This window comes from Streptomyces beijiangensis (genome assembly GCF_017315755.1).
Taxonomy (GTDB): domain Bacteria; phylum Actinomycetota; class Actinomycetes; order Streptomycetales; family Streptomycetaceae; genus Streptomyces; species Streptomyces beijiangensis.
The window spans coordinates 1-44,038 of the sequence record NZ_JAFLRJ010000218.1 but is presented as its reverse complement, the minus strand read 5'-3'; the positions used below and the strand labels follow the sequence as shown (position 1 = coordinate 44,038).

General features: G+C 69.6%; 38 protein-coding genes and 1 pseudogene. 10 read left to right on the top strand and 29 right to left on the bottom strand.

Annotation, left to right across the window (positions count from 1 at the left end; genetic code table 11):
• Positions 1-35 precede the first annotated feature (35 nt).
• Positions 36-539 (top strand): DUF6082 family protein, encoded by a 504-nt coding sequence (locus tag J0695_RS22960; RefSeq protein WP_206964206.1) that lies wholly within the window; start codon positions 36-38, stop codon positions 537-539.
• A gap of 196 nt (positions 540-735) precedes the next feature.
• The gene (locus J0695_RS22955; protein WP_206964204.1) at positions 736-972 is read left to right on the top strand and encodes a hypothetical protein; all 237 of its coding nucleotides are present in this window, start codon (positions 736-738) and stop codon (positions 970-972) included.
• 80 nt (positions 973-1,052) lie between these two features.
• Here the strand turns inward: J0695_RS22955 and J0695_RS22950 are convergent, their stop codons facing one another.
• A complete protein-coding gene (locus tag J0695_RS22950) occupies positions 1,053-2,210 on the bottom strand; it encodes a citrate synthase/methylcitrate synthase (RefSeq protein WP_206964201.1) in 1,158 nt (385 codons plus the stop codon).
• Positions 2,211-2,281: 71 nt separating this feature from the next.
• Between J0695_RS22950 and J0695_RS22945 the strand changes: the two genes are divergently transcribed.
• Positions 2,282-3,544: a citrate synthase gene (locus J0695_RS22945; protein WP_206964199.1), complete on the top strand. Its 1,263-nt coding sequence runs from the start codon at positions 2,282-2,284 to the stop codon at positions 3,542-3,544.
• On the opposite strand, the gene J0695_RS22940 is transcribed toward J0695_RS22945, so the two are convergent.
• From J0695_RS22940 to J0695_RS22920, 5 genes are all read right to left on the bottom strand, one after another.
• Positions 3,545-5,143, bottom strand: a complete 1,599-nt coding sequence (locus J0695_RS22940) for a glycoside hydrolase family 13 protein (protein WP_206964197.1) — start codon at positions 5,141-5,143, stop codon at positions 3,545-3,547.
• Between the two features lie 26 nt (positions 5,144-5,169).
• Complete coding sequence (locus tag J0695_RS22935) at positions 5,170-6,045, bottom strand: carbohydrate ABC transporter permease (RefSeq protein ID WP_206964196.1); 876 nt, start codon at positions 6,043-6,045, stop codon at positions 5,170-5,172.
• Positions 6,046-6,060: 15 nt separating this feature from the next.
• Positions 6,061-7,020, bottom strand: coding sequence for a carbohydrate ABC transporter permease (locus tag J0695_RS22930; RefSeq protein WP_206964193.1), 960 nt, complete (start codon positions 7,018-7,020; stop codon positions 6,061-6,063).
• Between the two features lie 70 nt (positions 7,021-7,090).
• Positions 7,091-8,506, bottom strand: coding sequence for an extracellular solute-binding protein (locus J0695_RS22925; RefSeq protein ID WP_206964191.1), 1,416 nt, complete (start codon positions 8,504-8,506; stop codon positions 7,091-7,093).
• A 123-nt stretch (positions 8,507-8,629) separates the two neighbouring features.
• Positions 8,630-9,649, bottom strand: coding sequence for a LacI family DNA-binding transcriptional regulator (locus J0695_RS22920; protein WP_206964181.1), 1,020 nt, complete (start codon positions 9,647-9,649; stop codon positions 8,630-8,632).
• A gap of 89 nt (positions 9,650-9,738) precedes the next feature.
• Between J0695_RS22920 and J0695_RS22915 the strand changes: the two genes are divergently transcribed.
• Positions 9,739-11,373, top strand: a complete 1,635-nt coding sequence (locus J0695_RS22915) for an ATP-binding protein (RefSeq protein WP_206964179.1) — start codon at positions 9,739-9,741, stop codon at positions 11,371-11,373.
• On the top strand, positions 11,370-12,047 hold the full coding sequence (locus tag J0695_RS22910) for a DUF7342 family protein (protein ID WP_206964177.1): 678 nt from the start codon (positions 11,370-11,372) through the stop codon (positions 12,045-12,047). The genes J0695_RS22915 and J0695_RS22910 overlap by 4 nt, the downstream gene beginning before the upstream one ends.
• Positions 12,048-12,055: 8 nt before the next feature.
• Here J0695_RS22910 and J0695_RS22905 read toward each other — a convergent pair whose 3' ends face one another.
• From J0695_RS22905 to J0695_RS22895, 3 genes are all read right to left on the bottom strand, one after another.
• Entirely contained in the window at positions 12,056-13,108 is a 1,053-nt protein-coding gene (locus J0695_RS22905) for an ABC transporter substrate-binding protein (RefSeq protein ID WP_206964175.1), read from the bottom strand.
• A 68-nt stretch (positions 13,109-13,176) separates the two neighbouring features.
• Positions 13,177-14,058, bottom strand: a complete 882-nt coding sequence (locus tag J0695_RS22900; protein WP_206964173.1) for an ABC transporter permease — start codon at positions 14,056-14,058, stop codon at positions 13,177-13,179.
• The gene (locus tag J0695_RS22895) at positions 14,039-14,863 is read right to left on the bottom strand and encodes an ABC transporter ATP-binding protein (RefSeq protein ID WP_206964171.1); all 825 of its coding nucleotides are present in this window, start codon (positions 14,861-14,863) and stop codon (positions 14,039-14,041) included. Before J0695_RS22895 ends, J0695_RS22900 begins: the two co-directional genes overlap by 20 nt.
• Before the next feature lie 144 nt (positions 14,864-15,007).
• On the opposite strand from J0695_RS22895, the gene J0695_RS22890 reads away from it, so the two are divergent.
• Positions 15,008-15,730: a response regulator gene (locus J0695_RS22890; RefSeq protein WP_206964169.1), complete on the top strand. Its 723-nt coding sequence runs from the start codon at positions 15,008-15,010 to the stop codon at positions 15,728-15,730.
• Here the strand turns inward: J0695_RS22890 and J0695_RS22885 are convergent.
• The 6 genes from J0695_RS22885 to J0695_RS22860 form a co-directional block, all read right to left on the bottom strand.
• A complete protein-coding gene (locus J0695_RS22885) occupies positions 15,704-17,296 on the bottom strand; it encodes a monocarboxylic acid transporter (protein WP_206964167.1) in 1,593 nt (530 codons plus the stop codon). The genes J0695_RS22890 and J0695_RS22885 overlap by 27 nt on opposite strands.
• Entirely contained in the window at positions 17,293-17,769 is a 477-nt protein-coding gene (locus J0695_RS22880) for a DUF485 domain-containing protein (protein ID WP_206964165.1), read from the bottom strand. The genes J0695_RS22885 and J0695_RS22880 overlap by 4 nt, the downstream gene beginning before the upstream one ends.
• 106 nt (positions 17,770-17,875) lie before the next feature.
• Positions 17,876-18,547 (bottom strand): response regulator transcription factor, encoded by a 672-nt coding sequence (locus J0695_RS22875; protein WP_206964164.1) that lies wholly within the window; start codon positions 18,545-18,547, stop codon positions 17,876-17,878.
• The gene (locus J0695_RS22870) at positions 18,544-19,701 is read right to left on the bottom strand and encodes a sensor histidine kinase (protein ID WP_206964162.1); all 1,158 of its coding nucleotides are present in this window, start codon (positions 19,699-19,701) and stop codon (positions 18,544-18,546) included. The genes J0695_RS22875 and J0695_RS22870 overlap by 4 nt, the downstream gene beginning before the upstream one ends.
• The gene (locus J0695_RS22865; protein WP_206964159.1) at positions 19,698-20,213 is read right to left on the bottom strand and encodes a DUF1453 family protein; all 516 of its coding nucleotides are present in this window, start codon (positions 20,211-20,213) and stop codon (positions 19,698-19,700) included. The genes J0695_RS22870 and J0695_RS22865 overlap by 4 nt, the downstream gene beginning before the upstream one ends.
• A 123-nt stretch (positions 20,214-20,336) precedes the next feature.
• On the bottom strand, positions 20,337-22,427 hold the full coding sequence (locus J0695_RS22860) for a DNA gyrase/topoisomerase IV subunit B (RefSeq protein ID WP_307798723.1): 2,091 nt from the start codon (positions 22,425-22,427) through the stop codon (positions 20,337-20,339).
• Positions 22,428-22,861: 434 nt separating this feature from the next.
• Here J0695_RS22860 and J0695_RS22855 point away from each other — a divergent pair, with 434 nt between their 5' ends.
• Positions 22,862-23,092: a DUF7455 domain-containing protein gene (locus J0695_RS22855; RefSeq protein WP_206964151.1), complete on the top strand. Its 231-nt coding sequence runs from the start codon at positions 22,862-22,864 to the stop codon at positions 23,090-23,092.
• A gap of 112 nt (positions 23,093-23,204) precedes the next feature.
• Here the strand turns inward: J0695_RS22855 and J0695_RS22850 are convergent.
• From J0695_RS22850 to J0695_RS22820, 7 genes and pseudogenes are all read right to left on the bottom strand, one after another.
• Positions 23,205-23,991 (bottom strand): annotated as a pseudogene (locus J0695_RS22850) (serine protease).
• Positions 23,992-24,124: 133 nt separating this feature from the next.
• Positions 24,125-25,675 carry an RNA polymerase sigma factor gene (locus tag J0695_RS22845; RefSeq protein ID WP_206964149.1) on the bottom strand — a complete coding sequence of 517 codons (1,551 nt, stop codon included), beginning with the start codon at positions 25,673-25,675 and terminating at the stop codon, positions 24,125-24,127.
• 326 nt (positions 25,676-26,001) lie between these two features.
• A complete protein-coding gene (locus tag J0695_RS22840; protein WP_206964148.1) occupies positions 26,002-26,889 on the bottom strand; it encodes a FadR/GntR family transcriptional regulator in 888 nt (295 codons plus the stop codon).
• 160 nt (positions 26,890-27,049) lie between these two features.
• Positions 27,050-28,780: an ATP-binding cassette domain-containing protein gene (locus J0695_RS22835; protein WP_206964146.1), complete on the bottom strand. Its 1,731-nt coding sequence runs from the start codon at positions 28,778-28,780 to the stop codon at positions 27,050-27,052.
• Positions 28,781-28,851: 71 nt separating this feature from the next.
• On the bottom strand, positions 28,852-29,616 hold the full coding sequence (locus tag J0695_RS22830; RefSeq protein WP_206964137.1) for an NUDIX hydrolase: 765 nt from the start codon (positions 29,614-29,616) through the stop codon (positions 28,852-28,854).
• 83 nt (positions 29,617-29,699) lie between these two features.
• Positions 29,700-31,634, bottom strand: coding sequence for a glycogen debranching N-terminal domain-containing protein (locus tag J0695_RS22825; protein WP_372445817.1), 1,935 nt, complete (start codon positions 31,632-31,634; stop codon positions 29,700-29,702).
• Positions 31,635-31,828: 194 nt separating this feature from the next.
• Entirely contained in the window at positions 31,829-33,130 is a 1,302-nt protein-coding gene (locus J0695_RS22820; RefSeq protein WP_206964127.1) for a DUF4192 domain-containing protein, read from the bottom strand.
• A gap of 111 nt (positions 33,131-33,241) precedes the next feature.
• On the opposite strand from J0695_RS22820, the gene J0695_RS22815 reads away from it, so the two are divergent.
• Together J0695_RS22815 and J0695_RS22810 are read left to right on the top strand one after the other, a co-directional pair.
• Positions 33,242-35,410, top strand: coding sequence for a RecQ family ATP-dependent DNA helicase (locus tag J0695_RS22815; RefSeq protein WP_206964124.1), 2,169 nt, complete (start codon positions 33,242-33,244; stop codon positions 35,408-35,410).
• Positions 35,411-35,627: 217 nt separating this feature from the next.
• Positions 35,628-36,263, top strand: a complete 636-nt coding sequence (locus J0695_RS22810) for a hypothetical protein (RefSeq protein ID WP_206964122.1) — start codon at positions 35,628-35,630, stop codon at positions 36,261-36,263.
• Between the two features lie 132 nt (positions 36,264-36,395).
• Here the strand turns inward: J0695_RS22810 and J0695_RS22805 are convergent, their stop codons facing one another.
• From J0695_RS22805 to J0695_RS22795, 3 genes are all read right to left on the bottom strand, one after another.
• The gene (locus tag J0695_RS22805) at positions 36,396-36,953 is read right to left on the bottom strand and encodes a hypothetical protein (RefSeq protein WP_206964120.1); all 558 of its coding nucleotides are present in this window, start codon (positions 36,951-36,953) and stop codon (positions 36,396-36,398) included.
• 97 nt (positions 36,954-37,050) lie between these two features.
• A complete protein-coding gene (gene rnhB, locus J0695_RS22800; protein WP_206964118.1) occupies positions 37,051-37,761 on the bottom strand; it encodes a ribonuclease HII in 711 nt (236 codons plus the stop codon).
• A gap of 73 nt (positions 37,762-37,834) precedes the next feature.
• The gene (locus J0695_RS22795) at positions 37,835-38,461 is read right to left on the bottom strand and encodes a TetR/AcrR family transcriptional regulator (protein WP_206964116.1); all 627 of its coding nucleotides are present in this window, start codon (positions 38,459-38,461) and stop codon (positions 37,835-37,837) included.
• A gap of 119 nt (positions 38,462-38,580) precedes the next feature.
• On the opposite strand from J0695_RS22795, the gene J0695_RS22790 reads away from it, so the two are divergent.
• The gene (locus J0695_RS22790) at positions 38,581-40,134 is read left to right on the top strand and encodes an MFS transporter (RefSeq protein ID WP_206964114.1); all 1,554 of its coding nucleotides are present in this window, start codon (positions 38,581-38,583) and stop codon (positions 40,132-40,134) included.
• An 18-nt stretch (positions 40,135-40,152) separates the two neighbouring features.
• Here J0695_RS22790 and J0695_RS22785 read toward each other — a convergent pair whose 3' ends face one another.
• The 4 genes from J0695_RS22785 to J0695_RS22770 form a co-directional block, all read right to left on the bottom strand.
• Complete coding sequence (locus tag J0695_RS22785) at positions 40,153-41,745, bottom strand: DUF4153 domain-containing protein (protein ID WP_206964112.1); 1,593 nt, start codon at positions 41,743-41,745, stop codon at positions 40,153-40,155.
• A 127-nt stretch (positions 41,746-41,872) separates the two neighbouring features.
• Positions 41,873-42,763 (bottom strand): ADP-ribosylglycohydrolase family protein, encoded by an 891-nt coding sequence (locus tag J0695_RS22780; protein WP_206964208.1) that lies wholly within the window; start codon positions 42,761-42,763, stop codon positions 41,873-41,875.
• A gap of 15 nt (positions 42,764-42,778) precedes the next feature.
• Positions 42,779-43,438 (bottom strand): histidine phosphatase family protein, encoded by a 660-nt coding sequence (locus J0695_RS22775; RefSeq protein ID WP_206964110.1) that lies wholly within the window; start codon positions 43,436-43,438, stop codon positions 42,779-42,781.
• Positions 43,439-43,544: 106 nt separating this feature from the next.
• On the bottom strand, positions 43,545-44,038 hold a 494-nt coding region (locus tag J0695_RS22770), incomplete at its 5' end, for a DUF4937 domain-containing protein (protein WP_206964108.1).

Genomic DNA, 44,038 nt, shown 5'->3' with positions numbered 1-44,038 from the left:
CCGGGCGGTGGTGGTCGCCTGATTCGGGGGTTGACATGGCCACACAGAGCTCGGGGATGCGGGGGTTCGGATCTGCAGCCGCGGCTTGCCTGGCGCTCGCCGCTGCCGGGAGTTCGGCAGTACGCGGCGCGCGCCGGCGTCGGCACACCGAACTGATCCAGCAACAGCGTCTCCATTTCGACCTGCTGTGCAAGGCCATGGACGACCCGGGGCTGGCAGCTGTGCTGGACACCTACGACGAGGAGATTCCGTCAGAGGTCCAGCGGCAGTACCTCTTCGCCAATGCGCTGTACACCAATGCCCTCCTCGCCCACCGGGTCGGCATCGTGAGCCGCAAGGAGATGTTCGGATACCTTCGCGGGATCTTCCAGAACCAGATCTGCCGCGACTACTGGCTGGCCACGGAGCATCATCGCGCCACGCTCGACGCCACCTCGGACGAGGCCGAGATCGGACGGATGGTGGACAGCCTGCTCCGCGATCTGGACGAGTCGGAGGACGGCGGCTGGTGGATCGTGGGACAGCCGCCCGACGACTGAGGCCGCCCCGTGCGCCTGTTCGTCAACCTGACCACCTCACCCATTCCAGTGACCCAGGAACCGCCATCCGGCTCAACTCGCTCTGCGGCACGCTGAGTTGTGGCACCCCGGTGCCGATCTTGGGGCATTGGCGCGATACCGTTGCGCCCGATTGTCGCGACCGCGCCAGCCCCCGCATACTGAGGACCGGTATCCCTTGAAGATCGTGCGCCGCATCGGTGTCCCTCCCCGCGCTCGCGGCAGCCTCTCAGGGCAGAACTGCCCCGACCTGTTCGAGTTGAGCGACGGGAACTTCGCCGTGATCGGGACGGATGCCACCGCGGCACTCGACGGCGAACTGCCCGCCGACGCCTCGCGCGGGGACTACGAACGCATCGTGATCGTCTCCCGCGAGACCCTCATCCGTGCGAAGGCCGACATCCCCGACGCATGACCGTGCGGCTGTGGCCCGGCACCGCGACGGTGCCGGGCCACAGCGGTGTCAGGCCACAGCGGTGTCAGGCCACAGCGGTGTCAGGCCGCGGCCGGGACGGGGTGCGGCGGAACCGGCCCCACGTAACGCGCCGCCGGGCGGATGATTTTGGAGTCCGCCGACTGTTCCAGGATGTTCGCGCTCCAGCCGACCACGCGCGCCGCGCAGAACGTCGGTGTGAACATCTCGCGCGGCAGGCCGCACAGCTCCATGACCACGCCGGCGTAGAACTCGACATTGGTGTGCAGCTCGCGGCCCGGCTTGAGCTCCGCCAGGATCGCCTCCACCCGTGCCTCCACCTGCACCGCGAAGTCCACCAGCGGTCCGCCGAACTGCTGGGCGATGCCGCGCAGCATCCGCGAACGCGGGTCCTCCGTACGGTAGACGGGGTGGCCGAATCCCATGATGCGGTCGCCGGCGAGGACGCGTTCACGGATCCAGGGGTCGATGCGCTCCGGGGTCGCGATGGCGTCGAGCGTGTCCAGGGCCCGGCTGGGGGCGCCGCCGTGCAGGGGGCCCGAGAGGGCGCCCACCGCGCCGACCAGGCAGGCCGCCACATCGGCTCCGGTGGAGGCGATCACGCGGGACGTGAAGGTGGACGCGTTGAAGCCGTGGTCGATGGTGGAGATCAGGTACTGCTCGACTGCGCGCGCCCGCACCGGGTCCGGCTCCGAACCGGTCAGCATGTAGAGGTAGTTGGCCGCGTGGGGCAGGTCGGCGCGCGGCGCTACGGGGGCGAGACCCTGGCCGATGCGGTGCAGCGCCGTCAGGAGCGTGGGGACGACCGCGCAGGCCGCGAGGGCGTCGTCGGCGCGCTGACCGGGAGTGATGTCGTACACCGGACGGAAGCCGGCGGACGCCCCGAACAGGGAGAGCGCGGTGCGCAGACCGGCGAGGGGGCCCGATCCCGCACGGGCGATCGCCGGGAGCGCCTCACGGACCTCATCAGGCAGTGTCCGCAGCGCGGCGGTCCGTGCGGTGAACGCCTCGCGCTCGGCGAGGGAGGGGAGTTCGCCCTGGACCATCAGGTACCAGACGTCCTCGAAACTCCGGGTCCTGGCGAGTTCGACGGCGGAGTACTGGCGGTAGTGGTAGAAGCCCTCCGCGCCCCGTACATCGCCGAGTGCGGTCTCGGTGACGACTACGCCCGCGAGTCCACGCGGCGCCGGGGCCTGGGCCGGTGCTGTGGTGATCGACATCTGTTCCTCCCTGTTTCTTGATTCGACCATCCATGCTTGACTTAATACTTGTCAATATTGATTCAATCAATATGAGTACGGTGAGTATCGTGACGGATCATGGGTCGGAAGAACGAGTGGAAGATCGGCGGCTGACCACCAGGGAGGCAGCGGAGCGCCTCGGGGTGAAGCCTGAGACCGTGTACGCGTATGTGAGCCGCGGCCAGCTCTCCAGCCGTCGCGGGCCCGGCAGCCGGGGCAGCACGTTCGACGCCAAGGAGGTCGACGCCCTGGTGCGGCGCGGGCGGCGGGAGTCCTCGACAGGAGGCAGCGAGCTGTCGGTACGGACCCGGATCACGTTCATCGACAAGGACCACTACTACTTCCGCGGAGTGGACGCGGTAGAACTGGCGCGCACGTACTCCTACGAGGAAGTCGCCGAGTGGCTGTGGACCGGAGTGCTGCGGCCCGGCATCCGGTTCACCGCTCCCCCGGAAGCAGCCGAGGCGGCCCGCCGGGCCGTCGACGCACTGCCCCCGCACAGCGGCCCGACGGACCGGCTCCGGGTGGCGGCCGTCGCCGCCTCGGCCGCCGATCCGCTGCGGTTCGACCTGTCGGAGAGAGCCGTGCTCGCCACCGCGCGCACCCTCATCCCGACCCTGGTGACCGCGCTCCCCCTGCTCGGCACCGCGCACCACGGCGATGGACCGCTGGCCGCCAGAATCTGGCCCCGGCTGACCGTACAGCCTCCTGACGAGACGTCACTGCAGGTCCTGGACCTGGCACTTGCGCTGCTCATCGACCACGATCTCGCCGCGTCCACCCTCGCGGTACGGGTTGCGGCCTCGGCCCGAGCCCATCCGTACGCCGCGGTGTCGGCAGGTTTCGGCGTGCTCGAAGGCCCGCTGCACGGTGCGGCCAGCGGCCTCGCCCACCGGATGCTCGCCGAGGTCCTGCAGCGCGGCAGCGCGGCCCCCGTGGTCGCCGACCATCTGCGCACCGGCCGCCGCGTCCCCGGTCTCGGACACCGGATCTATCCGGGCGAAGATCCGCGCGCCCAGGCCCTGTTCGCCGCACTCGAAGAGATGGAACAGGCGGCCCCGGCGCTGGCCGCGGCGCGCGACGTGGTCGCCACGACAGCCCGCCACACCGAGCTGTACGCCAATGTCGATCTGGCCCTGGCCGTACTGACCGTGAGCTCGGGCATGCCCGCCGAGGCAGGCGAGACGATGTTCGCCGTGGCCCGCACGGCGGGCTGGATCGCGCACACACTGGAGGAGTACGGAGAGCGGCCGCTGCGGATGCGGCCCAGTGGTCAGTACACCGGACCGCGTCCGCCCCAGCCGCTCCCCTGATCAGGTCCGCAGCCAGACCGCGGTGTCCTGCGGAAGGTGTCCCGCCCCGTCCAGCGGGCCGCTGCTGAGCAGGACGGTGCGGTGGCCGGGGAGTTCGGCGGACTCCCCCGCGAGATTGACGACGCAGACCAGGCCGCCAGGCCGGCTGAACGCGAGGACACCGGGAGCCGCCGGCAGCCAGCGCATCGGCCCGTCCCCGAACCCCGCACCGCCGCGGCGCAGTTGCAGCGCCGTCCGGTACAGGTTCAGCATCGACGTCGGGTCCGCCGCCTGCAGTTCGGCGGCGTACCCGGCCCAGCCCTCCGGCTGCGGAAGCCAGGGCTCCGCAGCCGGCGGCCGGGCGGTCCAGGGCAACGGCACCCGGCACCCGTCACGCCCCGGATCGCTCCCCCCGGACCGGAAGTGCATCGGGTCCTCGATGCGGTCCAGTGGGATCTCCGCCTCCGGAAGGCCGAGTTCCTCGCCCTGGTAGAGATAGACCGAGCCGGGCAGCGCAAGGGAGAGCAGGGCCGCAGCACGCGCCCGGCGGGTGCCGAGCGCCAGGTCGGTGGGGGTCCCGTAGGTCTTGACCGCGAAGTCGAAGCCGCTCTCCTCGCGCCCGTACCGCGTCACCGTCCGGGTGACGTCGTGGTTGGCGAGCACCCAGGTGGCAGGCGCACCGACCGGAGCGTGTTCCTCCAGCGTCTCCTCGATGGTCCTGCGCAGCAGTCCCGCGTCCCAGGGGCAGGTCAGAAAGTTGAGGTTGAAGGCGGTGTGCAGTTCGTCGGGGCGCAGATAGCGGGCGAAGCGCTCGGAATCCGGCAGCCAGACCTCGCCGACGAAGACGCCGCCGTACTCGTCGGCGACCCTGCGCCAGGACCGGTAGATGTCGTGGAGTTCGTCCTGGTCGATGTACGGATGGGGGTCGCGCCCCTCGACGAAGTCGGGCAGCCCGTCCGCCTTGGCGAGCAGCGCCGCGGAGTCGATCCGTACACCTGCCACCCCTCGCTCGAACCAGAAGCGCAGCACGTCCTCGTGCTCGCGGCGGACCTCCGGATGCGACCAGTTGAGGTCGGGCTGTTCGGGGGCGAAGAGGTGGAGGTACCACTCGCCGTCCGCCACCCGCGTCCAGGTCTCGCCGGCGAACTGCGACGGCCAGTCGTTGGGCGGGAGTTCGCCGTTCTCCCCGCGGCCCGGACGGAAGTGGAAGAGCTCGCGCTCGGGGCTGCCGGGCCCTGCCTCCAGCGCCTCCTTGAACCAGACGTGCTGGTCGGAGACGTGGTTGGGCACGATGTCGACGATGGTACGGATGCCCAGCTCACCGGCTTCGGCGATCAGCTTCTCGGCCTCGCCGAGGGTACCGAAGGCGGGGTCGATGGTGCGGTAGTCGGCGACGTCGTACCCCCCGTCGGCGAGCGGTGAGAGGTACCAGGGGGTGAACCAGAGGGCGTCGACGCCGAGTTCGGCGAGGTACGGAAGTTTGGAGCGGACGCCCGCGAGATCACCGGTGCCGTCGCCGTCCGCGTCCGCGAAGCTGCGTACGTACACCTGATAGATGGCCGCCGAGCGCCACCAGTCGTCGGGAACGGATCCGGGGCCGGCAGGGAGAGGGGCTGCCACGTGAGGTCCTTTCGGGGAGGGGACGGTCAGCCCTTGAGGCTGCCTGCGGTCAGGCCGCTCATGATGTTGCGCTGGAAGATCAGGAAGATGATCAGAGTCGGGGCCGACGCCATCGCGAGCGCGGCGATCAGCCAGTTCTCCGGCACCCCCTGGGCCAGCGAGTAGATACCGACGTTGAGGTTCTGCTTGGCCGGGTCGGGGAGGGTGAGCAGCGGCCAGAGGAAGTCCTTCCAGACACCGACCACCGCGAAGATCGAGACGACGCCGAGGATCGGGCGGGAGATGGGCAGCACGACGGAGCGCAGGGTGCGCAGCGGGGAGGCGCCGTCGATGGACGCCGCATCGAGGAGTTCGCGCGGGATCGAGTCGAAGAATCGCTTCAGCAGGAAGATGTTGAAGGCGTTGGTGACGGACGGGAGCCAGATCACCCAGGGCGAGTTGATCAGATTGCGGTGGACGATCGGCACGTCGAGGACGGTGAGGTACTGCGGTACGACCAGGACCGTCGCCGGGATCATCAGCGTGGCCAGCATCATCCCGAGGATGACCTTGCCGAAGATCGGCCTGAGCTTGGAGAGCGAGTAGGCCGCCGCGACGTCGAAGACCAGCTGGAAGGCGAGGGCCCCGAAGGCGTAGTAGAGCGTGTTGAACAGGAGCTTGGACAGGTCCATCACGTTCCACGCGTCGCTGTAGTTCTTGGGGTGCGCGGAGTGGGGGAAGGCCGTGGGCGGTGACTGCGCGTACTCCTGGGCGGTCTTCAGTCCGCCGGTGACCATCCAGTACAGGGGGCCGAGGAAGATCAGGGTGAAGAGGAGGAGCACCACGACGAGTGCGCTCCAGTAGAGGAACTTGCCGCTGGGACGGCCCAGTTGGGCGGGCGATATGAGCGTGCGCTCTGCCATCGTCGTACTCCTGCTCTAGTCGTCGCTGTCGCGGCTGAGCCGGACGTACGCGGCCGAGAATCCGGCCAGCAGTACGAGCAGGACCAGGCCGAGCGCCGCCGCGCCGCCGTAGTTGTTGAAGTTGAAGGCGTACTGGTAGATGAGGTAGACGATGGTCGTCGTAGAGCCCTCCGGGCCGGCGCCGCCGGTCAGCAGGAACGGTTCGGCGAAGACCTGCATCGTCGCGATGATCTGCATCAGCAGCATCAGCGAGAGGATGAGACGGGTCTGAGGGATCGTCACGTGCCAGATCTTCCGGAAAATCCCGGCGCCGTCGAGCTCGGCGGCTTCGTACAGCTCGCCCGGTATGCCCTGGAGGGCGGCGAGATAGATGAGGGTGGCGCCCCCCATGTTCATCCAGGTGGCGGCGAGGACCACCGAGAGCATGGCGGTGCTGGTGGACTGGAGCCACTGCTGTTCGGGGAGGTGGAGGGCGTGCAGGATGCCGTTGAAGAGGCCGTACCCCGGGTCGTAGAAGTATTTGAAGAGAAGCACCGAGGCGACCGGCGGGAGCATCACGGGGAGATAGACCAGCAGTCGCAGATAGCTCTGGCCGTGCCGGAATTCATTGAGGACGATCGCGATGACGAACGGCACCACGAAGCCGAGCAGCAGGGCGAGGCCGGTGAAGAGGAGGGTGTTGCGCCAGGCCTGCCAGAACGCCGGGTCGTTGGCGATGTAGCGGAGATTGCGCAGGCCGACCCAGGTGGTCTTGCCGGCCTCGGTCTTCTGGAAGGCCAGCAGGACCTCGCGGACCATCGGGTACCAGGAGAAGAACGAGAAGCAGAGCACGGCGCCGATCAGGAAGCCGTGCGCCGAGATGTTGCGCCGCAGTGCGCGGGAGAAGGCCTCGCGCGGCGCGTGCGCGGGAACGGGGCGGTCGGGCCCTTCGGGCTTCGACGGGGTGCTGCTGGTGGAGAGGGTGGGGGCCGACATCGTCGCTCCTTGGTGCCGGGGTGCCGGGTGGGGAGCCGGGACGCTGAGGGTCCCGGCTCCCGTACGCCAGTTACTGGTTGGCCAGAATCTGGTTGACCTGCGTCTCGGCGGTGGAGAGCAACTTGCCCGCGTCCGCGTTCTTGTTGGTGAGGACGCCCGACATCACGTTGTCCAGGACCTTGTAGATCTCCTGGGCCTTGGGCGGCTCGGCCTTGCCGATGACCGGGTTGTCCAGGAAGGTACGGAAGTTATCGACCGGCATGGTCGCGTTGTCCGTCCGGGACTTGAGGTCGGTGGCCTTGGTGTCACCGGTCCAGAGGTTCGGCTGCGGCAGCCCCACGGGGAGCGCGTCGCTCTTGGAGCGCGCCCAGTCGAACTGACCCTTGCCGGGCGTGAGGAACTTGAAGTTCACCCAGGCGAGACCGGCCTTGATCTGGTCCGGGGTGCTGCCCTTCTTGAACATGTAGTCGTTGCCGCCGAAGAGCGTGGCCTTGCCGCCGGGGATCGGTCCCATGCCGAAGTTCTCGTACTTGGCGCCGAGTTGCTGGACCATGTACGTGATGTCGTCGGGGGCGGCGAGGAACATGCCGAGCTTGTCGGTGCTGATCTGCTTCTGCAGATCGCCCCACTTCAGCAGCTGGGTCTTGCCCATGCTCGAGTCGTCCCAGCGCATGGCCTTCAGATTGCCGACGATCTGCTTGCCCATGTCGTTGTTGAACGCGGCCTTCTTGCCGTCGGCGCTGACGATGTCGCCGCCGAGGCCGTACATGGTGGCGGTGAAGTGCCAGCCGCCGGTGTTGCCGGCGCTGTACTCGCCGTAGCCGGATACGCCGTTGCCGAGCTTGGCGATGGCCTTGGACGCGGCCCGCACCTCGTCCCAGGTGGTCGGCGGCTTGTTGGGATCGAGGCCGGCCTGCTGGAAGAGCTTGCGGTTGATGAGCAGGCCCATGGTGTAGTTGCTGGTGGGCAGCCCGTAGAGCTTGCCGTCCTTCTTGAGGACGTTCAGCACGTTGGTGTCGATGGAGGCTAGGGCCGGGACGGTCTTCGCGGTGACGTACGGGGTGATGTCCGCGGCGCCGTCGCTGTCCAGGACCTGCTGCAGGTCGGTGAAGTAGGTGTAGAAGACGTCCGGCTGCGACTTGCCCTTGAGGGCGGCGGTGAAGCGGGTCGGCTCCTCGCACTGGCCGGTCGTCGACTTACCGTTGATCGTGACGTTCGGGTACTTCTGGTTGAACGTCTTGACGTCCTCCTTCCACTGCCGCAGCTCGGCGGCCTTCGCGGCAGGAGGCATGCAGTCCATGGTCAGCGTGACCTTGGCCTTCGGGTCGAGCGGTGCGGTCGGGTCGGAACTGCCGCCACCTGATCCCTTGCTCCCGCTGTCGCTGCTGCTGGTGCCGCAGGCTGCGAGGGCGGTCAGAGCAAGCGCGGAGACGAGGGCGGCCGCGGCAGTGCGGCGGTGTGCTGGGCGGAACCAGGTGCTTCTCATCGGTGGTCCCCTTGAGGGCATGAGCGCGGGAAGCCCACAGCTGCTCGCTGTGCGGCGGCGCCACTCAACCACCGACATCACATGACCGCAAGATGTCGCGCAGATTCCGCAAATAGTTGACAGTTAGTGGGCTGTGCCGCGCGGCGCTTGCGCGGTCGAGCCGCGCACCACCAGTTCGGGCTCGAAGAGCAGCTCGTCGGAGGGGACCGCACGGCCCCCGATCTGCACGGACAGCAGTTCCACCGCGGCCCGGCCCATGGCCTCGATGGGCTGGCGGACGGTGGTCAGCGGGGGCTCGGTGCAGTTCATGAAAGCCGAGTCGTCGTAACCGACGACCGACACGTCACGCGGTACGGACAGACCCCGGCGGCGCGCCGCCCTGACCGCGCCGAGGGCGAGCGGGTCGCTCGCACAGATGAACCCCGTGACGCCTTGATCGAGCAGCCGGGTGGCGGCGGCCTGACCGCCTTCGAGCGAGAACATCGCCCGCACGATCCGCTCGTCCGGCAGTTCGCCGCCCAGCTCCTCGGCGATCTTCCTGGCAGCCGCGAGCTTGCGCTGCGAGGGCATGTGGTCGGTGGGGCCGAGGACGAGCCCGATGCGCTCGTGACCCAGCGAGGCAAGATGGCGCCAGGCCTGGTCGACGGCGACGGCGTCGTCGCACGAGACTGCGGGGAAGCCGAGGTGCTCGATGGCCGCATTGATGAGCACGACAGGGATCTTGCGGTCGGCGAGCACCTTGTAGTGGTCGTGCGGGGCGTCCGCCTGCGCGTAGAGCCCGCCGGCGAAGACCACGCCGGAAACCTGCTGTTCGAGGAGGAGTTCGACGTAGTCTGCCTCCGAGACCCCGCCCTTGGTCTGGGTGCAGAGCACAGGGGTCAGCCCCTGCTGGGCGAGGGCACCGCCGACGACCTCGGCGAAGGCCGGGAAGATGGGGTTCTGCAGCTCGGGGAGGACCAGGCCGACCAGCCGGGCACGCTCGCCGCGCAGCTGGGTGGGGCGCTCGTAACCGAGCACGTCCAGGGCCGACAGCACGGCCTGTCGGGTGGCGTCGGAGACCCCGGGTTTATTGTTGAGCACCCGGCTTACGGTCGCCTCGCTGACTCCAACTTTCCGTGCCACCTGCGCAAGTCGTCGCGTCATGCACGCAAGATTAGCGCAAGCCGTGCAAGTTATTTGCGTGACCCGGGAAATTTCCGGATGCGGCACCCCGCCCTTTACCGTCTTTACACATGAGCACCCGGCAGCCCAGACGGATCCGTATAGGTCTGCCCCAGCGTGTCTTCTCCCAGGTGCTGCTGATGCAGCTGGCCATCGCGGCCGGCGTCGCCGTACTGGCCACCGGCCTCTTCCTGCGCCCGCTCAGCGACCAGCTCGACGACCAGGCGATGCTGCGGGCGCTCGCCATCGCCAAGACCACGGCCTCACCGGAACTGGCCGAGGAAGTGCTCACCTCGAAACCGACGGTCGGCGGTCCCGTACAGAAGGCGGCCGAGCGGATACGGCATGCCACCAAGGCCGAGTACATCGTGGTGATGGATACCCGGGGGGTGCGCTGGTCGCACACCACGCCGAGCGAGATCGGCCGCGTTGTCTCCACCAGCGCTGCGAAGCCCCTGGCCGGCGACGACGTCATGGAGATCGACAAGGGGACGCTCGGCCGCTCCGCCCGCGGCAAAGTGCCCCTGAGGACCGCGGACGGCACGATCGTCGGCGCGGTCTCGGTCGGCATCGAGTACAACAGCGTGCGCGCACAGCTCGTCTCGGCCATCCCCGGTCTGCTCGCCTACGCGGGCGGTGCCCTCGCCGTCGGCGCGCTCGCCGCGTACCTGATCTCCCGCCGTCTCCAGCGCCAGACCCACGACCTGGCCTTCTCCGACATCTCCGCGCTGCTCGCCGAGCGCGAGGCGATGCTGCACGGCATCCGCGAGGGCGTCGTCGCCCTCGACGCGGGAGGCAGGATCCGGCTGATGAACGACGAAGCGCAGCGGCTCCTGGGACTCGGCCCCGAGGCCACCGGGCTCCCTCTCGACGAGGCGCTCGGCGAGGGCCGTACCGCCGACGTGCTGGCGGGCCGCGTGACCGGCGACGACCTGCTGACCGTACGGGGCCAGCGCGTCCTGATCACCAACCGGATGCCCACCGACGACGGAGGCGCCGTGGCGACGCTGCGCGACCGCACCGAGCTGGAGCAGCTTGGCCGTGAGCTCGACTCGACCCGCGGGCTGATCGACGCCCTGCGTGCCCAGGACCACGAGCACGCCAACCGTCTGCACACCCTGCTCGGCCTCCTCGAACTGGAGATGCACGAGGAGGCCGCGGAGTTCGTCACCGAGGTGGTCGGTGTGCACCGGGCCACCGCCGAGCAGGTCACCGAGAAGATCCACGACCCGCTGCTCGCCGCCCTGCTGGTCGGCAAGGCCACCGTCGCCGCCGAGCGCGGGGTCTCGCTGCGCATCACGGCCGGTTCGCTGCTGCCCGACCGGCTGGTCGATCCGCGCGGTCTGGTGACGATCCTGGGCAACCTGGTGGACAACGCCCTGGACGCGGCGTCCGGCTCACCGTCCGCACAGGTCGAGGTCGCCCTGCACACGGAGGGCCGTACGGCCGTTGTCCGGGTCAGCGACAGCGGACCCGGAATCCCCGAGGAGGAGCGTGAGGTGATCTTCACCGAGGGGTGGACGACCAAGAAGCTCCCGGCACACGGAAAGCGCGGCCTCGGGCTCGCGATGGTGCGCCGCTTCGCCGAGCGGCAGGGCGGCAGCGCGCGGGCCGGGGAGAGTGCGGACGGCGGGGCCGTGTTCAGCGTCGTACTCCCCGAGGCTCTGACCGAACCCGACCTCGCCCCGGCAGGAGAGCCGCGATGATCGACGTACTGGTGGTGGACGACGACGTCCGGGTCGCGCAGATCAATGCGGCCTATGTGGCCAAGGTGGCGGGCTTCCGGGTGAGCGCGACGGCGCACTCCGCGGCCCAGGCGCTGGCCAGTGTCGCCGCGCACCCGGTGGATCTGGTGCTGCTCGACCACTACCTGCCGGACGAGAACGGTCTCGCGGTCGTACGGGAGCTGCGCAGCCGGGGACTGCACCTCGACGTGATCATGGTGACGGCGGCCCGCGACATCGCGACCGTACAGGCGGCGCAGCGTCACGGCGCGCTCCAGTACCTGGTCAAGCCCTTCAACTTCGCCGGTCTTCGCACCAAATTGGAGGCCTACGCAGCGCTTCGCCGCACCCTGGACGGGGGCGGCGAAGCGGAGCAGGCGGAGGTGGACCGTATCTTCGGGGCGCTCTCGGCTGCGAGCTCGTCCGAGCTCCCCAAGGGGCACTCGCCCACCACCGCCGAACTGGTGCGCCAAGTGCTGCTCGGCGCCGAACGGCCTCTCTCCGCACAGGAGATCGCCGAGAGGTCCGGGGTCAGCAGGCAGACCGCCCAGCGCTATCTGAAGCTGCTGGAGCGCACGGGCCGGGTGCGGCTCAGTCTCAAGTACGGGGAGACCGGCCGCCCCGAGCACCGCTACGCCTGGGTCGCGAGCCTCTAGCAGACAGGTCAGCCCGCGTTCTTGGCGAACTCGGTGGTGTAGGTCTTCGCCAGGTCGATCTTCGCGTTCTTGATGTTCGGGTTGAACGCCTTCAGGACGCGCTCGACGGTCTCGGGGCCGTTCGCCGGCATCACACCGTCCGTGGTGAACATCGGCAGCGTGCTCTTGATCGCCTCGGTGTAGAGCTTCTGGTTGCCCGCGGCGTAGTCCGCGGGCATCTTGGCGGCGATCTCCTCGGGAGAGTGCGTCGACATCCACTTGAGCGTCTTGACGAATGCGTTGACCATCTTCTGGACGGTCTCCTTGTGACCGTCAACCCAGGAACTCTGCATGTAGAGGCTGGAGGACGGGTACGGGCCGCCGAACGCCTCCTGCGAGCCCGCGGGGGTGCGCATGTCGACCAGGATGTGGCCGAGCTTCTTGTCCAGCACCTGCGCGACGGTCGGGTCGGTCGTCATGCCGGCCTGGATCGAACCCTTCTGCAGCGCGGCGATGAAGGTGGGGCCCGCGCCGACGGCGACCCGGGTGAAGTCGCTGGACTTCACACCGTTCTTGACGCCGAGGTACTGGCTCAGGAAGTCGGTGGAGGAGCCGATTCCGGTGATGCCGACGTGCTTGCCCTTGAAGTCCTTGGGGGAGGTGATGTCCTTGGCCTTGTTCGAGACGATCTCGACCTCGCCGGGAGCGTGCGAGAACTGCACCACCGATGTGACGGCCTTGCCCTTGGTCTGCAGGTCGAGCGTGTGGTCGTAGAAACCGACCGCACCCTGCACCTGACCCGAGACGAGCGCCGTCTCGGCCTGGACACCGGCGGGCTCCGTCAGCAGTTCGACGTTGATGCCCTCTTCCTTGAAAAAGCCCAGCTGCTGCGTGAGCATCGCGGGCATGTAGATGACCTTGTCCAGGCCGCCCACCATGATCTTGACCGACTCGCCCTTGACCTTGCCCGCGGGCTGGCCGGCGCTCGACGTCGTGGATGCGTCGTTGGCGCAGGCGGTCAGCGAGGAGAGGGCGAGCACGCCCGCGACGGCCAGTGCCGGGATCTTGACGGAATTGCGCATGATTCACACGTCCTTGTGAGTACCAGGGGAGAAAAGCGGTGCTGGGGAGGGTGTGGTGGCGGAGCGGGTCAGCGGTCGGCGCCGTGACCGGTCGGCTTCCACTTGAAGAGGCGGCGCTCCACGAGGGTCAGCAGTCCCTCGGCGACCAGGGCGACCACGGCGAGGATGGCCATCGCCGCATAGACACCCGCCGGGTTGAAGTTGCCCTGGGCCGCGGCGACGAGGAGGCCGACGCCCTTGGAGGCGCCGATGTACTCGCCGACGATGGCGCCGATCAGGGCGAATCCGAAGCTGATGTGCAGGCTGGTGAAGATCCAGGTGGTGGCGGAGGGGACGACGACCTGAAGCGTCACCTTGCGGTTGCTCGCACCGAGGATGCGGGCGTTGTCGACCAGATTGCGGTCGACCTCCCGGGCGCCCTGGAAGGCGTTGAAGAAGACAGGGAAGAAGACCAGCACGATCGCAGAGGCGATCTTCGATTCCGGGCCGAGGCCGAACCAGATGACGAAGATCGGCGCCAGGGCGATCCTGGGGATGGCGTTGAGGACCTTGACGTACGGGCCGAGGACGTCGGCGAGGAAAGCGATCCGGCCGAGGACGATCCCGAGGACCACACCGGCGATGACGCCGATGATCCAGCCCATGAAGGCCTCGTACAGCGTGATGGCGATCTGCTCGCCGAGGGAGCCCTGAGCGGTGCCGTGCAGGACCCAGGTGCTGATCTGGTCCCAGACCTTCGAGGGCATCGAGAAGTTGAACGGGTCGATGACCTTGGTGCGGGCGAGCACCTCCCACAGGCCGAGCAGTACGACCAGAAGCAGCAGCCGGCTGCCCAGGACCAGGCCCTTGCGGCGGCGTGCGGCCCTGGCACGGGAGTTCTTGCGCCCTTCGGCGCTCGTCGCGGCCGCGGGTGCGATGCCGGTTTTGGTCTCAGGCTGCGTGGTCGACATCGGCCGCACCCCTTTCGCGGGTGATACGGACCTCTTCGCCGAGCGAGGACCAGATCTCGCGGTAGATCTCGATGAACCGCGGCTCCAGCCGCACCTCCTCGACCTTCCGCGGGCGGGGCAGATCGATGGTGAAGATCTCCTTGACCGTGGCGGGTCCTGCCGTCATGACCACCACGCGGTCGGCGAGGGCGATGGACTCCTCCAGGTCGTGGGTGACGAAGACGACCGACGATCCCGTACCGGCCCACAGCTCCAGGAGCTCGTCCGACATCAGCGCGCGGGTCTGCACATCGAGGGCGGAGAACGGCTCGTCCATGAGCAGGATCTCCGGGTCGTTCACAAAGGTCTGGGCGAGTGCGACACGCTTGCGCTGGCCGCCGGAGAGCTGGTGAGGGTAGCGGTCCTCGAAGGCCGAGAGGCCTACGCGGGCCAGCCAGTCGCGGGCCCGCTCCTTCGCCTCGGCCTTGGGCACACCGCGGAAGCGGGGGCCGGCCATCACATTGGACAGGACTGTGCGCCAGGGGAAGGTGGCGTCCTGCTGGAAGACGAAGCCGACCTTGTCGCCGATGCCTGACACCGGCTCGCCGGAGACCAGCGCCTCGCCCCCGGTAGGCTCCTCAAGGCCGCTGATCAGGGTCAGCGTGGTCGATTTGCCGCAGCCCGTGGGACCGACGACGGCGATGAACTCGCCGCGGGCCACGGTCAGGTCCAGATCCCGGACGGCGGTGTGCAGCGCCCCGGAGGGCGTACGGAACGCCTTGCTGGCGCCCCGCAGCTCGATGGCGGGGCTCGTGTCTGTGCTCATGGAGCGGGACCGTAGGTGTGGCACGCACCACGGCGTCAGTCTTGTGGGCGCAAGACCGTCTTCTGCTCGCAAGACACTGTTGTGCTCGTTTTGCTCGCGCTACAACTACGTGGTTGAAACAAACGGTTAACACAGGGAGGTCGGATGATCGACGTGCTGGTGGTCGACGACGACTTCCGTGTTGCTGAGATCAACGCTGCGTACGTGGGAAAGGTTCCCGGCTTCCGCGTCGCCGCCCGCGCGCACAGCGCCGCCCAGGCGATGGCCACGCTGGAGCGCGAGCACATCGATCTGGTGTTGCTCGACCACTACTTGCCGGACGAGACCGGCCTCTCGCTGGTCCGGCGGATGCGGCAGCTGGGCCACCACACCGATGTGATCATGGTGACCGCGGCCAGTGACGTGGAGACCGTGCAGGCCGCCATGCGCCATGGTGCCCTGCACTATCTGATCAAGCCGTTCACCTTCGCCGGACTCCGCTCCAGGCTGGACAGTTACGCCGCGCTGCGCCGCACCGTGGACCGCGTCGGCGGCAGCGGCGAGGCCGCGGTCCAGGAGCAGGTGGACCGGATCTTCAGCGCCCTGCGCACGGCGGGGCCCACCGCGTCGACGGGGCTGCCCGCAGGTCATTCCGTACCGACGTCCGAGCTGATCCGCGAAGTGCTCACCGGGGCGCCGCAGCCGCTGTCGGCCCATGAGGTGGCCGCCAGGACGGGGCTGAGCCGGTCCACCGCCCAGCGGTATCTGCGCCAGCTGGAGCAGACCGGGCGGCTCCGGCTCAGCCTCAGGTACGGGGACACGGGCCGGCCGGAGCACCGCTATGTCTGGGCCGTGCCGGGGTCAGACGGCCCCGGCTCCGGTCAGTGACCGTACTTCCGTCTCCGCGTGCCTGGCCGCGTCCGCGGGCTCGGCCGAGGTGACCGTACCGAGCCAGCCCGCGAGGAAGCCCAGCGGGATGGAGACCAGACCGGGGTTCTGCAGCGGGAAGAACTGGAAGTCCATGCCGGGGAAGAGGGATTCGGGGCTGCCCGAGACGACGGGAGACAGCAGCACCAGGACGATCGCGGGGACCAGCCCTCCGTAGACCGACCAGACCGCCCCGCGGGTGGTGAAGTTCCGCCAGAACAGCGAGTAGAGCAGCACGGGCAGATTTGCGGATGCGGCGACCGCGAAGGCGAGGCCGACCAGGAAGGCCACGTTCATGTCCTTCGCGAGGAGCCCCAGGGCGATGGCGACCGCCCCGATGCCGGCCGCGGCGACCCGTGCCACGGCGACTTCGCTGTGCTGCTTGGCGTGACGGCGCTTGAGCGAGGCGTACAGATCGTGGGCCACGGAGGCGGACGAGGCGAGCGTGATGCCTGCGACGACCGCGAGGATCGTCGCGAAGGCAATCGCCGCCACCACGGCGAACAGAACCGTTCCGCCTGTGGATCCTGCGCCCCCGCCGAGATCCATGGCGAGCAGCGGAACCGCCGTGTTCCCCGCGGCATTCGACTTCCGTACGGCGTCGGAGCCGACCAGGGCGGCAGCGCCGAAGCCGAGCACGATCGTCATCAGGTAGAAGGCGCCGATGAGGCCGATGGACCAGACGACGGAGCGGCGGGCGGCGCGCGCGGTCGGCACGGTGTAGAAGCGGGACAGGATGTGCGGCAGTCCCGCCGTGCCGAGGACCAGCGCGAGGCCGAGGCTGATGAAGTCGAAGCGCGCGGTCCAGTCCCCGCCGTACTTGAGGCCGGGCGAAAGGAACTTCACGCCGTGACCGCTGCGGTCCGCCGCGGTGTTGAGCAGGAGGTTGAAGTTCCCGTGGAAGCGGACCAGCACGAGCACGGTGAGCGTGATCGCACCCGCCATCAGCAGGACGGCCTTGACGATCTGGATCCAGGTGGTGGCCCGCATCCCTCCCAGCGTCACATAGACGACCATGAGCGCGCCGACGCCGATCACCGCGAACACCTGTGACGCGCCGCTGTTCCCACCGAGGAGGAGCGAGACCAGGCTGCCCGCACCGACCATCTGCGCCACCAGATAGAGAACGGACACGGTGACGGAGGAAGTTCCCGCCGCGATGCGTACGGGGCGTTCACTCATCCGGGCCGCGACCACGTCGGCGAGGGTGAACCGGCCGCAGTTGCGCACCAGTTCGGCCACGAGGAGCAGCACGACCAGCCAGGCGACCAGGAAGCCGACGGAGTAGAGCATGCCGTCGTAGCCGAAGAGGGCGATCAGGCCGGAGATGCCGAGGAAGGAGGCGGCCGACATGTAGTCGCCCGCGATGGCGAAACCGTTCTCCATGGGGGAGAAGAGCCGTCCGCCCGCGTAGAACTCCTCGGCGGAGCCGTGCCGGTTGCGGCTCACCCAGGTGGTGATGGCGAGCGTCACCGCGATGAATGCGCTGAAGAGCAGCAGCGCCAGAGTCTGGTGGTCGCTGCTCACCTGGTGATCCCCCGCGTCAATTCCTGTGTGTCCCAGCGGAGATCGAGCGCGGCCCGGTCCCTGCGCAGTCGCGCATGACGTGCGTAGGCCCAGGTCAGCAGGAAGGTGGTGAGGAACTGACCGAGCCCCGCGACCATCGCGACATTCACCGCCCCGGCCACCGGGCGGGCCATGAAGCCCGGAGCCGTCGTGGCGGTGACGACATACGCCACGTACCAGGCGAGGAAGGCCAGGGCCGCGGGGACGACGAACCTCCGGTAGCGGCTGCGCACTTCCTGGAAGGCGGCGCTGGCCTGCACCTCGAGATAGATGTCGGCCGCGCTGCGGCCCGGCTCGGGCGATTTCTGCGCCGGTACGGCCGCGGGAACGCCGCTGCCGGCCTCGTTCAACTCCCCCCAGCCGGAAGCCAACGCGTCGTACCAGGGGTCGTCGAGCCGCACCTCAGCGGACTCGCGCCCTTCGTCCTTCTCCACCGAACGTCCTCTCCCTGTACGCGGACCGCTACGGCCGCGTGCCCAAGGATGGGTACATCGGGAAGATCCCGGGCCCTTCTGGGCCCCTCTTCACCCCATTAGGTGACTAGGTGAGGGATGTACCAGGTGGCCGCGCAAGGCCCTGTTGGTAGGCGTATCGCACGGCCTGGGCACGATCGCGCACTCCGGTCTTGGCGAAAAGGTTGTTGATGTGCGTCTTCACCGTCGCCGTGGAAATCTGCAGCGAACGGGAGATCTCCTGGTTGGATAGCCCTTCGGCGATCAGCACCAGGGTCTCGGCCTCGCGTGCGGTGAGCCCGTCGGGCAGCTCCGCCGCGGCCGCGGCGGGCGTCGGCGCACCTGTGACCCGCTCCACCAACAGCCTCTGCACACTGGGCGACAGCCCTGCCTGTCCTGACATCACGTCCTGGACGGCCCGTACGATCTCGTCGCCCCCGGCGTCCTTGGTCAGATAGCCCCGGGCCCCCGCTCTCAGCGCGGGAAAGATCGAATCGTCGTCCGCGTACGTCGTCAGCACCACGACCTGCGTGGACGGGTACAGGTCGCGGATCCGACGCGTCGCCTCCACCCCGTCGCAGCGCGGCATCCGCAGGTCCATCAGCACGACATCGGGGGCGAGTTCGGCGACGAGGGCCACCGCCTCCTCGCCGTCCTTCGCCGCGCCCACGACCTCGATGCCGGGCAGCAGCCCGAGCAGCATCACAATGCCTTCGCGCACCACGGACTGGTCGTCGGCCACCACCACTCGCGCCGTCATGCCGGCACCCTCAGTCGCACCATGAAGCCCTCCTCGTCCGGTCCGGCCTCAAGAGTCCCGCCGAGCAGCTCGGCGCGCTCCCGCATCCCCAACAGACCGTAACCGGAGCCACTGACAGTGAGCTCCCCGTCGGGCTTGCGACCACCCGAGTCCCGTATTTCCAGGGCGATTTCGCCCGGTTCGTACGCCAGCCGCACCCGCACCCGCGCCCCCGGCGCGTGCTTCCGTACGTTGGTCATCGCCTCCTGCGCCACCCTCCGCACCGCCTGTGATGCCTCGGCCGGCAGCGGCCGCCGCTCCCCCGTCACGGCGAGCTCCGCGGCACCCACCACCTCCTGCAGGAACTCCTCCACGGGCGTCATCTCCCCCCGCAGCGCGGAGAGCGCCTGCCGGGTCTCCGCGAGCCCCTCACGGGCCATCCCGCGGGCCGCGACCACCCGTTCCAGGACCTGGTCGCGGAAACCCCCGGACGGCTCCCGCTCGATCAGCAGCCGGGCCGCCTCCAGATGCACCAGCTGGGCGGAGAGACTGTGCGCGAGGACGTCGTGGATCTCCCGGGCGATCCGCCCCCGCTCGGCCAGCGCCGCCGTCTCAGCCTCGGCGGCACGCGCCGCCCGCTCCTGGGCCAGCAGCCGCTGGGCGCTGCCCCGCGCCTCCGCGTCCAGCCTCAGGACGTAACCACCGAGCCCGAGCCCCGCGGTGGTGACCGCGGTCCCCAGCCAGCCGTCCGTATTGACCAGGGCATAGGTCCCCAGGGCGAGTGCGGTGCAGGGCAGTGCGGCCATGAGCGGCAGCCGCTCCAGAGCAGTGACGGCGCAACCGCACCAGAGCACCACGGCCGGGGTGTGGAACCCGGACTGCTGTGCGGCCATCGCCGCGCCCATCAGCAGCACCATCAGACCGACCGAGGGCCACAGCCTGTTCTCCAGGCTGGTGCGGAAGAACGCCCAGGCGACAGCGGCGCACCCGGCCAGGCCCACCGCGGCCGCGGCCAGCCCCCAGGCCGGTGCGGTGGCCTGCGAGAAGGTGCTCCACAGCAGCAGTGTCAGCGTGAACAGCCGCACCGTACGGGCGAGCCAACGTCTGGCATGCGTCAGCCCCTCGCGGGAGAGCGCCTCCCGCGAGGGCCAGCTGGTCCAGGTACTGGTGGTCACACACGGTCCTTCCAGGCCGCCCTCACCGGGCCGGCGGCAGCGACACCGTACGGCGCCCGCATCCGCCCGGCCCGCCAGGTCAGCACTCCCGACCGTACGAGCAGGGAGGCGGCCAGCGCCATCAGCAGGGCCCCGCTGCCCAGCCGCACCCCGGCCAGAGCTCCGACGCCCATCATGCCCAGCCGCACCAGCATCCCCACCACCCACACGGCGGCAGTGGCCATGGTGCCCTTCGCCCAGACCGTGCCGTCGGTCTCGGCCCACACCTTGGTGGTCCAGGCCCAGCCCGCGCCCAGGGCCAGGCCGACCAGCAGCTCGGCGCCTATCAGCAGGACGGACCCGGTGCGGTGGTGCACATCGAGCAGTCCGTCCTGGCGCACCGCGCAGAACAGCAGCACGCCCGGCAGGACCCACCAGCGCCGGTCGTGGGCGATCTGCTGCGTCCTGAACTGCCGGACGAGCACCAGCACGACAACAGCGGCGATCACCACGACATCGGTGAGCGTGGACATCAGGGCCTCCGGGGGACGACGAAGTTCTATGCCTTCGAAGTTACGGAAATGCCCTGGTCAGCGGATCGGAGCAGGGGTGGACCGTGGGTGGAGCTTCACGCTCCACCCACGGGTGGAGAACCCTCAGGCGTCGATGCGCGAGCGGTCCAGGGTCGCCGCGGAGCTGGTGATGAACTCCTTGCGCGGCGCGACCTCGTTGCCCATCAGCAGATCGAAGACCTGCTCCGACGCCTCCAGGTCACCGATGTTGATCCGCCGCAGCGTCCTGAACCGCGGATCCATCGTGGTCTCCGCCAGCTGGTCGGCGTCCATCTCGCCCAGACCCTTGTACCGCTGGATGGCGTCCTTGTAGCGGATGTTCTTGCGCTGGTACTCCAGCATCGTCTGCCGCAGCTCGTTGTCCGAGTACGTGTAGACGTACTTGTCCTGCCCCTTCTTGGGCTGGACGAGCTCGATCCGGTGCAGCGGCGGCACGGCCGCGAAGACCCGCCCCGCCTCGACCATCGGCCGCATGTAGCGCTGGAAGAGCGTGAGCAGCAGGATCCGGATGTGCGCGCCGTCGACGTCCGCGTCGACAAGCAGCACGATCTTTCCGTAGCGCGCCGCGTCGATGTCGAAGGTCCGCCCGGACCCCGCTCCTATGACCTGGATGATCGCCCCGCACTCGGCGTTCTTGAGCATGTCCGACACGGAGGCCTTCTGTACGTTCAGGATCTTTCCCCGAATCGGCAGAAGAGCCTGGAACTCGGAGTTCCGGGCGAGCTTGGCCGTACCGAGCGCCGAGTCCCCCTCGACGATGAAGAGCTCGCTGCGCTCCACGTCGTCGCTGCGGCAGTCGGCGAGCTTGGCCGGCAGCGAGGAGGACTCCAGTGCGGTCTTCCGGCGCTGCGCGTCCTTGTGCTGGCGGGCGGCGATACGTGTACGGGCCGCGGCGACGGCCTTCTCCATGACCGCCCGCGCCTGCGCCTTGTCGTCGCGCTTGGTCGAGGTCAGGAAGGCCTTGAGCTCCTTGGCGACGACATTGGAGACGATCCGGTTGGCCGCCGAGGTGCCGAGGACCTCCTTGGTCTGGCCCTCGAACTGCGGCTCGGCGAGCCGTACGGTCACGACCGCGGTGAGCCCCTCCAGGGCGTCGTCCTTGACGACGTCGTCCTCGGCGACGCGCAGCAGCTTGGCCGAGCGCAGCACCTCATTGACGGTCTTGGTCAGAGAACGCTCGAAGCCGGACACATGGGTGCCGCCCTTGGGGGTGGCGATGATGTTGACGAAGGACTTGACCGTGGTGTCGTAGCCGGTGCCCCAGCGCAGGGCGATGTCCACGGCCAGCTCTCGGGTGACCTCGGTGGGGGTCATGTGACCGCGGTCGTCGAGGACAGGGACGGTCTCCTTGAAGGTGCCCATGCCGGTCAGCCGCTGAATGTCGCAGACCGCTTTGTCCTGCGCGAGGTACTCGCAGAACTCGCTGATGCCGCCGTCGAAGCGGAAGGTTTCCTCGGTCTTGCCCTCGCCCTCGATGCCCCGCTCGTCGCGTACGACGATGGTGAGCCCCGGCACCAGGAACGCCGTCTGGCGGGCGCGCTGGTACAGGTGCTCCAGGGAGAGCTTGGCGTCCTTGAGGAAGATCTGCCGGTCCGCCCAGTAGCGGACCCTCGTTCCGGTACGGCCCTTGGGCACCCTCTTGCCCTTGAGGAGTCCGCTGGCCGGGTCGAAGGGGCTGTCGGGGCCCGGTTCGGTGAACATGCCGGGCACGCCGCGCCGGAAGCTGATGGAGTGCGTCGTGTTCCTGTCGACCTCGACGTCGAGGCGGGCGGAGAGGGCGTTGACGACGGAGGCGCCCACGCCGTGCAGACCGCCGGAGGCCGCGTACGAGCCGCCGCCGAACTTTCCGCCGGCGTGCAGCTTGGTCATGACGACTTCGATGCCGGACAGCCCGGTCTTGGGCTCGATGTCGACCGGGATGCCCCGGCCGTTGTCCCGCACCTCGACGGAGCTGTCCTCGTGGAGGATGACCTCGATCAGGTCGCAGTGGCCACCGAGAGCCTCGTCGACGGAGTTGTCGATGATCTCCCAGAGGCAGTGCATCAGACCGCGGCTGTCGGTGGACCCGATGTACATGCCCGGCCGTTTACGGACCGCTTCGAGCCCTTCGAGGACGAGCAGGTGCCGCGCGGTGTAGTTGGAGCTGTCCCTTTGCACGGACGTATCGGCGGTCACGCAGTTCGCTCCTCGCTGAATTTACTTTGGGGCCCAGTGGGTACAGGCCGGGCGTCGCTCACCCGTCAGAGGGTACCGAGGCCTGGTAGAGCCGTTGTTACACCACCCTAGACAACGGCACAGGCCAATCCGTCATCGTACACACGTTCGATAGCTCGTTGGAGTGAAGCGCACATCACGTTCCCTTCGAGGCATGAACCATTTAGGCTCCGGGCACGTCCTCATCAACAACCGGCAACCCAGCCGGGAGGATCAACCCAAGACAATCAACGCGAAACCGTAAAGCCACCGCAATACGGCACCTTCGCCGCCAACCGGCAGCAGACAGCCACCTTGACAAAAAGTTTCAAGGAAAAGCCTCGAGCGGGAACGTTTTCGGCCTGGTTGGATGTTGACCCTGGTACGACAGCTCGTCGAGCTAGAGAAGAGGCGACGTGACTACTGTTCTGACCCCCGCGAGCCCCCTGACGGCCGCCGACCGATGCGACCGATGCGGCGCCCAGGCATATCTGCGCGTTGTCCTGGCCAGCGGCGGCGAACTGCTCTTCTGCGCCCACCACGGACGCAAGTTCGAGCCTGAGCTCAAGAAGATCGCCGCGGACATCCAGGATGAGACCGATCGGCTCACGACCGTACCGGCCACCTCAGCCGAAGAGGAACGCTGACACCTCGCACCCACGACGAGCCAGAGGCCGGTCCAGGACCGGTCGACGGGCGGCTCCCCCTGCATCGCAGGGGGAGCCGCCCGTTGTCGTATCCGGTCCCGAATGGCCGGAATCAGCCGTTCGACCCGGCCTCGGGGAAGAGCGCGGAGATCCGCGTGTAGACCCCGGGGTTCGACGCCTGCCCGCAGCCGACCCCCCAGGAGACCAGCCCGATGAGCCGCCCACGGGCCACGAGCGGGCCCCCGCTGTCGCCTTGGCAGGCATCGTGCCCGCCGCGCGGATCCCCGGCGCAGAGCATGCTGGCGGCCACGTACGTCCCGTCCTCGTTCCCCGGGTACGCCTTCTCGCACGCCGCATCGGGCAGCACCCGCACCCCGGTGGAGCGCAGCTCGCCCGGGTAGGCCCCATTGCCGGTCGTGTCGCCCCAGCCGTAGACGGTGGCGCCCGCGCCCGGCCGGTCCGCCATGTCGCCGGGCTTCGCCATCTGGAGCACGTACGACTCCGGGAGCGCGTGGGACAGGGTCAGCACGCCCAGGTCGTCGGCGTTGGTGCCAGGGTTGTAGTCCGGATCGGTCCAGGTGCCACTGACCCGGATCTCCTGACCGCCCGGGCCCCGCNNGCGGGGCCCCGAGCACCTCCCGGCTCAGACAGTGGGCTGCCGTGACCACCTTGTCCGGCTCCACGACCACTCCCCCGCAGAACTGACCCGCCCTGGCACCTCCGAACCGGTCACGGCTGGACACCGCCACGACCCAGGGGCTGTCGGAGACGTGCGCGGGCGACCCTCCGATGACCACACCGTCGGACACGGCGGGCACGGAGACCGCGGGAGGTGCCGCGGCAACCGCTCCGATCAGTACCAGCACCCCTGTCAGCGCTCGGGCGATAGGACGACGCATGACGGCTCCTGACTCTCCGGTGAACACGGTTCACCCAGAGTCGACCAGGACGCTGCCGCCCGCACCCGCTCATGCCGCAGGCCCGGGTCTCGTGAGAGAGCCCGGGCCTGCGGCGTACAACACTTCGTACGGCCTAGTCGAGGTAGTCGCGCAGAACCTGCGAGCGCGACGGGTGACGCAGCTTCGACATGGTCTTCGACTCGATCTGACGGATGCGCTCACGCGTCACGCCGTAGACCTTGCCGATCTCGTCGAGCGTCTTCGGCTGACCATCGGTGAGGCCGAAGCGCATGGAGACCACACCCGCCTCACGCTCGGACAGCGTGTCCAGGACCGAGTGCAGCTGCTCCTGCAGAAGCGTGAAGCTGACCGCGTCGGCCGGGACGACGGCCTCGGAGTCCTCGATGAGGTCACCGAACTCGCTGTCGCCGTCCTCACCCAGGGGGGTGTGGAGCGAGATGGGCTCGCGCCCGTACTTCTGGACCTCGATGACCTTCTCAGGGGTCATGTCGAGCTCCTTGGCCAGCTCCTCCGGGGTGGGCTCACGGCCCAGGTCCTGGAGCATCTGGCGCTGGACGCGCGCGAGCTTGTTGATGACCTCGACCATGTGCACCGGGATACGGATGGTGCGGGCCTGGTCGGCCATGGCGCGCGTGATCGCCTGACGGATCCACCAGGTGGCGTACGTGGAGAACTTGTAGCCCTTGGTGTAGTCGAACTTCTCGACCGCGCGGATCAGACCGAGGTTGCCCTCCTGGATCAGGTCCAGGAAGAGCATGCCGCGGCCGGTGTAGCGCTTGGCCAGCGAGACCACGAGACGGAGGTTGGCCTCCAGCAGGTGGTTCTTGGCCCGGCGCCCGTCCTCGGCGATGATCTCCAGCTCGCGCTTGAGCTTCGGCGCGAGCTTGTCGGAGTTCGCCAGCTTGTCCTCGGCGAAGAGACCCGCCTCGATGCGCTTGGCGAGCTCCACCTCCTGCTCGGCGTTGAGGAGCGGGACCTTGCCGATCTGCTTCAGGTAGTCCTTGACCGGGTCGGCGGTGGCGCCGGCGACGGCGACCTGCTGCGCAGGCGCGTCGTCCTCGTCGTCGTCGGAGAGAACGAAGCCCTTGGCCTCGCCACCCTCCTCCTCTTCACCGTCGCCGGCCTTGGCCGGGGTCTCCTCGGACGACTCGTCGTCGTCCATCTCGTCGGCGTCCTTCTTGGAGGCGCTCTTCTTCGCGGTGGTCTTCTTGGCCGTCGCCTTCTTGGCGACGGTCTTCTTGGCTGCCGCCTTCTTGGCGACCGCCTTCTTCGCGGGCTCGGTGTCGTCGGCGACGGCGTCTGCGTCCACGGTGGCACCCGCGGGTGCCGCAGTGGCCGCGACGGTCTTCGTCGTGACCGTCTTGGCAGCAACCGTCTTGGTGGCGGTGCGCTTGACCGGGCTCTTCGCTGCGACGCTCTTACGGGGGCGCTTGGGCGACTCCGCGGCACTGACCATCAGCGTCACACCCTCTTCCTCGAGGATCTGGTTGAGGCTGCGCAGAACGTTCTTCCACTGGGTTGGCGGAATCTGGTCAGCCTCGAAGGCCCGGCGCACGTCGTCGCCGGCGATCTGCCCATCAGCCTTTCCCCGCTCGATGAGCGCCATGACAGACTCGGACTCGGCGATCTCCGGCGGGAGAGTACGGGATGTGCTGGCCGACACGAACAACCTCTCGGAACGATGGAAACGGCTTCCGGTTCAGACCCTGATGGGGCCGAACCGACGACCGCCGGCTGGGGATGTACCGACGGCGCGGGCTGAACCTCGGAGCTGCACAGCGCCACGTACGGCTGCTGTATTCCCTCTTCGACTGTCGCCTCTTAAGTCATCGCGCTGTTTCGAGGAGTGTTACGCCCAATCTGCGTGGCCCGAGTCACACCTCAATTACGACGTTAACGACAAGCGCGGACGTTCACCCACAAGTGTGTCGCCGGACCCGAGGGATCCGGCGACACACGGTCCGTACGAACGCGCAGGTCCTTGCCCGGTCAGTGCTCCCGCGGGGCCGGAACCACGCGCTCCACCTCCGGGTGGACCATGAGCAGTTGACGCATGGCGGACTCGGCGCCCTGCGGGTCGGCCGCGACGATGGCCTCCACGATCCTGGCGTGGTGCGCGAGCGAGATCTCGGTGGGCCGGTCACAGCCGGTGACGGGACCGCCGGAAACATGGAGCGCCGCCGAGACGATTCCCGAGAGGTGCTCCAGCATGCGGTTGCTCGCCAGCTGGATGAGCAGCGAGTGGAACTCGGCATCGGCGCGGGAGAAAGTGATCGAATCGCCCTGGGCGAGAGCGTGGCCCATGATCTCCACCATGTCGGCAAGGCGCTGCTGTACGTCCTCACGGCCATGCCCCGCCGCAAGGCGGGCGGCGAGCGGCTCGATCGTCCAGCGCAGCTCGGCCAGCTCACGGCGCTGGTCGTCGCGCTGCGGTCCGAAGGCGCGCCATTCGATGATGTCGGGGTCCAGCAGGTTCCAGTCACTGACCGGGCGGACCCGGGTACCGACATTCGGGCGGGCGCTGACCAGGCCCTTGGCCTCGAGTACACGCAGCGATTCGCGTACGACCGTGCGGGAGACCTCGAAACGCTGGCCGATCTCTTCGGGAACGAGCGGACGGTCGGCGCCGAGGTCGCCGGAAACGATCATCTGACCGAGCTGCTGGACAAGTTGGCCGTGCAACCCACGGCCGCGGCTGCCCGCAGAGCGCCGGCCGACCCGGCCGAGTTCCGCATCGGCCCCGCCCCAGGAGGGGGGACCGACACGGTCGGCGCCGGGCGCCTCCGCGTAGGGATAGCGGTCGAGTTCGCCCGGACCCGCCAGTCCGGAGTCGGCGGAACGGGCGGCGGTCATCATGGAGTGCGCAAGGGTAGTCACGCATCCTTTGTCGGCGTGGCTCCTGCGCCCCTTGAGGTCTTTGGTGAAAAGCACACGAAAGGGTGATCGCCGCACCCCTCTCAATTGACGCCTTATCGGAAAGAAGCGGGCGTCTTCAAAGGAGTTGTGTGCAGGTCGGAGCGGATACGCAGGAAGACGGTCACCAACGGGCCCTGCCGCGAAGGCCGGTGAGCAGATATGCGCAGAGCAGGCCCGAGAGTGACAACGCCAGCGCCGCACCGACGGGCTGCGCCACGAGTCGCAGCAGACCCGCCAGCCATCGGTCGGTCTGGTATGGCCACGAGATCCAGGCGAAATCGCGCAGCCTGCCGGGGAGTCCCGCGACAGCGAGCGTTGACGGCCCGGCGAACATCTTCTGCACCAGCGGTACGACCAGGACCGGTACGGCCAGGACCGCGGCGAGCCCTGCCGACGTACTCCTGAAGACACCGGCGGCAAGCAGTCCTGCCCAGGCGCAGCCGACCACGAGGGCGCCCCAACTCACCGACAGGGCCTCCCAGTCCGGCGGTACGTGTGCCAAGTCGCCCCCGTACAGCAGACGGAGAACCTGGGCGTCGGTCACAACGACCAGTGCGGCCATGAGCAGCGCGGCCCCGGCGGAGACTGCGAGTTTGGCCGCGAGCAGTCCGAGCCGTCGGGGGACCGTGCCTCGGCCTGCCGCGAGAGCGGGGTAGCGGAACTCGTCGCCGAATGCGAGGGCGCCGAGCAGCCCCGCACCGAAGGCGGCGGGCGGCAGCGGGAGATAGCGGGGCCAGGCGGCCAGGAGGCGGGGAAGCGGGGTGCCGCCGGTGCGGGCGAGGAGTACGGAGATGACGGCCGAGGCGAGGAGGACCGCGGCCCCGACGAGGGGGGCCGTCCGTACGCCCAGGAGCCGGCGGAGTTCGTAGCGGACCGGGCGGAGCGGTCCGCGGGCCGGGCGGCGGACGAGCGGCGGAGCGACACTCTCGGCGCGGATCGCGGGCGTGGGGCCGGCGGGGACTTCGGGCGCCCGGGGAGCGGGCGTCGGGCCCGTCTCGTCGGCGAGTTGATGGATGAGGACGCTGTGCCGGAAGGCGGTGTCGCCGATTTCGGCACAGCTGCTGCCGTAGACGGACAGGAGACTGCCGCCCTCGGCGACGACTTCGACGGAGCGCCGGGTCTCGCGGGCCTCGCGGCCGATGAGAGCGGCGAGGCGGGTGGTGTGCGGGGTACGGACCGCGACGCGGGGGCGGAGCCGGGTGCGGGCGAACTCTGCCGCGTCCTGGTCGGCGACCAGCCGCCCGGCGTCGATGGTGAGGACCCGGTCTGCGGTGCGAGCCGCCTCTTTGGGGTCCCTGGTGGTGTAGAGGACGGTTCCGCCGTGGGCGGCATGACCGCGCAGCAGGCCGTGCAACCAGCTGTTCTCGCGTGGGGAGAGCCCCTCGGAGGGCGCGTCGAGGAGAAGGGTGTGGGGGTCCGCGAGCAGGGCGGCGGCGAGGCCGAGCCTGCGGTCCATGCCGAGGGAGAGAGTGCCGAGGCGCTGGCCCCCCAGACCCGCCAGGCCGACGACTTCGAGCAGGTCGTCGGCGCGGGAGGCAGGAACGCCGGCGGCGGCGCAGAGCATCCGGAGCTGACTTCGGGCGGTACGGGCGGGATGGCCGGGCACATCTCCGAGAAGTGTCCCGACCTCGCGCGCCGGGTGGGCGATGCGGTGCAGGGGGCGGCCACGGAAGCAGGTGACACCGCGGCCCGGTTCGAGTTCGAGCATCAGCCGCAGGGCGGTGGTCTTCCCGGATCCGGGGGTCCCGAGCAGCGCCGTGACCTGTCCGGACCCGGCCTCGAAGGTCAGATCGTCCACGGCGGGCCCGAGGTCCTGGCGAGGGGTGCTGGTCAGTCCGATGGCCTGGAGCATCGCATCTCTTCGGCGGCAGGGTTGGTACCGCAGCAAGATAACGCGATATTTAGGACTTTTTGCGGAGCGGCTCAGACTTCGGGACGGAGCATCGGAGGATTGAGCAGCGCCGCACCGCCGGCCCGGAACAGCTGGGCGGGGCGGCCGCCCTGCCGGGTGGTGGTCCCTCCCGAGGGGACGAGGAAGCCTGGCGTACCGGTCACCTTGCGATGGAAGTTACGGGGGTCCAGGGCCACGCCCCACACCGCTTCGTAGACCCGCCGCAGCTCACCCACCGTGAACTCCTGCGGGCAGAAGGCCGTGGCGAGCGAGGAGTACTCGATCTTGGAGCGGGCGCGCTCCACGCCGTCCGCGAGGATCCGCGCATGGTCGAAGGCGAGCGGGACCGGCTGCTCGCCATCGCGTCCCACGTCGCTCTCGTGATGAAGCAGGGTCTCCACCGGCGCCCAGCGCGCGCTGTTCGCATCGCCGCCGGCCCGGGGGGCAGGCAGATCGGGGGCGAGCGCGAGATGGGCCACGCTGACGACCCTCATCCGGGGATCGCGCCTGGGATCGCCGTAGGTACCCAACTGCTCGAGATGGGCTCCGTTGTCGGGAGCGGGCGCCGCGGGATCGTGCGCATGCAGCCCGGTCTCCTCGCCGAGCTCCCGGGCCGCGGCCAACCCGAGATCCTCGTCCTCACGGACAAAACCGCCGGGCAGTGCCCACCGACCCTGGAACGGCGACTCCCCCCGGCGCACGACCAGTGCGCAGAGCGCGTGACGTCGTACGGTCAGCACGACCAGATCGACGGTGACGGCGAAGGGCGGAAAGGCCGACGGGTCGTAGGGCGACATAGGACGATCATAGTCGTCTCCCTGACGATAAGCGCGCCCCTTGCCATCCACAGTGCTCTCCACTCGTACGTCGCCCACCCGACTCACACCCCCAGTTGCAGCCCGCCCGCCGCCTCTTCCACCATCCCCAGCCCCAGCCTGCTGACCCTGACGGCGAAGGGTTCCCCGGCCACACGCAGTCCCGAGAACTGGATGGCACCGAGCGGCGCACAACTCACCGGATGCAGCGCGACCGTACCCGCAGGAGCGTCGGGTCGGATACCGGCCAGCGTGGCAAGCAGGTGGATTCCGGCGGCCGAGGCCACCGCGGCCGGCCGACAGGCTGCCGGATGGGGCAACGGAACACCGGCCTCGGTGCGTTGTTCCCCCGCGTACATCTCCGGGAGCCGGTAGCCGAAGGCATCGGCGGCGTCGAGTACGCCGCGCAGCAGGGAGCTCGCCTCCTTCTCATATCCGGCGGCCGCCAGACCCGCGAATGCCACCGCACTCTCGTGCACCCGCACCGCCCCGCCGCGATGCCCGAACGGGTTGTACCCCGGTTCCTTGGCCCCGAGGCTGCGCAGCCCCCAGCCGGAGTCCATCGCGGGGCCGCCGAGCAGCCTGGCCAGCTGCTCGGTCTGTACTTTGTCCAGCAGCCCGGGGGCGAGCTGCCCGGCTCCCAGCAGACCGGTGTCCAGCAAGTGGGCGACGCCGGAACCCAGGTGCGGTACGAGCCTTCCCTCGGGTGTGCGGGCCGCCGCAGGGCGGCCGCCACCACGGTCCTCGACCCAGAACTCCTGCTGGAACCTGCGTCGCAGTACGCCCGCCCACTCTCGCCAGTCGTCTCCTCCGGGACGGCCGCACTCCTCCAGGAGTGCGGCTCCGAGCAGCGCTGCGCGATGCGCGTGCGCCTGCGTCTCGCCGCGCTGGAGCCCACCGGGTCCGGCGTCCCGGAGCAGGCCGCCGTCCCCCGCGGCGGCGCGCAGCCAGTTCAGGGCGCGCTCTGCGGCGGGAAGCAGCTCCGCCACCTCCTGTTCGGGCATGCCCCAACGCCGCGCCTCCGCCAGCAGCGTGGGGAGGAGGAGCGTGGCCTCCATACCCGAACAGCCCGGCGGAAGATGCGGGCCCGAGTCCCTGAGGGGCCCCGGAACACGCCCGGCGTCCGGCCCCGGGCCCGGGAGTTGGGTCCGGGCGAGCGTGCGCAGTACGGCGGCGGCGAGACGGGTGCCGAGGGGCAGTGTCATCCGCGCGGCCCACAGCATCTCGGCAGGGGCGAATCCGCATCGCCAGGGCACCCCTGCCACCGGGTACATGTCCACCGGGTGCCGGGGGTCGCGGACCAGCAGGGCGCGGAGGTCGTCCAGTGCTGACCTCAGCAGCTTCTCCGCACGGGGGTCGTCGCCCTCGGCCCTGGCCGGCGCCAGTGGGTGGCTGCCGGACTGACCTGGCGGCCTGGGCGGACGGTCGGCGCCGATCCTCAGCTCGATGGAGCAGGAGCCACCGGGCTCCAGCTCCAGCTCCCAGCAGAGCAGCCCCGCGGAGGCCAGCGCGTCCTCGGGCGGCGGGTGGGCGGTGACGACGACATGGGCCGTCGCTGTGGCCCAGCGCATACCCGAGTCGTGGACGCTGGCGGGCAGTTCCGGCCCCGTCCGGCCCGCCGCGACGGCCCCCAGATCGGCGAGGTCGGTGCCCAGCGCGATCTCCACCGGCAGCCGGCGCGTGCGCCCGGCCGAACTGCGCAGGGTGATCCGCTCGGTCCCGTCGGCATGCCGCAACCGTTCGACCGTGATCTCGGGGTCGGGTCCGCTGTCGGCGGCCGTACGGACCACGGAGAGGAATCTGGCACGGTCGGCCGAGACCAGTCGACCCTGTACGGCGACAGGCTCGCGTCGCGCGACGCGGAGCTGGCAACGGGAGAGAAGCCGGCGCCCCGACTGGTAGAAACCCTCGAGACCCTGCCCTGTGAGCTGTCCGTCCTCCGGAGAGATCGCCAGGCCCGGCAGAGCCACGCAGATCAATGCGGCGTGCACCGGGGGCAGCTCTCCGGGCCGCCGCGCGCCCGGTGCTGCGGAGTCGGTTCCGCGAGATCGGGAAGGGACGGTGAGGGCCATGGTCTGCCTTCTGTGCATTCGGAAAAGCTGCGGTGGGTACCGCGGCGCGAGCCACTGCTCAGCACCACCCAGGTGAACGGCGCCGCGGGCGGCCGGGTCACGGCCGCATCCCCGCACGCTCCTCACCGCCCGCTCTTCGTCCCGCGCTGCCCGTTGCGCCTGCGGGTCCGGCCGTGCGGTCCGCCTGCCCCCGGGCGCACCGCACCGGACGGTCCGTCCTGTCGGCCGGCAGGCGGCTGCGGCGGCTTGCGCCGGGTCTCGGTGCGCACGGGGCCTTCGGTACCCGCCGTCCGGCTCTGACGCTCCCTGCGCAGACAGGCGCGCAGCGCCTCCGGGTCGAGTCCTTCGTTGCAGGCCTGGTGCAGCAGTTGGGCGAAGTGGTACTCGGGGTCGAGCTGAAGGGCACGCCCCAGGGCGACCCGCGCTCCGGGTTCGTCACCGGTCGACCAGGCGACCCACCCGGCAAGGGTGAGCGGGGCCGCGGCATGGTCGGTGTACGGACCGACGCAGCGTCGTGACAGCGCGCGCCACAGTCGCAGCGCGTGCGATGCCTCGGATCCCTCCATCCACTCCGCAGCCCGGTCACGAGTCTTACGGTCCTGGAGGCCGAGGACGAGAGCGGCGGCCTCACCGTCGTCGATGAGCGCGTCGTCCCCCCAGTCGGTGCCGGCTTCGGGGCGGCCCGCCTTCCCTGGTGCTCCAGCGATGCGCCGCATGAGGGTCCGGGCCAGTTCGAGCGTCTCCTCGCCGACCTGTTCCCGTCCGGATCCGTCCAGGATCCTGGGCACCAGGGCCGCCGCGGCCAGGTCCAGCGCCTGCTCCTGCCCCCCGGTGTCAGCGGTGGAAGGCAGCAGTCGGGCCTCCATGTCGCGCAGGGATCCGCGCACTTGGATTCCCGCGTATGCGGCAGCCGCGGCCATGACCGACGTCCCTGGCATGGCCAGGACGTTCCCCTCCGGCGGGCAGCAGCGTGTGTCCGGACAGCAGTAGGACCAAAAACGTCCGTCGGAGATGCACAGTGCTTCGTGGACGGGAACCTCGAGAGAGCCACAAGCCGTCCGCAGTTGCTGCGCGAGTGGGCGGAGCCGCTCCAGGACCTGCCGGGACGTCTCGCCGGGGCGCGGATCCTGGCAGAGGAAGACGACGATGCCTTCCGGCTTGTCACCGCGCCGCTCGCTGCCGGTCACCAGGCATTCGGCGAGCTGCTCGGCAACGGCACCCCACTCTCCCGGCGAGCGCGGAATGCCGAGCCTGAGGCGGCCGCCGAATCGACCCCGACGGCCGTGCAGAGCAACCATGACGACCGAGTCGGTCGGGTGGAAGCCCATCAGATACGGCAGGGCGTCCGCGAGTTCGGCAGGGCCTCGCAGTGTGATCTGCTCCTGGGCGGACGAAGGACCGGTTGATTCGTGGTGCTTGTTCATGGTCACGAAGGTGCACTGGCCGATCAAAGTCCGCGACCCCTGTGGATAACTTTGTCCACAGGCCGACGTGGTCGTTCGTGCTTTGTCAGTGCGATCAGGTTGCATGGGGGCATGACCAACGCAGACCGCTCCGCCCTCAGGGCCTCGGCCGACTCCGTACTCGCACGCCTCGTGGGCGACCCCACCGGGGCCGCACGCCTGCGCGAGGACCAGTGGCGGGCCATCGAGGCGCTCGTCGCCGACAAGCGCAGGGCGCTGGTCGTGCAGCGGACCGGGTGGGGCAAGTCCGCGGTGTATTTCGTGGCGACCTCGCTGCTGCGCGCGCAGGGCAGCGGTCCCACCGTGATCGTCTCGCCGCTGCTCGCGCTGATGCGCAACCAGGTCGACGCCGCGGCCCGGGCCGGCATCCGGGCCCGGACCATCAACTCCTCCAACACGGAGGAGTGGGACACGGTGCAGGCGGAGGTGGCGGCCGGTGAGGTCGACGTCCTGCTGGTCAGCCCTGAGCGGCTCAACAATCCGGACTTCCGCGACCAGGTGCTGCCCAAGCTCTCGGCCTCGACCGGTCTGCTGGTGGTCGACGAGGCTCATTGCATCTCGGACTGGGGCCACGACTTCCGGCCCGACTACCGGCGGCTGCGCACCATGCTCACCGATCTCCCGCCGGATGTTCCGGTACTGGCCACCACCGCCACCGCCAATGCCCGGGTCACCGCGGATGTGGCGGAACAACTGGGCACCGGGGGCGGCGAGGCACTCGTACTGCGCGGTGCACTGGACCGGGAGAGCCTGAGTCTGGGCGTGGTCCAGCTCCCTGACGCGGCCCACCGGCTGGCCTGGCTCGCCGACCGCCTCAATGACCTTCCGGGGTCCGGGATCATCTACACCCTGACGGTCGCCGCCGCCGAAGAGGTCACGACGTTTCTGCGCCAGCGCGGGCACACCGTCTCTTCGTACACCGGCAAGACGGAGAATTCCGACCGGCTCCAGGCGGAGGAGGATCTTCTCGGCAACCGCGTCAAGGCACTGGTCGCCACCTCCGCGCTGGGCATGGGGTTCGACAAGCCCGACCTCGGTTTTGTGGTCCACCTCGGCTCGCCCTCCTCCCCCATCGCCTATTACCAGCAGGTGGGGCGCGCGGGACGTGGTGTGGAGCACGCGGAGGTGCTGCTGCTGCCGGGCAAGGAGGACGAGGCGATCTGGAAGTACTTCGCCTCTGTGGCCTTCCCGCCCGAGGAGCAGGTGCGCCGCACGCTCGACGTGCTCGCACAGGCCGGCAGGCCGCTCTCGCTGCCCGCCATGGAGCCCATGGTCGATCTGCGGCGCACCCGTCTCGAGGCCATGCTCAAGGTCCTTGACGTGGACGGCGCGGTGCGGCGCGTGAAGGGCGGCTGGACCTCCACGGGACAGCCCTGGGTGTACGACGCCGAGCGGTACGCCTGGGTCGCGAAGCAGCGGGCCGCCGAGCAGCAGGCGATGCGGGACTACGCCACGACGACGGCCTGCAGGATGGAGTTCCTGCGCCTCCAGCTGGACGACGAGGAGGCCGTCCCGTGCGGGCGCTGCGACAACTGTGCGGGGGGCAGGTTCACCGCCGAGGTGTCGGGGGCCGCTCTGGACACCGCACGCGGCGAGCTCAGCAGGCCCGGCGTCGAGGTGGACCCGCGAAAGATGTGGCCGACCGGGCTCGCCGCGGTCGGGGTGGACCTCAAGGGCCGTATCCCGCTGGGGGAACAGGCCTCGACGGGGCGGGCGCTGGGACGGCTTTCCGACATCGGCTGGGGGAACAGGCTCCGGCCCATGTTCGCGGCGCAAGCGCCCGACGGTCCGGTCCCCGATGCCGTGGTGGATGCCATGGTGACGGTGCTGGCCGACTGGGCCAGGGGGCCCGGCGGCTGGGCTTCCGGCGACCCGGACGCCCCGCCCCGGCCGGCAGGTGTGGTCACCATCGCCTCGCACAGCCGGCCCGATCTGATCGGATCGCTGGGCAGGCGGATCGCCGAGGTCGGCCGTATGCCGCTGCTCGGAGAGCTCGGCTACGCACCGGAGACGGCAGACCAGCGGATCATGCCGAGCAACAGCGCCCAGCGGGTGCGGGCCCTGCACTCGGCATTCATCGTGGGGCCCGAACTCTCCGCCGCGCTGGCCGCCGCGGACGGTCCCGTGCTGCTCGTCGACGATTTCATGGACAGCGGCTGGACACTGGCGGTGGCGGCGCGGCTGCTGCGCCGGGCCGGGGCAAAGGGGGTGTTTCCGCTGGTCCTTGCGGTTCAGGCGTGACCAGAGGCGTCACTCGGGGTGCGCCTGGGCAGGGATATGAGTGCCATACCCGCAGATTCCAGTCAGCATCGTCAATTGCTCGTTGCCGCCCGCCCATACGCCAGGAAGAATTGGAGCTGCTCCCCGCACGGCTCGCCTGTGGTCCGGAAGGGCTGTGCCGCGGTGCGCCCTCACCCGACCCTGCCCGCACTGTGGGCGCGTATGCGAAGGGAGGACCGTGACCTTCGGATTCGCTCCGACCGCTGCTCTGACCACTTCGTCGATGTCGTTGTCCGCCACCGATTCCGCCAACCGCCTCGGCAGGCTGCTCGAGCCCGCCGAGTGGGCCGCGGCAGGAATTCCTCTGCTGCGCAATCCCCGGGAGGTCGTCAGCGGACTGCACTCCCGCCACCGGCCACCGCCCTCGACCGCTGTAGTCGCCGTGCTCGACCACGAGGAACGGCTCACTGCCAGCGCCTCGTTCGCCCGTCGCTCCGCCCCCGCGGACGGCTGGGAGTTCCGCAACGCCCTGCTGGCCCACCTGCGCCGGGTCATCCCGCACGACCTCCGCCGCCGCACCCCTGTCCGTACCGCAGTACTGCTCTACTGCCGCGACGGCGACGAACGGTGGACCGAGGAGGACGGCGCCTGGATGTGGGGACTGCGGGACGCCTGCACCCTGCACGGGCTGCGCTGTGGTGCGTACATCACTCTGACGCGCGGCGGCTGGCAGGTGCTGGGCGAGGGCCGCGGCGGCCGGCGGCCCAACTCGCTCTCCCGGCCCGCCGATCTCGCGGACGCCGAAGCCGGCTCCGAACCGGCGCCGTTGCGTTCGGGCGCTGCGGCGGCACTGCGCCGCGTGGCCGCCCGCTGACCGGAGCCGACCCGAACGGATCGGACCCATCAGATCCGACCGGACCGGATCGGACCAGCACCACCGCCCGGCCGCCCCTCCCGCAGGAGGAAAAGCCGGGCGATCAGCTCGTACGACGGCTGGTGCGGTGCTTCAGACGCCTGCGCCGAGCACGGCGTTGACGCGCTGCGGGTCGCCGCACACGATCAGCAGCGCACCGGCACGCGCCATCGCCGCGGGCAGCGCCCGTACCGTGACGTCATCGGCGCCGCCGTTGACCGCGACGACCACCACGGGCCGGGTCGCGGCACGCTCAGCGACAGCGGCGTCCGCGTAGAACACGTCGTCGCGGGCGTCGTGCTGGGCCCAGTAGGCGTCCTCGCCGAAGGACAGCTCGTGCGCCGCCCAGGGGTGGTGCTCACCAGTGGTCAGCACCAGGATGTCGCCCGGCGCACGGCCGGAGTCGAGCAGCATGTCGACTGCTTCCTCCGCGGCGTCGAGCGCACCGTCCAGCGGTGCGGGAATCAGCTGTATCTGCGGTCGGGAAGGATGCTCGGTACGCTCCGCGGGCCTGGCGGGCCGGGGCCCGGGGCGAGCGGAACGCGGACCGGGTACGGGACGAGGGGTCGGCGTAGTGCGGCCGGTGGCCGAAGTGACGCGGGGACCCTGGGCGCTCTCGTGAATCTGAGGCTCCTCGGGGATGAGAGGCATGGATGGATGTCTATCAAACGCCGCTGCGGAACACATCGGCGGGTAGGCACATCAGTGCGATCGATACGGAAAAGTTCCCCGCCGATCCACCGAAAGTTCAGAAATCGAAACCGAGTTGGCCCCCGCTTTCCAGCGCGACGGCCTCCGCGGACGGACGCGTCTTCTTCAGATGGCGCCACTGGGGCAACGCGTCCAGGTAGGCCCAGGAGACCCGGTGGTGCGCGGTCGGCCCCCGCTCCGCCAGCGCGGCCTGGTGCACGGGCGATGGATAGCCCGCGTTGGCGGCGAAGCCGAAGCCGGCGCACTCGTCGGAGCCCGCCTCGAGTTCGGCCATCATCGCGTCCCTGCGCACCTTGGCGATGACCGAGGCAGCGGCGACCGCGATGCAGGACTGGTCGCCCTTGATCACGGTACGGACGTGCCAGGGCGGCCCGAGGTAGTCGTGCTTGCCGTCGAGGATCACCGCGTCCGGACGCACCGGCAGCGCCTCGAGGGCCCGTACGGCAGCGAGCCGCAGCGCGGCGGTCATCCCCAGCGCATCGATCTCCTCGGGAGAGGAATGCCCCAGGGCATGCGAAGTGACCCAGCCCTCAAGGACGGAGGCCAGTTCGGTCCGGCGTTTGGGGCTGATCAGCTTGGAGTCGGTGAGTCCGTCGGGCGGCCGGCGCAGACCGGTGACGGCGGCGCAGACGGTGACGGGTCCGGCCCAGGCTCCGCGCCCGACCTCATCGACACCGGCGACGGTCTTGGCACCGGTGGTGGCGCGCAACGAGCGCTCTACGGTGTGTGTGGGTGGTTCGTACGGCATGGCGCCAGACAGGGTACGCCGCCGAACGACACCCGCGACACCCCCGGGTCCCCAGCAGCCCTCGGCGTCCCCCTCAGCGGGGGTAGCGACCCAGCAGCGGCACCATCACCTGGTCGATCATCCGGGCGATGTCCTCGTCCTGCCATTCGCTGGCGCACACCTTCGACCGGTACATCATCAGCCCCGGGATCACATCGAAGATCAGGTCTCCGGTGGCGTCCGGGCGTACATCACCCCGCTCGATCCCCCGGTGCACCACCTCTTTGAACAGCCGGGTCGACGGTTCGATCACATGGTTCAGGATCACCCCGTGGAACCGCTCCGCGCTCGCGTTGTCGCACTCGTGAAGTACGGATCGGAGTGCAAATCCGGGTTTGGAGAACATCGCTTCCCGCAGCCGCCGGCAGAGCTGATAGAGGTCCTCGCGAATGCTCCCGTGATCGTCCGCCTCGTCGAGATCGGGCAGCGCGGACTGCAGGGCGTCCGCGACCAGGTCCTCCTTCGACGGCCACCGGCGGTAGACAGCGGCCTTGCCGGTCTGCGCTCCGGCCGCGACGCCCTCCATGGTGAGGCCGCTCCAGCCGACCGTGCTCAGCTGCTCAAGTGCCGCTTCGAGGATGGCCCGTTCGAGTACGGGCCCTCTGCGGCGCAACGAGACCGGGCGCGCCGTGGGGGCGGCGGACCAGCGCGAAGTAACCATCTTCAACTCTCCATCGGGGACAGGATCCAGTGAACGCTTGCGCCCACCGTCGGGGACTCTCTACCGTTGACGTCACAGTGAACGGATGCGTTCACTAACTCTCTTGTGGGGGACCCATAGTGACAACCTCTCAGCTGACTGCTCCACAGAAGGCGGGCGCGGCACGCAGGCCAGGCAAGCCGGGGATCGCCCTGGCCGTCATCGCCGCTCTGCAACTCATGGTGGTCCTCGACACCACGATTGTGAATATCGCGCTCCCGCACATCCAGGGTGCACTCGACTTCACCACGACCCAGCTCTCCTGGGTCGTCAACGCCTACACCCTCACCTTCGGCGGACTGCTGCTGCTGGGAGGCCGCGCGGGCGACATCCTCGGCCGCAGGCGCGTGTTCGTCTTCGGCGTCCTGCTCTTCACCTTCGCCTCGCTGATCTGCGGCATAGCCCAGGAGCCCTGGCAGATACTCGCGGCCCGCGCGCTCCAGGGCGTAGGCGGCGCCATCGCCTCGCCCACCGCGCTGGCCCTGATCACCACAACATTCCCCGAAGGCCCTGAGCGGAACCGCGCATTCGGCATCTTCGCCGGAGTCTCCGCCGGCGGCTCGGCGATCGGCCTGCTGGCGGGCGGAGTCCTCGTACAGTGGCTCTCCTGGCGCTGGGTCTTCTACGTCAACCTGCCCATCGGGATCGCGATCGCCCTGCTCGCCCCGATGTTCATCAACGAATCCGAACGCCACCGCGGCAAGTTCGACCTCCCCGGCGCGATCACCTCGACCGCCGGAGTGGCCTCACTGGTGTACGGATTCATCCGTGCCGCCGACTCCGGCTGGACGGACGCCCTCACTCTGGGCGCCTTCGCGGCAGCGATCATTCTCCTGCCGACGTTCATCTTCATCGAGCGCCGGGCATCCGAACCGATCACACCCCTGCGGATGTTCGCCGACCGCAACCGCGCCGGCACGTACGCGGTCATGATGGGGCTCGCCGCGACCATGTTCGGCATGTTCTATTTCATCGTGCTGTTCGTGCAGAACGTGCTCGGCTACTCCGCGATCAAGTCGGGCGTCGCGTTCCTGCCCGTGACCGTGCTGGTCATGACAGGCGCAGGCCTGGCGACGAAGCTGCTCCCGGTCCTCGGCCCGAAGCCCTTCCTGATCGCCGGAACGTCCTTCTCCGGCCTCGGAATGCTCTGGCTGACCCAGGTCGACCAGGGCAGTTCGTACCTCGGCGGGCTCCTGGGCCCGATGCTCTGCTTCGGCTTCGGCATGGGCATGATCTTCGTTACGGCGACACTGACCGCCGTTTCCGGCGTCGCCCAGCACGAGTCGGGCGCAGCCTCCAGCCTGCTCAACGCCATGCAGATGGTGGGCGGTTCGCTCGGCCTCTCCATCCTGGTCACCGTCTTCGGCACGGCCAGCCGCAACGAGGCGACCCGGCAGATGCCGGACTTCCTCGCCAAGTCCACACCGGAGCAGAAGGCGCAGCTCGCCAAGACACATCAGCTGCCGGGCGACTGGGGGCACGCGGTGCTCGCCCAGGGCATCTCGACGGCCTTCTGGGCCGGGGTCGGTCTGGTCTCGGTCGCCGTTCTGGTCGCCATTTTCGTCATTCGCGTACGCAAGAGCGACTTGGAGGCGCTCAGCGGTACGGCAGCGTCCGGCGGCGGCGCGGTCTGACCGCCGTGGGGCGCGGCGTCAGTACTCGCCGACTCCGACGCGCCCCACGTCGTACAGCCCGAGCCGCTCGCAGGCCTCCCTGTCGGGGACGGCCGGCCGCTCGCGCAGGATGTCCCTGGCCCTGGACTCGCCGACACTGGTGGCGAACCAGGGCCTGTCCGTGCCCCCGCTGCCTTCAGTGCCGAGCCGGTCGGTGATCCCTGCCAGCGCGCAGGAGCGCTCCGGCTCGGGGAGAGCGTCGAGGGCGGGCACCGCGTCGGCGGACAGGTCCTGGAAGTAGCCGATGTCGATCTTTCCGGTGTCCTGGTAGCGCTGTACGTTCTGCTCGGCGACCAGCCCGTCCGGCGACACGAGGCCGAAGACCAGCACGGCCAGCGCACCACTGGCGGCGACGGCGCGCGGCAGCCAGCGCGCGCCCCACACCCCGGCCGCCGCGATCAGCACGATCACCAGGCCGAGCCACAGCTCCATCGCCGCGACGGAGATCCGCAGCCTGGTCAGCCCGTACGCATCGACGTACAGCTCCATCCTGCGCAGCGCCGAGGCCACCACGACCAGCGTGAGTGCGCACAGGGTGCCGAGTACGGACCGCACAAGCGTGCGGTCGCGCGGGGCCCATCGCAGGGCGAGGGCGATGACCGCGAGGGTGAGCAGGGTGGCCCAGAGCAGCTGCCAGAAGCCCTGGCGTGCGTACTGGGCGTAGGTCAGTCCCGTCTCCTGGAGCACCTTGTCGTATCCGCCGAAGAGCACGGCGAGCTGGACGGCGATGAAGGCCGCGAAGAGCAGATTGAGCACGACCAGCGGCACGGCCCATTCGATACGGCCCCGGGCGCGGCCGGAACGGACCCGCATCCGGTCCCAGCGCAGCGGAGCCGCGGCCGTGTGCGCGGCGGCGAGCGCCCCCACCAGGCCGACCAGGAAGAGCAGGGTCCGCCACGGCCCGTCCGCGATCGAGACGTTGGGAACCAGGCCGCCGAGCAGATCGGCGAAGGCCGCGTCGGCCCCCGCGAACAGTGCCCCGAAGACCAGCAGCAGTACGGCTGCCACCAGGGCGGTGCGCACCACGGGCCCCCAGCGCTCCCGCGCGCCGCCCGACCGCTCGCGTACACCGCTCCATGCCCAGCCGAACCCGGTGCCGATGGAGCCGAGGAGTCCGAACGGACTGAGCAGCACCCCTGGCCAGGTGCCGCTGCCGTGCAGCGTGAGCGAACCCAGGGCCACCGCGGAGACGACGGCCAGGAAGCTGGGCCAGCCCGCGTCGCGCAGCGCCGGAATCACCAGCAGCGCCGGTCCGCCGAGCGACCAGACCACCGTCCACGGGCGGAGGGTCCGGCCGGCGCCCCGGGCGGCGAAGTACGCGCCGAGCGCGGCCGGAGCCGCCACGACCAGCAGATTCAGGCCAAGTCCCTCGCCCAGCAGCAGCGCGCTGAGCACCGCGGTGGCCAGCACGGACCAGAGCGTGGCGCTCCGTACGGCGGCCGGCGGATCGGGACGTACATCGACGAGCCACTGCGGCGGCTCGGCCTTATGGTGCGCCCACTGGTGCGGATTGGGAACCGGCACCGCCCTCGCCCGCTCCGGAACGGCGTCGTTCAGCTCTGCATCGGACACGAAACCCCCTCCGTCGACGCACCGGTCATGATCACCGGCAACGTGGCCGAAAGGGTAGCGCCGGGCAGCACGGCGCCCCGCGTACGGAGGGAGCCTGTGTCAGGACCGTGACAACTTCAACGGGGCCTCAGCGCGCGGGGATCCACTCCGGCAGCGCCTCGGTCCGCTTCAGCCACCCGGCCGGCGGCGCTCCCGCCTTGCCCGCGGCCACCACCCCGCCGACGATGGCGCAGGTCGTGTCGACATCGCCGCCCACCTGGGCGGTCGTCCAGAAGGCCTGCTCGAAGTCGCCGAGCCCCCGGGCCGCCGACCACAGCGCGAACGGCACCGTGTCATGGGCGCTGGTGCGCCGCCCGCAGCCGAGTACCGCGGCGACCGTGCCCGCGTCGTCGTAGTCGAGCATGTCCCTGGCCCGCCGCAGCCCGGCTCCCACGGCGCTGCGCGGCACCAGCGCGATCACGCCGTCCAGCAGATCGCCCGGCGAGGGCGGCCCCGCGGGATCGGCAGCAAGCGCGGCGGCGGCCGCGACCGCCATGCAGCCGACGACGGCCTCGCGGTGCTGGTGTGTCGTGTACGCGGAGATCTCGGCCTGGTGCGTGGCCTGCTCCGGGTCCGAGGCGTACCAGGCGCCGAGGGGCGCGATCCGCATCGCGGCCCCGTTGCCCCAGGAGCCCTGCCCCTTGAAGAGGGCACTGGCCAGCTCGCGCCAGTCGCCGCCCTCCCTGACGAGGCGGAGCATCCGGTTGACCGCGGGACCGTAGCCCCGGTCGAAGTCATGGTGTTCGGCGAAGGACGCGGCCAGCGCGTCCTGGTCGATCCGTCCGTACGAGACCAGCACGGCCAGCACGGAGGCGGCCATCTCGGTGTCGTCGGTCCACTGCCAGGGCCCGGGCGGCAGCTCGCGCCGCCCCAGCAGGGGGTAGTTGTCGGGGACGAAGAACTGGGAGCCGAGTGCGTCTCCCAGGGACAGCCCACGCAGGCTGGCCAGAGCACGTTCGAAAGCGGAATCAGCGGTCATCATCGCCCTGCCACTCTATCCGGTGACGCCGTACGGTTCCGGGGTCCGCCAGCGTTCGAACGGCCGGTCAAGTGCATACCGCCCGTCCTCCCCCAGCACCAGGACCCGGGACTCCGCGTTGCCCGGATTGGACAGTGCCTCGAAATCAGCGACCGACCAGTGGAACCAGCGCATACAGAAGAGCCGCATCGTCAGCCCGTGGGTCACCAGGAGCACGTTGGGCGGGTGATCGGGCGCCTCGAAGCTCCGGTAGAGGCTCTCCAGGAAGGCCCCGACCCGGTCGTAGACATCGGCCCCCGACTCGCCCTGCGCGAACCGGTAGAAGAAATGCCCGTACGCATCCCGGTAGGCCTTTTGCAGTCGAACGTCGTCGCGGTCCTGCCAGTTCCCCCAGTCCTGCTCCCGCAGCCGCGGTTCCTCCCGGATCCGCACCTGCCCGGGATCGAGGCCGAAGGCCCGGAAGGTCTCGTGCGTGCGCCGGTAGGGCGAGACGTACGTACTGATCTGCTCGTGCCCGAAGAGCTCACGCAGCCGCTCACCAGTCTCCTCGGCCTGCCGCCACCCGGTCTCGGTGAGCTTCAGCGCATGATCGGGTTCGCGTTCGTACACCGTGTCATCGGCATTCCCCTCCGACTCGCCGTGCCGGACAAGAACGATGCGCCGTGGTCGTGCCATGCGGAAACCCTAGATCGAACCGCTGCGGCCCGCCGCGCCAGGTCCCCCGAAGGGTGGCCCTGCGGAGGGTGGCCCTGCGGAGGGTGGCCCTGCGGAGGGTGGCCCCTCACACCGTCCAGGATGGTTCGAGCTGTACGACGTCGCCCGCCAGCGCCGCCACGTCCGTATCGGTCTGGGCGCGCTGCGACAGCCGCTCGACCCGCTCGGGCCGGTACTTGCCCCGCTCGGCGGCCGACTGCCACATGGAGAGCACCAGGAACTCCTGGCCGGGCGCCTCGCCGAACAGGCCCCGCAGCATTCCGGGCGAGCCGGCCATCGCCGGGTTCCACACCTTCTCCTGCATCGTCGCGAAATGCTCGACGCGGTCCGGGTGGACCCGGCAGTGCGCGACACGCACCACGTCCGCGTCCGTGAAACGCGGCTCGAACCCTGTCTTCACATCGAAGCGGTACTCGAAGAGCTTGACCTGGATGTCCTTGTACGTACCTGACTGGCCGGCGGCGAGCCGGTCGTGCGCGCGCGCCATGAACGAGTCGTAGAAGGGCCGGCTCTCCCAGAAGGCGAAGACATGCGCCACCCCCGGCCGCCCCCGGCTCCACC

Bases quoted from the DNA above. Each gene is read 5' to 3' on its own strand.
- J0695_RS22960 (WP_206964206.1), top strand. From the start codon at position 36: ATGGCCACACAGAGCTCGGGGATGCGGGGGTTCGGATCTGCAGCCGCG.
- J0695_RS22950 (WP_206964201.1), bottom strand. From the start codon at position 2,210: ATGTCGATCACCACAGCACCGGCCCAGGCCCCGGCGCCGCGTGGACTC.
- J0695_RS22945 (WP_206964199.1), top strand. From the start codon at position 2,282: ATGAGTACGGTGAGTATCGTGACGGATCATGGGTCGGAAGAACGAGTG.
- J0695_RS22935 (WP_206964196.1), bottom strand. From the start codon at position 6,045: ATGGCAGAGCGCACGCTCATATCGCCCGCCCAACTGGGCCGTCCCAGC.
- J0695_RS22930 (WP_206964193.1), bottom strand. From the start codon at position 7,020: ATGTCGGCCCCCACCCTCTCCACCAGCAGCACCCCGTCGAAGCCCGAA.
- J0695_RS22925 (WP_206964191.1), bottom strand. From the start codon at position 8,506: ATGAGAAGCACCTGGTTCCGCCCAGCACACCGCCGCACTGCCGCGGCC.
- J0695_RS22920 (WP_206964181.1), bottom strand. From the start codon at position 9,649: ATGACGCGACGACTTGCGCAGGTGGCACGGAAAGTTGGAGTCAGCGAG.
- J0695_RS22915 (WP_206964179.1), top strand. From the start codon at position 9,739: ATGAGCACCCGGCAGCCCAGACGGATCCGTATAGGTCTGCCCCAGCGT.
- J0695_RS22910 (WP_206964177.1), top strand. From the start codon at position 11,370: ATGATCGACGTACTGGTGGTGGACGACGACGTCCGGGTCGCGCAGATC.
- J0695_RS22905 (WP_206964175.1), bottom strand. From the start codon at position 13,108: ATGCGCAATTCCGTCAAGATCCCGGCACTGGCCGTCGCGGGCGTGCTC.
- J0695_RS22900 (WP_206964173.1), bottom strand. From the start codon at position 14,058: ATGTCGACCACGCAGCCTGAGACCAAAACCGGCATCGCACCCGCGGCC.
- J0695_RS22895 (WP_206964171.1), bottom strand. From the start codon at position 14,863: ATGAGCACAGACACGAGCCCCGCCATCGAGCTGCGGGGCGCCAGCAAG.
- J0695_RS22890 (WP_206964169.1), top strand. From the start codon at position 15,008: ATGATCGACGTGCTGGTGGTCGACGACGACTTCCGTGTTGCTGAGATC.
- J0695_RS22875 (WP_206964164.1), bottom strand. From the start codon at position 18,547: ATGACGGCGCGAGTGGTGGTGGCCGACGACCAGTCCGTGGTGCGCGAA.
- J0695_RS22865 (WP_206964159.1), bottom strand. From the start codon at position 20,213: ATGTCCACGCTCACCGATGTCGTGGTGATCGCCGCTGTTGTCGTGCTG.
- J0695_RS22835 (WP_206964146.1), bottom strand. From the start codon at position 28,780: ATGCTCCAGGCCATCGGACTGACCAGCACCCCTCGCCAGGACCTCGGG.
- J0695_RS22830 (WP_206964137.1), bottom strand. From the start codon at position 29,616: ATGTCGCCCTACGACCCGTCGGCCTTTCCGCCCTTCGCCGTCACCGTC.
- J0695_RS22820 (WP_206964127.1), bottom strand. From the start codon at position 33,130: ATGAACAAGCACCACGAATCAACCGGTCCTTCGTCCGCCCAGGAGCAG.
- J0695_RS22815 (WP_206964124.1), top strand. From the start codon at position 33,242: ATGACCAACGCAGACCGCTCCGCCCTCAGGGCCTCGGCCGACTCCGTA.
- J0695_RS22805 (WP_206964120.1), bottom strand. From the start codon at position 36,953: ATGCCTCTCATCCCCGAGGAGCCTCAGATTCACGAGAGCGCCCAGGGT.
- rnhB (WP_206964118.1), bottom strand. From the start codon at position 37,761: ATGCCGTACGAACCACCCACACACACCGTAGAGCGCTCGTTGCGCGCC.
- J0695_RS22795 (WP_206964116.1), bottom strand. From the start codon at position 38,461: ATGGTTACTTCGCGCTGGTCCGCCGCCCCCACGGCGCGCCCGGTCTCG.
- J0695_RS22780 (WP_206964208.1), bottom strand. From the start codon at position 42,763: ATGACCGCTGATTCCGCTTTCGAACGTGCTCTGGCCAGCCTGCGTGGG.
- J0695_RS22775 (WP_206964110.1), bottom strand. From the start codon at position 43,438: ATGGCACGACCACGGCGCATCGTTCTTGTCCGGCACGGCGAGTCGGAG.